This window comes from Metabacillus schmidteae, from assembly GCF_903166545.1.
Lineage (GTDB): Bacteria > Bacillota > Bacilli > Bacillales > Bacillaceae > Metabacillus > Metabacillus schmidteae.
The window spans coordinates 1-57,671 of the sequence record NZ_CAESCH010000001.1 but is presented as its reverse complement, the minus strand read 5'-3'; the positions used below and the strand labels follow the sequence as shown (position 1 = coordinate 57,671).

Annotated in this window: 55 protein-coding genes (1 of these 55 running past the window's edge); 45 read left to right on the top strand and 10 right to left on the bottom strand. The window is 38.0% G+C overall.

The annotated features are described in order from the left end of the window. A protein-coding gene (locus HWV59_RS00275; protein WP_175637796.1) for a carbon-nitrogen hydrolase family protein crosses the window boundary here: on the bottom strand, nt 1-624 show its 5' portion. The gene continues 135 nt to the left of window position 1, outside the view; only the first 624 of its 759 coding nucleotides appear in the window; the start codon lies at nt 622-624; its stop codon lies beyond the left edge, outside the window. A gap of 214 nt (nt 625-838) precedes the next feature. On the opposite strand from HWV59_RS00275, the gene HWV59_RS00270 reads away from it, so the two are divergent. From HWV59_RS00270 to HWV59_RS00235, 8 genes are all read left to right on the top strand, one after another. After that, nucleotides 839-1,183: a DUF4260 domain-containing protein gene (locus HWV59_RS00270; RefSeq protein WP_102230424.1), complete on the top strand. Its 345-nt coding sequence runs from the start codon at nt 839-841 to the stop codon at nt 1,181-1,183. A gap of 68 nt (nt 1,184-1,251) precedes the next feature. After that, the gene (locus tag HWV59_RS00265) at nt 1,252-1,836 is read left to right on the top strand and encodes an LOG family protein (protein ID WP_175637795.1); all 585 of its coding nucleotides are present in this window, start codon (nt 1,252-1,254) and stop codon (nt 1,834-1,836) included. A gap of 79 nt (nt 1,837-1,915) precedes the next feature. Further along, nucleotides 1,916-2,899, top strand: a complete 984-nt coding sequence (locus tag HWV59_RS00260) for an alpha/beta fold hydrolase (protein ID WP_175637794.1) — start codon at nt 1,916-1,918, stop codon at nt 2,897-2,899. Between the two features lie 526 nt (nt 2,900-3,425). Further along, nucleotides 3,426-4,748, top strand: a complete 1,323-nt coding sequence (locus HWV59_RS00255) for an MFS transporter (protein ID WP_175637793.1) — start codon at nt 3,426-3,428, stop codon at nt 4,746-4,748. Nucleotides 4,749-4,976: 228 nt separating this feature from the next. Next, on the top strand, nt 4,977-5,315 hold the full coding sequence (locus HWV59_RS00250; RefSeq protein ID WP_102230421.1) for a metal-sensing transcriptional repressor: 339 nt from the start codon (nt 4,977-4,979) through the stop codon (nt 5,313-5,315). Between the two features lie 14 nt (nt 5,316-5,329). Further along, entirely contained in the window at nt 5,330-5,536 is a 207-nt protein-coding gene (gene copZ / locus HWV59_RS00245; RefSeq protein WP_175637792.1) for a copper chaperone CopZ, read from the top strand. A gap of 93 nt (nt 5,537-5,629) precedes the next feature. Beyond that, the gene (locus HWV59_RS00240) at nt 5,630-8,047 is read left to right on the top strand and encodes a heavy metal translocating P-type ATPase (protein WP_175637791.1); all 2,418 of its coding nucleotides are present in this window, start codon (nt 5,630-5,632) and stop codon (nt 8,045-8,047) included. A gap of 18 nt (nt 8,048-8,065) precedes the next feature. Further along, a complete protein-coding gene (locus tag HWV59_RS00235; protein WP_102230418.1) occupies nt 8,066-8,920 on the top strand; it encodes a hypothetical protein in 855 nt (284 codons plus the stop codon). A 263-nt stretch (nt 8,921-9,183) separates the two neighbouring features. On the opposite strand, the gene HWV59_RS00230 is transcribed toward HWV59_RS00235, so the two are convergent. Beyond that, nucleotides 9,184-10,125 (bottom strand): alpha/beta fold hydrolase, encoded by a 942-nt coding sequence (locus HWV59_RS00230; RefSeq protein ID WP_175637790.1) that lies wholly within the window; start codon nt 10,123-10,125, stop codon nt 9,184-9,186. Between the two features lie 98 nt (nt 10,126-10,223). Further along, a complete protein-coding gene (locus HWV59_RS00225; RefSeq protein WP_175637789.1) occupies nt 10,224-11,003 on the bottom strand; it encodes a TetR/AcrR family transcriptional regulator in 780 nt (259 codons plus the stop codon). 460 nt (nt 11,004-11,463) lie between these two features. On the opposite strand from HWV59_RS00225, the gene HWV59_RS00220 reads away from it, so the two are divergent. The 4 genes from HWV59_RS00220 to HWV59_RS00205 all read left to right on the top strand — a co-directional run bounded on the left by HWV59_RS00220 (nt 11,464) and on the right by HWV59_RS00205 (nt 19,750). Then, nucleotides 11,464-12,033 (top strand): thymidine kinase, encoded by a 570-nt coding sequence (locus tag HWV59_RS00220; RefSeq protein ID WP_102230415.1) that lies wholly within the window; start codon nt 11,464-11,466, stop codon nt 12,031-12,033. Nucleotides 12,034-12,194: 161 nt separating this feature from the next. Then, nucleotides 12,195-12,623, top strand: a complete 429-nt coding sequence (locus HWV59_RS00215) for a thymidine kinase (protein ID WP_268921734.1) — start codon at nt 12,195-12,197, stop codon at nt 12,621-12,623. A 359-nt stretch (nt 12,624-12,982) separates the two neighbouring features. Further along, on the top strand, nt 12,983-19,186 hold the full coding sequence (locus HWV59_RS00210) for a lamin tail domain-containing protein (RefSeq protein ID WP_235991640.1): 6,204 nt from the start codon (nt 12,983-12,985) through the stop codon (nt 19,184-19,186). Nucleotides 19,187-19,297: 111 nt separating this feature from the next. Further along, complete coding sequence (locus tag HWV59_RS00205; RefSeq protein ID WP_102230410.1) at nt 19,298-19,750, top strand: hypothetical protein; 453 nt, start codon at nt 19,298-19,300, stop codon at nt 19,748-19,750. 8 nt (nt 19,751-19,758) lie between these two features. Here HWV59_RS00205 and HWV59_RS00200 read toward each other — a convergent pair whose 3' ends face one another. Together HWV59_RS00200 and gloA2 are read right to left on the bottom strand one after the other, a co-directional pair. Beyond that, on the bottom strand, nt 19,759-20,265 hold the full coding sequence (locus HWV59_RS00200; RefSeq protein ID WP_102230409.1) for a MerR family transcriptional regulator: 507 nt from the start codon (nt 20,263-20,265) through the stop codon (nt 19,759-19,761). Nucleotides 20,266-20,440: 175 nt separating this feature from the next. Next, complete coding sequence (gene gloA2, locus HWV59_RS00195; protein WP_102230408.1) at nt 20,441-20,827, bottom strand: SMU1112c/YaeR family gloxylase I-like metalloprotein; 387 nt, start codon at nt 20,825-20,827, stop codon at nt 20,441-20,443. Between the two features lie 647 nt (nt 20,828-21,474). On the opposite strand from gloA2, the gene prfA reads away from it, so the two are divergent. The 8 genes from prfA to HWV59_RS00155 all read left to right on the top strand — a co-directional run bounded on the left by prfA (nt 21,475) and on the right by HWV59_RS00155 (nt 29,338). After that, complete coding sequence (gene prfA / locus HWV59_RS00190) at nt 21,475-22,545, top strand: peptide chain release factor 1 (RefSeq protein WP_102230407.1); 1,071 nt, start codon at nt 21,475-21,477, stop codon at nt 22,543-22,545. Between the two features lie 7 nt (nt 22,546-22,552). Further along, nucleotides 22,553-23,398, top strand: a complete 846-nt coding sequence (gene prmC, locus HWV59_RS00185; RefSeq protein WP_175637788.1) for a peptide chain release factor N(5)-glutamine methyltransferase — start codon at nt 22,553-22,555, stop codon at nt 23,396-23,398. Nucleotides 23,399-23,657: 259 nt separating this feature from the next. Next, nucleotides 23,658-24,320, top strand: a complete 663-nt coding sequence (spoIIR, locus tag HWV59_RS00180) for a stage II sporulation protein R (protein ID WP_175637787.1) — start codon at nt 23,658-23,660, stop codon at nt 24,318-24,320. 264 nt (nt 24,321-24,584) lie between these two features. Beyond that, complete coding sequence (locus tag HWV59_RS00175) at nt 24,585-25,028, top strand: GNAT family N-acetyltransferase (protein WP_102230403.1); 444 nt, start codon at nt 24,585-24,587, stop codon at nt 25,026-25,028. 179 nt (nt 25,029-25,207) lie between these two features. Then, nucleotides 25,208-26,254 carry an L-threonylcarbamoyladenylate synthase gene (locus HWV59_RS00170; RefSeq protein ID WP_175637786.1) on the top strand — a complete coding sequence of 349 codons (1,047 nt, stop codon included), beginning with the start codon at nt 25,208-25,210 and terminating at the stop codon, nt 26,252-26,254. A gap of 64 nt (nt 26,255-26,318) precedes the next feature. Continuing rightward, complete coding sequence (locus HWV59_RS00165; RefSeq protein WP_175637785.1) at nt 26,319-26,879, top strand: manganese efflux pump MntP; 561 nt, start codon at nt 26,319-26,321, stop codon at nt 26,877-26,879. Nucleotides 26,880-27,240: 361 nt separating this feature from the next. After that, nucleotides 27,241-28,623 (top strand): alkaline phosphatase, encoded by a 1,383-nt coding sequence (locus HWV59_RS00160; protein ID WP_102230400.1) that lies wholly within the window; start codon nt 27,241-27,243, stop codon nt 28,621-28,623. A gap of 88 nt (nt 28,624-28,711) precedes the next feature. Next, entirely contained in the window at nt 28,712-29,338 is a 627-nt protein-coding gene (locus tag HWV59_RS00155) for a putative periplasmic lipoprotein (RefSeq protein ID WP_175637784.1), read from the top strand. 29 nt (nt 29,339-29,367) lie between these two features. Here the strand turns inward: HWV59_RS00155 and HWV59_RS00150 are convergent, their stop codons facing one another. Beyond that, nucleotides 29,368-30,303 (bottom strand): CobW family GTP-binding protein, encoded by a 936-nt coding sequence (locus tag HWV59_RS00150; protein WP_175637783.1) that lies wholly within the window; start codon nt 30,301-30,303, stop codon nt 29,368-29,370. 213 nt (nt 30,304-30,516) lie between these two features. On the opposite strand from HWV59_RS00150, the gene HWV59_RS00145 reads away from it, so the two are divergent. The 5 genes from HWV59_RS00145 to glyA all read left to right on the top strand — a co-directional run bounded on the left by HWV59_RS00145 (nt 30,517) and on the right by glyA (nt 35,092). Continuing rightward, nucleotides 30,517-30,966: a low molecular weight protein arginine phosphatase gene (locus HWV59_RS00145; protein WP_102230397.1), complete on the top strand. Its 450-nt coding sequence runs from the start codon at nt 30,517-30,519 to the stop codon at nt 30,964-30,966. Nucleotides 30,967-30,992: 26 nt separating this feature from the next. Beyond that, complete coding sequence (locus HWV59_RS00140; protein ID WP_102230396.1) at nt 30,993-32,279, top strand: methyl-accepting chemotaxis protein; 1,287 nt, start codon at nt 30,993-30,995, stop codon at nt 32,277-32,279. Nucleotides 32,280-32,325: 46 nt separating this feature from the next. Next, a complete protein-coding gene (gene rpiB / locus HWV59_RS00135; protein ID WP_102230395.1) occupies nt 32,326-32,772 on the top strand; it encodes a ribose 5-phosphate isomerase B in 447 nt (148 codons plus the stop codon). 15 nt (nt 32,773-32,787) lie between these two features. Beyond that, nucleotides 32,788-33,360, top strand: coding sequence for a TIGR01440 family protein (locus HWV59_RS00130; protein ID WP_102230394.1), 573 nt, complete (start codon nt 32,788-32,790; stop codon nt 33,358-33,360). A 490-nt stretch (nt 33,361-33,850) separates the two neighbouring features. After that, a complete protein-coding gene (gene glyA / locus HWV59_RS00125) occupies nt 33,851-35,092 on the top strand; it encodes a serine hydroxymethyltransferase (RefSeq protein ID WP_102230393.1) in 1,242 nt (413 codons plus the stop codon). A gap of 40 nt (nt 35,093-35,132) precedes the next feature. Here the strand turns inward: glyA and HWV59_RS00120 are convergent, their stop codons facing one another. Further along, complete coding sequence (locus HWV59_RS00120) at nt 35,133-37,352, bottom strand: MASE3 domain-containing protein (protein ID WP_175637782.1); 2,220 nt, start codon at nt 37,350-37,352, stop codon at nt 35,133-35,135. A gap of 182 nt (nt 37,353-37,534) precedes the next feature. Here HWV59_RS00120 and upp point away from each other — a divergent pair, with 182 nt between their 5' ends. The 12 genes from upp to HWV59_RS00060 all read left to right on the top strand — a co-directional run bounded on the left by upp (nt 37,535) and on the right by HWV59_RS00060 (nt 48,171). After that, nucleotides 37,535-38,164, top strand: a complete 630-nt coding sequence (gene upp / locus HWV59_RS00115) for a uracil phosphoribosyltransferase (protein WP_102230391.1) — start codon at nt 37,535-37,537, stop codon at nt 38,162-38,164. Nucleotides 38,165-38,256: 92 nt separating this feature from the next. Continuing rightward, nucleotides 38,257-40,479 carry a S8 family serine peptidase gene (locus tag HWV59_RS26940; RefSeq protein ID WP_328824152.1) on the top strand — a complete coding sequence of 741 codons (2,223 nt, stop codon included), beginning with the start codon at nt 38,257-38,259 and terminating at the stop codon, nt 40,477-40,479. Nucleotides 40,480-40,698: 219 nt separating this feature from the next. Continuing rightward, nucleotides 40,699-40,920, top strand: coding sequence for an AtpZ/AtpI family protein (locus HWV59_RS00105; RefSeq protein WP_175637781.1), 222 nt, complete (start codon nt 40,699-40,701; stop codon nt 40,918-40,920). Nucleotides 40,921-40,927: 7 nt separating this feature from the next. Further along, on the top strand, nt 40,928-41,296 hold the full coding sequence (locus HWV59_RS00100) for an ATP synthase subunit I (RefSeq protein ID WP_102230389.1): 369 nt from the start codon (nt 40,928-40,930) through the stop codon (nt 41,294-41,296). Between the two features lie 21 nt (nt 41,297-41,317). Continuing rightward, nucleotides 41,318-42,052, top strand: a complete 735-nt coding sequence (atpB, locus tag HWV59_RS00095; protein ID WP_102230388.1) for a F0F1 ATP synthase subunit A — start codon at nt 41,318-41,320, stop codon at nt 42,050-42,052. A gap of 76 nt (nt 42,053-42,128) precedes the next feature. Beyond that, a complete protein-coding gene (gene atpE, locus HWV59_RS00090; protein WP_026563110.1) occupies nt 42,129-42,341 on the top strand; it encodes a F0F1 ATP synthase subunit C in 213 nt (70 codons plus the stop codon). Nucleotides 42,342-42,624: 283 nt separating this feature from the next. Then, the gene (gene atpF / locus HWV59_RS00085; protein WP_102230387.1) at nt 42,625-43,146 is read left to right on the top strand and encodes a F0F1 ATP synthase subunit B; all 522 of its coding nucleotides are present in this window, start codon (nt 42,625-42,627) and stop codon (nt 43,144-43,146) included. Then, nucleotides 43,143-43,688: a F0F1 ATP synthase subunit delta gene (locus HWV59_RS00080; RefSeq protein ID WP_102230386.1), complete on the top strand. Its 546-nt coding sequence runs from the start codon at nt 43,143-43,145 to the stop codon at nt 43,686-43,688. The genes atpF and HWV59_RS00080 overlap by 4 nt, the downstream gene beginning before the upstream one ends. Nucleotides 43,689-43,703: 15 nt before the next feature. Next, nucleotides 43,704-45,215, top strand: coding sequence for a F0F1 ATP synthase subunit alpha (gene atpA / locus HWV59_RS00075; protein ID WP_102230385.1), 1,512 nt, complete (start codon nt 43,704-43,706; stop codon nt 45,213-45,215). A 75-nt stretch (nt 45,216-45,290) separates the two neighbouring features. Beyond that, the gene (locus HWV59_RS00070; RefSeq protein WP_102230384.1) at nt 45,291-46,148 is read left to right on the top strand and encodes a F0F1 ATP synthase subunit gamma; all 858 of its coding nucleotides are present in this window, start codon (nt 45,291-45,293) and stop codon (nt 46,146-46,148) included. A gap of 183 nt (nt 46,149-46,331) precedes the next feature. Continuing rightward, nucleotides 46,332-47,750, top strand: coding sequence for a F0F1 ATP synthase subunit beta (gene atpD / locus HWV59_RS00065; RefSeq protein ID WP_102230383.1), 1,419 nt, complete (start codon nt 46,332-46,334; stop codon nt 47,748-47,750). A 25-nt stretch (nt 47,751-47,775) separates the two neighbouring features. Then, nucleotides 47,776-48,171, top strand: a complete 396-nt coding sequence (locus tag HWV59_RS00060) for a F0F1 ATP synthase subunit epsilon (RefSeq protein WP_102230382.1) — start codon at nt 47,776-47,778, stop codon at nt 48,169-48,171. A 109-nt stretch (nt 48,172-48,280) separates the two neighbouring features. On the opposite strand, the gene HWV59_RS00055 is transcribed toward HWV59_RS00060, so the two are convergent. Beyond that, nucleotides 48,281-48,778 carry a hypothetical protein gene (locus HWV59_RS00055; protein ID WP_175637780.1) on the bottom strand — a complete coding sequence of 166 codons (498 nt, stop codon included), beginning with the start codon at nt 48,776-48,778 and terminating at the stop codon, nt 48,281-48,283. A 391-nt stretch (nt 48,779-49,169) separates the two neighbouring features. Here HWV59_RS00055 and HWV59_RS00050 point away from each other — a divergent pair, with 391 nt between their 5' ends. From HWV59_RS00050 to spoIID, 4 genes are all read left to right on the top strand, one after another. Beyond that, nucleotides 49,170-49,400 carry a DUF1146 family protein gene (locus HWV59_RS00050; protein WP_102230380.1) on the top strand — a complete coding sequence of 77 codons (231 nt, stop codon included), beginning with the start codon at nt 49,170-49,172 and terminating at the stop codon, nt 49,398-49,400. A 174-nt stretch (nt 49,401-49,574) separates the two neighbouring features. Then, on the top strand, nt 49,575-50,303 hold the full coding sequence (locus tag HWV59_RS00045; protein ID WP_175637779.1) for a YwmB family TATA-box binding protein: 729 nt from the start codon (nt 49,575-49,577) through the stop codon (nt 50,301-50,303). A gap of 32 nt (nt 50,304-50,335) precedes the next feature. Continuing rightward, the gene (murA, locus tag HWV59_RS00040) at nt 50,336-51,643 is read left to right on the top strand and encodes a UDP-N-acetylglucosamine 1-carboxyvinyltransferase (protein ID WP_175637778.1); all 1,308 of its coding nucleotides are present in this window, start codon (nt 50,336-50,338) and stop codon (nt 51,641-51,643) included. 325 nt (nt 51,644-51,968) lie between these two features. After that, the gene (spoIID, locus tag HWV59_RS00035) at nt 51,969-52,994 is read left to right on the top strand and encodes a stage II sporulation protein D (RefSeq protein WP_102230377.1); all 1,026 of its coding nucleotides are present in this window, start codon (nt 51,969-51,971) and stop codon (nt 52,992-52,994) included. 137 nt (nt 52,995-53,131) lie between these two features. On the opposite strand, the gene HWV59_RS00030 is transcribed toward spoIID, so the two are convergent. Further along, complete coding sequence (locus HWV59_RS00030) at nt 53,132-53,500, bottom strand: VanZ family protein (protein ID WP_102230376.1); 369 nt, start codon at nt 53,498-53,500, stop codon at nt 53,132-53,134. Between the two features lie 143 nt (nt 53,501-53,643). Here HWV59_RS00030 and HWV59_RS00025 point away from each other — a divergent pair, with 143 nt between their 5' ends. Continuing rightward, nucleotides 53,644-54,588 (top strand): M23 family metallopeptidase, encoded by a 945-nt coding sequence (locus tag HWV59_RS00025; RefSeq protein ID WP_175637777.1) that lies wholly within the window; start codon nt 53,644-53,646, stop codon nt 54,586-54,588. A 55-nt stretch (nt 54,589-54,643) separates the two neighbouring features. On the opposite strand, the gene HWV59_RS00020 is transcribed toward HWV59_RS00025, so the two are convergent. Continuing rightward, the gene (locus tag HWV59_RS00020; RefSeq protein ID WP_175637776.1) at nt 54,644-55,072 is read right to left on the bottom strand and encodes a VanZ family protein; all 429 of its coding nucleotides are present in this window, start codon (nt 55,070-55,072) and stop codon (nt 54,644-54,646) included. Between the two features lie 206 nt (nt 55,073-55,278). Between HWV59_RS00020 and HWV59_RS00015 the strand changes: the two genes are divergently transcribed. From HWV59_RS00015 to HWV59_RS00005, 3 genes are all read left to right on the top strand, one after another. Continuing rightward, complete coding sequence (locus HWV59_RS00015) at nt 55,279-55,461, top strand: hypothetical protein (protein WP_102230373.1); 183 nt, start codon at nt 55,279-55,281, stop codon at nt 55,459-55,461. Between the two features lie 36 nt (nt 55,462-55,497). Beyond that, a complete protein-coding gene (locus HWV59_RS00010; RefSeq protein ID WP_175637775.1) occupies nt 55,498-55,800 on the top strand; it encodes a DUF4212 domain-containing protein in 303 nt (100 codons plus the stop codon). 114 nt (nt 55,801-55,914) lie between these two features. Then, a complete protein-coding gene (locus HWV59_RS00005) occupies nt 55,915-57,567 on the top strand; it encodes a sodium:solute symporter family protein (RefSeq protein ID WP_175637774.1) in 1,653 nt (550 codons plus the stop codon). Nucleotides 57,568-57,671 lie beyond the last annotated feature (104 nt).

The window sequence follows — 57,671 nt, the reverse complement described above, 5'->3', positions numbered from 1 at the left end:
TTTATATCCGCCAGTTTCACCACAATAATTTGCCATAAAGACTGTCATACTATACTTTTTTGCCGTGTGCTGAAGTATCTTAGTATCGTTTGCATAACCATTGTCTGATAATAATGCGCTTGTGATATAAACCGAGGTGTTAGTGCTGTAAGCATTGCTTCTGTGTGTTGGGTTGTTTGTATCCGCGCAAATTGCAAAGGAAAATATTTCATTCTTCTCTATTATTTTAGGATCCAAATTCCCCGGAATAAAATACTGTTCCTCGCCAGGATATAAAAAATGTTTGGTATAAAGTTCAAAAGTACCGTCTTTAAAGAATATTAAACTGCAAATCATTATATCTTTTCCAAACCTAACGGGAACTCCAACCACAGCATTTATATTATTGGTAATACAGCAGTTTCGAATTTGAATTAATATTTCATCTTCAATAGAGAATGCAAGTTGATCTGAACACTCTAATTCGTACCCCGTTAAAGATAGTTCTGGAAAAATGACATAATTACTGTGATGTTTTCCTGTAGCTTCAATGACAGCACAATGCTTCTTTAAGTTGTAATCGAGGTCTCCGTCCATTACCGAAATTTGTGCTAATGCAATAGTTATATTCTTTTTCTCATCCATCATATAATGCTCCTTCCCTATCCTCAATTTTTAAATTTTCTTGCTAGTAATTGGTATTTTTTTGTTGCAATTTAAAAAAGAAGTATTATAATAATCAATGTACTAACGTTCGTTAGTGTTAAGGCGATTATAATATAAAGAAGTTTCTTTGTCTAAGTATTTTTTGCCCTTTTTATAAGTCTAATAAATATGGAGTTTATAGGAGGTTAGTAAAATGAGTAAAATAATGCGTTTAGAAGGGTTCATTGTATTTTTACTTGCCATTGGATTTTATTATGTAAACGAATTTAGTTGGATAGTATTTATTATCTTTTTACTTGGGCCTGATGTAGGAATGGTAGGATATGCAGTGAATAATAAAATGGGTGCATATATTTATAACATTTTTCATACTTATACGATTCCTCTACTTTTAATAGGAGTGTCAATTTTAATGAAAGTTGATATCCTCTTATTGGTTGGCTTGATTTGGAGTGCCCATATTGGAATGGATCGCTTCTTAGGCTATGGATTAAAATACAGCACTGGATTTAAAGATACACATCTTGGTAGGTTTTAAGGTTTAATACAACCATTAATGGTGAGTCCATTTGGACATCTAAAGGATATTTGAAGGGAGAATAAATTATGAAGAGAGTAGCTGTTTTTTGTGGGTCGAGTGATGGGGTACAAAAAGAATATAAAGAAATAGCAGCAGAACTTGGAAAAGAACTAGCAGTAAGGGGAATCACATTGGTTTATGGAGGGGCTAGTGTAGGAATAATGGGCACATTAGCTGATTCAGTTTTACATAATGGTGGAGAGGTCATCGGGGTAATTCCTAAGTTTTTGGAAGAGAGGGAAATCTCGCATAAACTGTTATCCCAATTATATATCGTAGAGACTATGCATGAAAGAAAGGCGCGAATGTCAGAGTTAGCTGATGGCTTTATTGTTTTACCCGGCGGTCCTGGAACAATGGAGGAATTTTTTGAAATTTTCACATGGGCGCAAATTGGATTGCATCAAAAGCCTTGTGGGCTTCTTAACGTCAAAGATTATTTTAATCCATTACTTGATTTGCTTGACCATATGATTGAACAAAAGTTTTTACATGAAAGATTCAGGTCTTTCGCGATTATAGAAAACAAGCCAGAAGCTTTATTAAAAGAACTTTACCAGTTTGAGCCACTTTCAATAAAAACGTATTCTACTTCAAAAGTGATAAATTAATTGCTTTTATGATATAAATCTGACATATCGCCTAAAGAACCATCCTATGACACAAAATTAATAAGAGAGAAGTGAAATAATGAAAGGGAAAAAAAAGTATAAATTTTGGAGAATTGTTAGAAATGTATTTTTAATCTTATTATCTATCTTTCTACTATGGATTGTATACCATCAGGTGATGACTAAATTTGAGCAAAAGAAGTACTCTGCAATTGGGCAGTTAGTTGAGGTTGATGGGAAGAAAATGCACGTGTATACAGAAGGGGAGGGTGAACATACCGTTGTCCTATTAAGTGGATTAGGTACGACAGCTCCTGCGCTAGATTTCGAACCGTTGATGAATGAAATGGCAAAAAATAATAAAGTTGTAGTCATAGAGCCCTTTGGTTATGGCTGGAGCGACGTAACAAAGAAGGAACGAACAGTTGAGAACATTACGGAGGAAATCAGAGCAGCTCTTAAGGAAAGCAATATCAATGGGCCTTATATCTTAATGCCTCACTCCGTTTCGGGAATTTATAGCATGTATTACGTAAATAAATACCCTGATGAGGTAGAAGCTATTATTGGAATTGATAGCACTTTACCGATGGCAACAGAATACTTTCAAGAAGCTGCACCAAGTTTACCAGGATTTTTGAAACTTGTCGCCCCAATGGGAATCGCAAGAGTTGCGGTAAATGTCATTCCTGATAATTTTCTTCCAATCGCAGATGAAGGGACTTATTCTGAAGAAAATTTACAGATGACTGAGAAGCTTTCTGCTTGGAAGGCATACAATTCTAATGTTATAGAAGAAGCACAAGAATTAAGCAATAATATCAAGAAGACAAAGGATATGTCATTTCCTCCAAACATACCTATTATGATGTTCACGACAAAGGAAGACAAGGTAAGTGAAGAAGGAAAATCAAATGTCACATTTTATCAAGACCAATTACGTAATCAAGATTCTAGCGAACTCATCATCTTGGATGGACATCATTATTTACACTGGACAAAATCTCAGGATATGAGTAAACAAATTAATGATTTTATTGAGGACTACATTGGAACTGAATAAAGCAAGACCCAGGAGCGACGGTTCTCAGTTAGAAGGATTCATTTCATTTGAAGTGTAGATTCACTTATCTTAAGGAAAACTGGATGTAGCTTTTGATAAGACAGTCTTTACATTAAGTGAGATCTAAGAATCGGTAGGAGAGCGATAACTTCAAACTCTTACCTATCTTATAAATAACTACTTGGTACTGATACACTCTATTTTACAACTGAAACCTAGGCGATTCTCAATGAAAATCTGGCTAATGAGACATACCTTTTTCTAGTACCAGAGTAGCAGTCCATGCATCATTATTATTATATTTATGCAATAAATGGAGCCTAATGCAGCATCTGGCGTTCAGAAGGAGAACTGCGATAATTTAGAGGTTGAAAGAGATTATGTATGCTTGTGTTCAGGGGAGAACTTTATCTAAATTTAAGTTGGAATAAAATATAAAACATTTCCTTTACATACATTACGGGGGGGGATAGTGTTTAATGAATATAGCAATTATTTCCTTGTTATATATTGGAGGTTAAAGGTTATGGAAGCACTACTAGAAAACAAATTACAAATGCAAAGTAAGCAGAAATCACTTGTGTTAAGTATTTTTCTTACTGGAATCTTTATGGGGGCCCTAGACCACGGAATTGTCGGCCCCGCATTAAGCTCGATTGTTAGTACATTTGGCATCAATACTTCATGGGGGGTATGGAGTTTCACGATTTATACCTTGCTTTTTGCAGTTAGTATACCCTTAATGGGTAAATTCTCTGATCGATTTGGTAGAAAGCGAATTTTCATGACTGGTATTCTGTTATTTGGATTAGGTTCATTACTATCAGCTGTCGCTCCTAACTTTTTGACCTTTTTAATAGGAAGGAGTATTCAGGCAATAGGTACAGGGGGTATATTCCCGATTACTGCTGCTTACATTACTGTAAGTTATCCAGTTGAAGAACGTGCGAAAGCAATGGGATGGATTGGTGTAGTATTTGGCTTAGGAAGTATTATGGGGCCTATTGTAGGAGGATATATCATTCAAAACTATGCATGGCAATGGATCTTCTTAATCAACGTACCTATTTCAATCTTGGTTGTTTTTTCAATGAGTGTGATGAAATTGCCACAAACAATTAGTAAGAAACCAATCGATTATTTAGGCATTATCTTAATAACAGGGATTATCCTTTCTTTTATGCTAGGTATTACATCGAAAAATGTCCTAATACTTATCATTGGTTTACTAATTGTCCCATTTTTCATTAAAACAGAAAAGCATTCACAAGATCCTATCATCAAACTGAATTACTTCAAATCAAAATATGTGTTAATTATTTTAAGCTTATCACTGATGTCCGGTTTTATAATGGCATCAACAATGAATCTTTTACCGTTATATATAGAAACAAACTTTGATGTAACGAAGGCAAAATCGTCTTATGGAGTGGCTCCACTTGCAATTGCTTCTATGGCTGCTTCCTTGATAGGTGGGTATTTGGTTACAAAGTGGGGAGCAAGAAACATATTGTTTCTAGGGTTTGCAATCACATTAATCGGTTCACTTTCTTTCATCTTTCCGATTACCTATTCATTGCTACTTGTTTCTGCTGCTATAACTGGTTTTGGAATTGGGATTATTATTGGTGCACCACTAAACATCCTAGTGATACAGGGAACTTCAATGGAAGAAGCAGGTTCAGCAGTTGGGCTGCTAAGTTTATTTAGATCCTTAGGTTCGACTATAGGACCAACAATTGCTGGCATCATTTTATCTTCTATTGCAAGCGGTTTTGCCTATGTATTTATAGTATTGATGATTGTTTCAGGCTTAGCGTTGTTATTGTTTATGAATTTAAAAAAATAAGAAGTGTTTATGTTCAAACAACCATCGATAGTGAAATGAAAGCCTATGCGTCTCCTAAGAATAAAGGGGGAATTTAATTGTTACAAAATGATGAACTGCGAGGTGAAAGAAACATTCTTAATAATAAGTGAATTCTCTGATGTAAAAAAACAGAAAATTATTTTCCAATCAATACTTTACATAGGGTAGGGGGGTATGGTAAATTATATTCGTAAGGAGGTTATGAATATGGTTGAAAAACAGGAAGAATTGATTGAAAGTGAGAATTGCTGCTCCAATCATTCTGAAAAGGTAAGTCATCACTCAGAAAAAGTGAAGAAGTCCTTGGTTACCCGCTTAAACAGAATTGAAGGTCAGATTCGTGGTATTAAGGGTATGATTGAAAAAGATACGTATTGTGATGATGTCATTACACAAATTTCAGCGGTCCAATCAGCATTAAATAGCTTTTCCAAAGAATTATTAGATCATCATTTAAGAAGTTGTGTAACAGAAAGAATACAAGATGGTGATTTAGAGGTAGTCGACGAACTTCTAGTTACGATTCAACGATTAATGAAAAAATAAAGGGAGAGATAAGTATGGAGAAAGTAACCTTGACTGTAAATGGAATGTCATGTGGTCACTGTGTCAATTCTATAGAAGGAAAATTAGGAAAATTAAATGGCGTATCAGAAGTGAAAGTCCACTTATCTGAAGGAAAAGTGGATGTAGCATTTGATTCAACAGTTGTCTCTTTAGATGAGATTAAAGAAACAATTGATGATCAAGGTTATGATGTAGTTTAAGTTAAAATTTGATACTGAAGGAAACGTGCTTAATGATATGCACGTTTCCTTTTGAAAAAAATATACCATCACTGGGTATGGGAGGTTAAGAAGATGACTCAGGAACTTAAAGAAGCAGTTCTTCCGATAACAGGTATGACGTGTGCTTCATGTGCGGTCCGAATTGAAAAGGGGCTTAAAAAAGTAGAAGGTGTAGAAGACGCGAATGTAAACTTCGCTCTAGAAAGGACATCCATCAAATACAATCCAAATGTTGTTCAAATAGATGAATTTAAAAAGAAAATAAATGATTTAGGATATGACGTAGTCGAGGAAAAAGTTGAGCTAAATATTATTGGCATGACATGTGCTGCTTGTGCGACAAGAATAGAAAAAGGTTTAAATAAAATAGAGGGTGTTACAAAAGCGAATGTAAATCTAGCGTTAGAAAGTGCAACCGTTGAATACAATCCATCACAAACAGGTCTAAACGATATGTTACAACGTGTTGAAAAGCTTGGTTACAAAGCAACTTTAAAAGATGATCCAAAAGAAGACCTTGTAGATATGAAGGCAAAAGAATTAGAAACACAACAAGGAAAATTCCTCTTTTCACTTATTTTATCAGCTCCACTTTTGTGGGCAATGGTTAGTCACTTTAGCTTTACATCTTTTATTTACCTTCCAGATATGTTTATGAACCCTTGGGTACAGCTGGCACTCGCTACTCCTATTCAATTTATTGTTGGAAAACAATTTTATGTTGGAGCTTTTAAAGCCTTACGAAACAAAAGTGCAAACATGGATGTACTAGTTGCCTTAGGTACCTCTGCTGCCTACTTCTATAGCTTATACCTATCAATTGTATCAATTGGTAGTGGAAGTCACATGGTGGAATTGTATTATGAAACTAGCGCCGTTCTTATTACATTAATTATTTTAGGGAAATTATTTGAAGTTCGAGCAAAAGGTCGCTCTTCTGAAGCGATTAAAAAATTAATGGGTCTTCAGGCAAAAACGGCAACAGTTGTACGTAATGGAGTTGAACAAGAGGTTGCATTAGAGGATGTAGTTGTTGGTGATTTTCTCCTTGTAAAACCAGGAGAAAAGGTTCCGGTAGATGGTGAAATCATTGAAGGTCGCTCTGCTTTAGACGAATCCATGTTAACGGGTGAAAGTGTTCCTGTTGATAAAACAGTCGGTGACATAGTCATTGGTTCCACCATTAACAAAAATGGATTCCTAAAGGTGAAAGCAACAAAGGTCGGACGTGACACAGCACTTGCGCAAATAATTAAAGTGGTGGAAGAGGCACAAGGATCAAAAGCACCAATTCAACGTTTGGCCGATCAAATCTCAGGTGTTTTTGTCCCGATCGTAGTGGGTATAGCGGTTCTTACATTCTTCGTTTGGTTCATCTGGGTAGCACCTGGAGACTTTGCTGAAGCACTAGAAAAATTAATTGCTGTTCTTGTCATCGCATGCCCATGTGCATTAGGTTTAGCTACTCCTACTTCCATTATGGCTGGATCAGGAAGAGCAGCAGAGTTTGGAGTATTATTTAAAGGTGGAGAACACCTTGAGATGACACACCGTTTAACAACGATTCTTTTAGATAAAACAGGGACTGTGACGAACGGTACTCCAGTTTTAACGGACGTTTTAGTTGAGCAGGGAGTGGACGAAAATCAATTTTTACAACTTGTCGGAACAGCTGAAAAACAATCTGAGCACCCACTCGCTGAGGCTATTGTAGCTGGAATTAAGGAAAGAAATGTCGAACTTACTGAGGTTTATGAGTTTGAAGCAATTCCTGGGTATGGAATAAAGGCAAAAGTAAATGGCCAAGTCATTTTAGCGGGCACAAGGAAATTAATGCAACAATATAGCATCAAGATTGAGCCGGCACTCCGTACAATGGAACAGCTTGAGGAAAAAGGAAAAACAGCGATGCTCATTGCGATCGATAATCAATATGCAGGTATAGTCGCAGTAGCCGATACAATTAAAGAAACGTCAAAAGAAGCGGTAAAGCGTCTAAAAGACATGGGGCTAAATGTTGTGATGATTACAGGGGATAATGAGCGTACAGCCAAAGCGATTGCAAAAGAAGCTGGTATTGACTCAGTTGTAGCGGAAGTCCTTCCAGAAGGAAAAGCAGAGGAAGTGAAAAAGCTACAAGAACAAGGAAAAATTGTTGCAATGGTTGGAGATGGGATTAATGATGCACCTGCTTTAGCGATCGCTGATATTGGAATGGCAATCGGTACGGGAACAGATATTGCAATGGAAGCTGCGGACATTACCCTTATTCGTGGAGACTTAAATAGCATTGCCGATGCGATCTTTATGAGTAAAAAGACCATTCGTAATATTAAACAAAACCTATTTTGGGCATTTGCTTACAATGCACTTGGGATTCCAGTTGCAGCACTAGGCTTCCTAGCACCTTGGTTAGCAGGAGCGGCCATGGCGTTTAGTTCTGTATCTGTTGTCCTGAATGCACTTAGATTACAAAGAGTTAAACTATAGATAAAAGGAGAACGTCCTATGAAAAAGTGGATCATTTCAGCTTTTCTGTATTTAGCTATTGTCATTGTTGGGTACTTTGCCTATGAAGCTGTTTTCGGAGTAGATGAAAAATTAGACGCTCATACTGAGGAGCACACTGCTTCAACTAGTGGAGAAAAAGAGGCTGGGAAAGCCCATGACTCACATTCTGGAGATGAATTACATGAGCATGGTCAACAAACTAGTATAGAAAGTGAAGTAAAGGTAACCGTAAAAGAAGAAAATCAATCATTAACAGTAAGACTTGAAGACCTTGCTGGAAATCCTGTAACAGATTTAGAAGTAAGCCATGAAAAGCTTCTTCACTTGATCGTAGTGGATGATCACTTAGACCAATACTTCCATCTACACCCGGAAGAAACTACACCAGGACAATTTAAAGTGGAAAGTCCACTAAAAGAAGGTACGTATAAGGCATTCGTTGATATTAAACCAAAGGATCTAAATTATGAAGTTCAAGCGATTTTATTTACTGTAGGAAATCCTGACACGGGAGAGCATAGTCATAGCTCTTTGAAGATCGATCAAACTCTAGAAAAAACAGTAAATGGAAACAAAGTAACGATGACACCCACATCATTAGTCGTGAATGAGCCGGTTACCTTGACATTCGATGTTCACGGAGCCAAATTGGAATCATATTTAGGAGCATTAGGCCACGTTGTGATTCTAGATGAACAAGCAGATGAATATCTTCACGTACATCCATTAGATGGTGATACACCAGTTTTCGAAACGCAATTTTCAAAGCCAGGAATTTATAAAATATGGGCAGAATTTCAGGAAAACGGGAATGTTACAGTCTACCCATTTATTGTAGAAGTAAAATCATAGGTTGCTAGGAGTTGTAGTGATCTTAAAGAATCTAATTAAGAAGAATATTTTGATGATGTACTACTTAAGAAGATTAATTACTCTAATATTAGGTTCTATACAGTGTTAATATGGTACCCATTATGTTTACTAGGAAATATTTTCCGATATTCACAAACAACGCCATGATATAATACACAAATGTAGGTGGAAATACCCTCCATCATCTCATTGTTGGAAGGTATTTTTACTAATTTAACAAATTACTAGATATAATTTTATTGTTACTTCATTACAGTTAATAGCTCTATTGCATCCAATACCTTCTCAGGGTGATTTTCAGGAATCATGTGACCAACATTGGGCAATCTGACCATTTTAGAATTAGGAAGGTCCTTTTGAAGTCTTTCAGCCATTTTGATAGTTCCAAAAGGGTCATTTTCCCCTACAACTATAATAGTTGGAACTTCTATTTCCTTATACTGTGAACTAATTTGCTTGGATGTTATCGGAAAAGCTAAAGTATCCTCTCTATTAGCTTTAAATTGAGTGGGTCTACCCCATAAAGCTAGTAGTTTTTCCTCGTAACCAGCTGGAGGTGTCTCCGGTGAAAACGTTGCTTTAGTTGTTTCTTTACCCATTGACTTACCTAATGGTGTTGCTAATAGGGTATTCATAATTAAATCACCCAAAATAGGAGTCGTTACTAATTCTGAAAGGGCATCTCCATTTTCAGCAGGGTATCCTTCTTTATACATTGCTCCTCCCAAGGTAACAAGACCTTCAACATCATTAGGAAATTGAAGTGCATAAGACATAATCATAGTTCCGCTCCAAGAATGACCCACAAGGATAATTGGATCCGTTATATTCAGCTTTTTTAATGCTTTATGAATTAACTTAGCTTGTGTAATAGGAGTGACTTTTTCGTTGGTGGGCCTTTCGCTATGCCCGTACCCAGGGCGGTCAAATGCGATTGCCTTATATCCCTCTTGGGCTGCAAGCTCTATTACATCGGAAAAATCCTCACTTGAAAGCACGCCTCCATGCAAGAACACAACCGGTTTTCCGTTCCCTTTACTCAAATAGTGAAGTTTGATACCATCTACTTCAACAAAATCTCCATTAGGAGGATATGCCAATTCAGCCTTCTTAAATTGATTTTGGTTGTAAAAGTATAAAGTAACCATTCCTATAAGGACAGTTACAATAGCAATGATAAACATATTCTTCCTCCTCATTCTCCTCACCTACTGTAAAGTACTCCATTAACATACTGAAAAGTATGTTATGTTCAAAAAAATACCCGGTTTTTCAACGGGCTTTATTTTGGGTTTATTCCGTCCCATATTATTTTGGATATAGAGTCAGCCATTTGAGTGAGCGGTACAGAGCTTGGAGATACCATCCACATAAGAACCATCCCATTTATTAAGCCGTGGAGAGTTACAGATAATGAACTTGCATCCACTTTTTCTGAAATCATCTTTCTTTTCTGGAGATCCTCTAAAATTACTTCAGTTCCTGCAAACAATTTTGCAAAAACTACATCTAACTTTTCTCTAACTTCAGAATCACGCCTTCTAGAAATAAATTCAAAAAACAAGGTAGGTTGTTGGCTTTTATCTTCTTCACAAGCTTGAAACTGGCTCTTAAGCAATCTGTTTATTGCTTGTTCGGGACTTGAAGACTTAAATACCTTTTCTAATTGGGAAGGAAGTTCCACTAATAAATTAGTTAGGCTCTTATTTATTAACTCAATAAACAAATCTCCTTTACTGGAAAAGTGCCAGTATACAGCTCCTTTGGTTAATCCTGCATCTTCGGCAATTAAATCAAGTGTTGCCCCTTCGTAACCAAGTTCTCCAAATACTTTACCTGCTGAATCCAATATGTTAGTGCGCGTATCTAAGTGGTGATTTTGGTTAGGTTCCTGAAAATCGACTAATCTTCGCCGCATTCCCTCCTTACTGCCAAAGTATCTCCTTACAGTAGTCCAATGAACTTTAGCTATTTCTGCAATGTGGGCAAATGTTATTTTGTCTGCAGGATTCTTAGTGGCTAACTCTTTAGAAGCAGCCAAAATTCTATCGTGCGGTTTCATTTATTTCTACCTCCATTTGTTACATCAGAATACCGGTGGGTATGTTCATATTGTAAATTCATTATGCTTTAAATGTCAATAGTTTTATGAAATATATGGTTGGAAAATTGCGGTTTTGAAATTTCCTGTTGTAACGAATGTAATAAAGAGAAAGCTGACCTGGATTATAAGATATATCTAAAAATTATAGAAGGAGTTTAGTGCTTGTCGATCTACAAATATATGAGTACAAAAGAATCTTAAAATATAATCTAAAGCAGCTAATTTCCATTAAACCCTATCGCACAAGTAGGGACTTTTTTATTTATGTTCAAATATTCGTTCCTCAATAGTAGCTTGTAATTTCCTTCTAACTGTTGAAAATCATGAGGGATATTAACTCGGACTATAATTTTATTCTAATACCATCTATAATATAGAAATGTGTTTGTGTAAAACATTAAGTAAGGAGAAGAGATAATTGGCACAGTTATTCTTTAAATACGGAGCAATGAATAGTGGGAAATCAATTGAAATCCTTAAAGTTGCCCATAATTATGAAGAACAAAATAAACATGTTTTAATATTTACATCGGCTGTCGATACTCGTGATGAGGTTGGTATTGTCTCTTCAAGAATTGGGCTTAGACGAGAAGCTATTCCTATTCATGATGAGACAAATATATATTCAATTGTAATAGAAAATGAATTTAAGCCAGCGTGTATTTTAGTAGATGAATGTCAGTTTTTGAAAAAAGAACATATTCTTCAACTCGCAAAGATTGTAGATGAACTAGACATTCCAGTCATGGGTTTTGGGCTGAAAAATGATTTTCAAAATGAACTCTTTGAAGGTAGTAAGTATATGCTGTTATATGCTGACAAAATCGAAGAAATGAAAACAATTTGTTGGTTTTGCGAACGAAAAGCGATAATGGCACTTAGAGTTGAAAATGGAAAACCTGTGTACACAGGTGAACAAATAAAGATTGGTGGCAATGAGTCATATTATCCTGTTTGCAGAAAGTGTTATTCTAATCCTCCTTTATAATCTTAACAAAATAAGGTGGGGCGGCTTTTATTTTTTATTTTTGACCACAGTTATGTTTTAAGTGTCTTTATCCATTATAATATACATTGTTTTCTGAAAATTTGGATCACATTTCAACACTACCTTCTTAAAATGTTTTTCTTTATAATTCAGCCAATCGAATGAATATATTAACTAGTAACTACTATTTCGTAGACAGTATTGTAGACGAAATATTGGTGAACAAAATTGATGAAGTGCAGTTTTTTGACGATAACATTGCTGATGTTCTTACTTTATTAGCGAATCAAGGATACCGTGTCATTGCGGCGGGGTTAGACCAGGATTTTCGCGGTGAGCCATTTAGTATTGTTCCGAAGCTTATGTCACTTGCAGAGTCTGTAACAAAGCTGCAGGCAGTATGCTCAGTTTGTGGTTCACCTGCAAGCCGTACGCAGAGATTAATTAATGGGCAACCGGCATCATATGATGATCCTATTATTTTAGTAGGTGCCTCTGAATCTTATGAGCCAAGATGCAGACATCATCATGAAGTGCCTGGTGCACCTGTGAAAACCTTTAAAAAAGTAAATAGTGGAGCTAATTTCTAAAAAAACCTATGCCTTGGAGAGAGGCATAGGTTTTTTGTATTTCTAAACGTGTCGCTTCTTCTGTAAATTTGTAAGTTCACTGTAAAAATAATGTAAATATACAATTGATCAAAATACAATAAAAATGTCCTAGTATATCTCGGAAATGACAAAAATACTTATTACCCATACCTTCCTATAGGGCAAAAGAAACCTATTATTTCTTCTTTTTGGTAATTCATTCTCCGGATTGTAAATAACCATTTACAAAATTTATCATTTTTTATCGAAATATTTAGAATCCTTTACATTTTATTAAAATTGGTTTTACAAATTTCGATTAGTATTGACAATGACTACTACATATATAGGAGGAAGCTATGGGGAAACGTATTGTAAGGAAAAGGCTGAAGAAAATGTTTGTATTTATTTGTATAGCAGCAATCGTGCTATCCAATTTTATTTCAGTCATTCCTGTAAAAGCCACTCAAGTTGAGAAGCCAGTTGATAATACTGATTCAAGTGTATCGGAACAATCTCTTCAAACAACAGATGTACAAGAAACAGAAAAAGAATCCAGCCAGTCTCAGCAAGAAGATACAAATGAAAATAAAGCTGTGAATGGTGAAGAAGAACAGGCAGTTATAGAAGAAGAACAGCAGCCGGAAACAGAAGAAACTGTTCAAGAAGATGCTCAAGTAAATGAAATAGTACAACAACAAGAATCAAACACTACAACAGAAACAACTCCACAAGAAGAGACATCTACTAATTCACTAGAGGATGTGCCGCCTGTAGAAACAACGGTAGAGGAACAAGAAGACGACAAGTCTGAAAGTGTTGAAGAAGATTATAACCTAAACTCACCTTTGCTCATCACAGAAATTTCACCAAATTCAAAGGGAACAGACAACTTTGAGTATTTTGAAGTGTATAACAACACAAATCAAACACTGCCATTATCCAATTATACCTTCATTTATCTTTACACAGAAACTGGAAAGGAAAAAGAATTCAAAGTCCCTTCTACGACAATTGAACCACAAGAAACACTTGTTTTCTGGTTTAATAACAACGGACTAATTCTTGAAGATTTCAACAATCATTATGGGTTAGAATTAACAAAAGATCAGGTTGTTGAATATAATGAAGAATTTGATGGATTTTATAACAGTGGAAACCGGGCAGTTGTCATAAAGGGTAATGAAGGAACAGGTGTTGTTGCTGCAGCCTATTTACCAGATGAAACAAACAATGATGGAAAGGTTGTTCAGTACAAATATGCACCTGGTCAACCTATTATGGACAAGCTTCAAGTATTAGCAGAGCCGACACCTGGAACGATCGAGGCTGTACAAGTACCTGCTAAACCGGTTGAAATGGAAGAGGTTCCATTAGATTCCGAAGTTCCGGTCATTACTCATACTGCTGTAACTGAAGCGAAAGCGCTTAATGCTGTAAAAGTAAATGCGTCGGTGAAAGATAATGAAACCGTATCTTCTGTTACTCTTTATTATAAGCTTAAAGATGAAGAGGATTTTCAGTCGATTCAAATGAATGCTGATAATGAAGGTGGTACAAGCTTTTCAGGAGAAATTCCTGCAGCGAGTGTAGAATCTGATATCACATATTATATTGAAGCAACAGATGGAATCAATTCTTCTAAAACAGAAGAATATCAAGTGAAAGTAGAAGTACCTGAAGAAACATATAGTGATCGTCCATTACTTATTACAGAGATTTCGCCGAACTCTAAAGGTGGCGGAACAGATTACTATGAGTATTTTGAACTCTATAATAATTCAAATCAACCACTTTCTCTAACAAACTATTCTTTTGTATACAAATACACAGATAGTGGGGAAGAAAAGACTTTCCAAATTCCTGCTACAACAATTGAACCGCAGGAAACACTTGTTTTCTGGTTCAATAATGGAGATCGTAAGTTAGATGAATTTAATCAAAACTTTGGTTTGAATTTAACGAGTGAGAATGTTGTTGCATACAACGATACAGCATTCCCGGGATTCGCAAACGGTGGAAATCGTGCGATCGTCATTAAAGACAATACAAATGCAGAGATCGTATCTGCAAGCTATTTAGGAACAGAAAATGATAATACAGGTGCAGTTATTCAGTATCTATTCCCAAGCGCAGGCGCGGAAATGGCAAAACTGGAAACACTTGCTGCTCCAACTCCTGGAACAGTTGAGCAATCTCAAGTCCCAACAAAACCGGTGGAGCTGGATGAAATCCCGGACGATACAGAAGCACCGGTGATTAACCATACACCAATCGCAGAGAGTGACGCTTTTTCACCGATTACAATGCAAGCGGAAGTAGCTGATAATATAGCTGTTCCGTTCGCCACTTTGTACTATAAAAAAGAAGGGGAACAAAACTTCACTTCCTTAGCAATGAGTGCAAGCAGTGATTCTGCAAACTTTACAGCTGAAATTATTGGGGCAAATGTTGATGCAAACATCATCTATTATATCGAAGCATCTGATGGAATAAATACGGTAAAAACAGAAGAATACGAAATAAAAGTGAAAAAAGAGGATGTAGATTATACAAAGATTCCAGCCTTCTTAGTGACAGAAATCGTACCTGACACAGCAAATGTAGGATCTGCAGATGGTTATGAATTTATTGAAATTTACAATAACACGGATCAAGACTTAAGCTTTAAAGATTATAAGCTTCAATATCGCTATGGTACAGATCCGGCAAGTGATGTTGTATGGCCATCGATTCCGGATGATGTTGTGATTCCTGCTCAAGAAACACTTGTTTTTTGGATTATCAATGGACAAAACGGAGAACAAACTGTTGCGGATTTTAACACACATTTTGGAACAAGTCTTATTGAAAACGAAGATATTGTTAAAATCCACAGTGATGGAATGGCAAATGGAAGCACAAGAGGATTGGTCGTTGCAACGAATACAAAAGAGGAAATTACTGTTTCTTACTATAACGAAGTAGTGAATGTTGATGATACGGTTCCAGATAAGGGCATTCTTTATAAATACCCTGAAGACGGATCAACTCAAGCAATTAAAGTAAGTGCCGGAGTAGAAAATGCAACTCCAGGTTCAGTAGAAGGCTTCCAAGTACCAAAACAGCCGGTTCATATTGAAAAAGATACAATAGCACCAACAATCGAAAATAAAACATCTGTTACAGAAGTAGAGCAAACAGAAGATATTGAAATTGCTGCTGCAGCGTCTGATAATAAGGAAGTAAAATCAGTTCGTTTATTCTATCGTACCAACGATCAAGATGTGTTTAATGAAACATTATTAGCACTTGATTCAGAGTCTCATTTATACACGAATATGATTTATGCATCAGATTTAATTGGCAAGGAATATGTTGAATATTTCTTTGCAGTATCAGATGGTACAAATGAGGTTCGTAGCGATACATTTAAAATCACGATTAATAGTGATGTTGATACGTCTGATTTACGCTTGAATGTAAAAGACAATGATATTGTTTCCGGTAAGGAAATGATCAAGGCAACATCAAAAGATGAGGCAGCCGCGAATGTGGCAATCACAGTAGATGGTGAAGAGCTTAAAGAAAATACGTTTAATTCTTTAGAAAATGAGGCTTATCTTGCTCTAGAAGTAAATGGACTTAATACGTATTTCCAAAATGCTGTCACGATGGGTGAGGATATTCTTTTCCTCATGGACAAAGATTGGTTATCACATTGGAAAACATTTACGATTCCGGTTGATCCTGATCGTTTACAAGTAGGAGAAAATGTCTTAACAGTTCGTGCAGGAAACAAAGCATCACCTTTCCAATTGGAAGAGGACGAAGAAAATCGCGATGATTACAGTCTTCGTAATGTTCGACTTATTTTAGCAGATGGTACTGTAATCACAGATCCAAATAAAAACGATCCGTCAAAGGTTTATGACATGGGTGATGACGGTACATTCCGTCCATTCGAGGACTTTACCTTTACCATTACAGAAGAACATGCTACATCACAATCCTATAATTGGGACACAACAACTGTTTCTGATGGAGAGCATACTGTTGAAGCGAAAGACTCAAACGACAATGTTTCATCGACTGTATTAGTAGATAACACAGCACCAACAGTTGAAACAAAACTAGTTGAAGGAAAAGAATATAAAGGCAAGTTTACGATTGATCCGACAGTTACTGATGAAATCGCAGGAGTGCAATCAGTGAAGGTTATGCTTGATGGAAAGCAAATAGAAGTGCCTTATGAAACAGCTTCTTCACAACTTGAACCAGGTGCACACTCTGTCACAATTATAGCAGAAGACAAAGTTGGAAATCAGGCTAATAAGGTTGTCCAGTTCTCAGTAACAAATGAAAATCCGGATAAGCCTGAATTGATTTCACCTGCTGATAACAGTAATGAGCCTGTTAATGGAGATCCGACACTTAAGGTGAAGGTATCAGATCCAACAGGTGATGATCTTGATGTAACCTTCTATGAGGGCTACAAGTATGATGCAAGCAACACAGAAAGCGTAAAGGTATTTAAAAATGCAACAGATACGGAACCACCTCAAACGATGAATCCGGAAGGGGAAGAGGCTCTCTCTCAAGAGGATCTTAAATTAGTATCTAAAAAGGACGAAGAGTATTTAATCACGGATTCAAGTGATCAATTTCCATATCACCGCTTTGATGTTGAGCTCGATTCATCAGTAAGTGAAAAAGATACAGTTGAGCTTTCTTGGAGCGGACAATCACTAGAAGGTAGAAAAGTGTCTATGTATGCTTGGAACCATGAAGAAAATGATTGGACATTACTTACGTATAAAATTGCCGGTGCACAAGATTTTGAATTGAAGAGCACAGTTGAAGTTGCAACATATGCAAAAGACTCTAGGATTAATGTATTGATTCAGGACGAAATCCCGAGCAGTCCAGAGGAATATGACTATTCATTTGTTTGGATGTCTGATACACAATATTATTCAGAAAGCTATCCTTACATTTTCGAAAGACAAACAAATTGGATTGCTGAAAAGCAGGAAGAATTAAAAATTAAATATGTTTTCCACACAGGTGATTTAGTCGATAACTTTGGTCAAGAACAAGAATGGATCCATGCAGATGAATATATGGGTGTGTTAGATCAAAATAACGTTCCATACGGTGTATTAGCCGGAAATCATGATGTTGATCAGTTATCAAATGATTATACTGAATATTACAAGCGCTTTGGTGAAGATCGTTTTAAAGACAAAGATTATTATGGTGGCAGCTATAAAAACAATAGAGGACACTATGATCTTATTTCATCAAACGGTAATGACTTTATTATGGTTTACATGGGTTGGGGCGTTCAAGACGAGGACTTAGCCTGGATGAATGATGTTTTGGCACAATATCCGGACCGAAAAGCGATCTTAAGCTTTCACGAATACCTATTAGTTTCCGGAAATAGAAGTCCGATTGGAGACAAAATTTACGAAGCAGTAGTAGAACCGAATGAAAATGTTATTGCTGTGTTAAGCGGACATTATCATGATTCAGAAACACTTGTTAGTGAAATTGATGATAACGGTGATGGCCAGCCGGACCGTAAAGTTTACCAAATGCTTGGCGATTATCAAGGTGGTCCTGAAGGTGGGCAAGGGTATATAAAATTGCTTCACTTCGATCAGGACAACAACCGTGTGTTTGTTAACACGTATTCTCCATATTTAGATGATTATAACTTCTATGAGCCTGAAGAATATCCAGGTAAAGATGAGTTTATTATGAATCTTGATCTGGAAGTTAAGGAAAAACGAGTAGCAACAGATTACTTTAGCGTTACCGTTAAAACAGACAATGAAATCGGCAAACAAGAGAATGTCTCAAGCGGTGAAACAGCTCAAGTTGAATGGACTGGATTAACTGAAAACAACACCTACTCTTGGTATGCAGTAGCAGAGGATAAGTATACTGGAAAAACTGCATCTGACATGTGGACATTTACCAAAGGAAAGGCTACTGAGCCGGGTGAAGGAGATCAAGAACCGGGTGAAGGAGACCAAGAGCCGGGTGAAGGAGATCAAGAGCCGGGTGAAGGAGATCAAGAACCGGGTGAAGGAGATCAAGAACCGGGTGAAGGAGATCAAGAACCGGGTGAAGGAGATCAAGAACCAGGTGATGGAGACCAAGAGCCGGGTGATGGAGACCAAGAACCAGGTGATGGAAATCAAGAACCAGGTGATGGAAATCAAGAACCGGGTGATGGAGACCAAGAACCGGGTGATGGAGACCAAGAACCAGGTGATGGAGACCAAGAGCCGGGTGATGGAGACCAAGAACCAGGTGATGGAAATCAAGAGCCAGGTGATAGAGACCAAGAACCGGGTAATGGAGATCAAAAAACAAGTGAGAAAGATCCAAAACCAGCTGGTGAGGATCAAGTCACACAGGATAGAGATAATCAATCACAAAATAGTGTGTTACCACTACCGAACACAGCCACAAATATGTTTAATGTTTTAGGTATTGGTTTGATCGTCATAATTCTAGGCGGTGTGCTTCTATTCATCCTTAGAAAAAACAAATCAGCTCTTAAAGGATAATTAGATCAAATTAAAAGGACCCTACTCTATGTTGAGTAGGGTTTCTTTAGCGGATTAAACATTAATGAAAAATTTCAAATCGGACAACCTACAAATAGGAGGTGTTCGAATATGAAAAAGGTAATCACTTTAATGGTTCTGTCCCTTTGTTTGGCAGGATGTCAATTCCAAGCACGTGAAGGGTATGAGCCTCAAGCGGAAGATAAAAATGGGACACGATTAATGAAAACAGGGTATGGGGATTATGATGAAGTAGAAGTGGATGAGGATGAACAGTTTACAGAAAATCCAGGTCCTAATTTTCTTGATTTGACAGAATCAAGGCCAGACCAAGGGAATGATCAGAATAAATTAGAAGAAGCGATTCGCAACGATAAGGAACTATCATTAGGGCGAGTGATAATGAATGGTGATCAAATTCATGTAAATGTCTACACAACGGAAAAGCTGAATGATGCTGAAATGAAGGAAAAAAGAAAGGAAATACATGAAAACATGATCACGGCATTACCGAGATATCATATTGATGTAAACTTAAAGAAAAAAAATAATGAGGGGCGTTAATATGCCCCTTAAAAACCTAAAATGGAGCTGATTAAACCTTTTCTGCGAGGTTTTTTAGAGGTTTGTCCTTGATCAAAAACAAGAGCAGGGTTATAAGCTAATTCTGGTTTTTTTTCCGTTTGCTCAAGCTCTTCAATCCTCTTTTCAAGCTTGCTTATTGTTCTTGTTAATTCCTCCATTTCTTTTCTATGCTGCAGAAGCTGATAGGAAACAACATCATCTGCTTTTCTTTGGAGACTTTGCTCTACCTGCTCGATTCGATTTGTTAGCTCAACCATTTTATCTTCATCAACAGTTTTGGTCATAACAATTGCTTTCCGAGATTGTTGTTCCTTTTGTTGTGGTAATACGGAGTCTGTATTTTCCTGTATTTGTTTTAATTTCTCTATATCTGCGTCCGAAAATTGATAATGTCCAAGTTCATTTTTTGAGAGCTCTAAATTTAACTGCTCAACCCATCTCATTAACGTTCTTCTAGAAACACCAAGTGACTTTGCAACAGCAGCTGTACTCATTTGCATTCCTCCCTGATTTTTCGTATACCAAAAACGTGATTGTTAACTGCTTTCTTGCTAGAATACGTTCTACGTTTTGTGTCAGTTCCCTTCATGTTAGACAAAACAAGAACGAATTCGGCAAAGAAAGTGGGAGTTTTACATATTATGAATTGAGATTGTCGATTTAAGCCAATTATGCTTCATACAATTCGAGAGGAAGACCATCCGGATCTTGAAAAAAGGTAAACTTCTTATCTGTAATCGGATCCACTCGAATCTCTTCTACATTAATTCCTTTTTCTTTTAGTTCCTGAACAGCCTCATTGATGTTAGCTACTTCAAAAGCAAGATGCCGCAATCCCGCTGCCTCAGGCTGTGTTGGGCGACCAGGAGGATTTGGGAACGAAAAAAGCTCAATTTGATATAAATCATTAACCATTAAATCCAGCTTGTACGACTCCCGTTCCTCTCGATACACTTCAGAAAGAACCTTAAGACCAAGTACTTCTGTATAAAATTTCTTAGATCTTTCATAGTTAGAGCAAATAACTGCGATGTGGTGGATTTTACTGATTTTCATTGTGAATTCCTCTTTTCATTAATAATATAGTTATTTTCATTAAAACAAATTATTTATTTGTATAAAATTGTTTTTTGAAAATTAGTTCTTTTGAAAGGTTGTTTTCACAAAGATTGTTGTTAAACATATTATTTTAACTTTATAGTGGAATGGAGCGGAAGACACTCGACTCCTGCGGGAAGTGAGGAAAGGGCGAGACCCCGCAGGCGAAGCTGAGGAGGCTCGGCTTCCTCCCCGCGGAAAGCGAGTGTCTGCAGCGCAATGGAGCGAACTAATTTTCATTTATAACACTACATAAAAACAACATAGTATGCGAAAACAGCCTTTCCTTAAGACCCATTATAAGACTATTTTAAAAAGATTATTGTTCTATAAACAAAAAACTATTTAGGTTGATTGGAGCGAAAGGTGCGAGACTCCTGCGGGAAGTGTGGGACAGGTGAGATCCCGCAAGCGCAAAGCGCTGAGGAAGCTCACCGCCCCCCCCGCGGAAAGCGAGCATCCTGAAGCGGAAATCAGCCAACACAATACTAATTAATAACAACAAAGTATATAGAATTAAGTCTCCTGCCTCAATTTGCTTTTGACGCTTCATCTGACCTATACTATAATTATAACGTTATGCATGAAAATTGAGGTGAACATGTATGTTAGATCGTTTACAATCGGTAGAAGACCGTTATGAAAAGTTAAATCAGCTACTAATGGATCCAGATATCATTAGCGATTCAAAAAAGCTGCGTGAATATTCAAAAGAACAATCAGATCTGCAAGAAACAGTGGAAGCTTACCGTGAATATAAAGAAGTCCGTGAGCAAATTTCAGATACAAAATCAATGCTTGAAGAGAAGCTGGATGCTGAAATGCGTGAAATGGCAAAGGAAGAGCTTTCCGAGTTAGAAGAACGTGAAGAAGAATTAACAGGTCGTCTAAAGCTTTTATTAGTACCAAAAGATCCTAATGATGACAAAAACGTTATTATGGAGATTCGCGGTGCAGCAGGTGGAGATGAAGCTGCGTTATTTGCATCTGATTTATATCGTATGTACAGCCGTTTTGCCGAAATGCAAGGATGGAAAACAGAAGTCATGGAAGCAAATGCAACGGGAACTGGTGGTTATAAAGAGATTATCTTTATGATCAACGGAAAAGGTGCTTACTCTAAATTAAAATTTGAAAACGGTGCACACCGTGTTCAACGTGTGCCTGAAACAGAATCAGGCGGACGTATCCATACATCCACTGCGACAGTAGCTGTTTTACCAGAAGCAGAAGAAGTTGAAGTTGAAATCCATGAAAAAGATATTCGTGTGGATACATTTGCTTCAAGTGGTCCAGGAGGACAAAGTGTAAATACAACGATGTCTGCGGTACGTTTAACGCATTTACCAACTAATACAGTTGTTTCATGTCAGGATGAAAAGTCGCAGATCAAAAACAAAGAAAAAGCAATGAAGGTTCTTCGTGCACGTGTATATGATAAATTCCAGCAGGAAGCACAAGCGGAATACGATCAAAACCGTAAGCTTGCGGTTGGTACAGGTGACCGTTCAGAGCGTATTAGAACATATAACTTCCCGCAAAACCGTGTAACAGATCACAGAATTGGATTAACGATTCAAAAGCTTGATCAAATTTTAGAAGGTAAGCTTGATGAAGTAGTGGATGCACTAATTGTTGAGGACCAATCAAGCCGCCTTCAAGCAGCGGAAGATTAAAAATCAAATGAAATATGTATACGAAGCCCTCAACTGGGCTTCTTCTTTTTTAAAGGAAGCAGGCAGAGATGAAAATGCAGGAGAATTGTTGCTGCGCCATCATTTACAAATGGAGCGGGCAATATTGTTATCCAATTTGAGAATGGTCCTCTCAGATGAGCAAATCGATTCATTTTCATTAGATGTGAAAAAGCATGCAGAAGGTCAGCCTGTCCAGTATTTAATTGGATATGAAGAGTTTTATGGAAGACGGTTTAACGTAAATAAGGAAGTGCTCATTCCAAGACCGGAAACAGAGGAGCTTGTGGAAGGAATTTTACAAAGAGCATCTGTACATTTTCCGGGGAATGAAATAGTAAATGTGGTCGATGTTGGAACAGGAAGTGGAGCGATTGCGATTACATTGGCATTAGAAAACCCTAGATTCAATGTGTCGGCTGTTGACATTGCTGCAGAATCAATCACAGTGGCTAAAGACAATGCTGAGAGCTTAGGGGCAACAGTTCAGTGGCTGCATGGTGATCTACTTGCACCTGTCACACAGAAAATCGATATTTTAGTGTCAAATCCTCCCTATATTCCAGATTGGGAAATCGAAACACTATCACCAGTAGTAAAAGACCACGAACCAATGCGGGCGCTCGCAGGTGGAGAAGACGGTTTGGATTTCTATCGTAGACTGATCAATGACATGAAAAGCATCCTTAACAACCGAGCTCTCATTGCTTTTGAAATTGGCGCAGGGCAAGGAAAAGATGTGAAAATCCTCCTTGAACAAGCGCTGCAAAAGGCAGAGGTGGAAGTTGTTTATGATATCAATGGTAAAGATCGGATGGTTTTTGCGACTTTGTAAGAGTAACTAGTATATTTGAAAAGCTCTGTAGATTGTTAAAAGGTTTGTTAAGTGAAACTATTTAAGGTTGACTGGAGTGAAAGGTGAGGCTCATGCAGGCGCTAGCGCCGAGCGAGGCTCACCGCCAGCTCTGCGGAAAGCGAGCAACCTGTGGCGGGAGTCAACCAGCTTTTTTAAATCTACCAAACTATTTTTTAAAAAATATAGTTTAAGAATTTCTCATGCTGTCCATACTGTCTACCAAGGGAGCGTGAGAGATATGAAAAAACAAAATCAATTAGTACTTATTTATATATTAATCTTATTCGTAGGAGCCATTACTAGTGTTTATAAAGAGCCGGTAGCTACAGAAGCAAGCACACAGGAACCTGTTGTCATACCGGATGAAGCAATCCGTTTACGAATTCTAGCAAACAGTGATTCTGATGAAGACCAAGCGTTAAAAAGAAAAGTTCGTGATGCAGTTAATAAAGAAATCACAAAATGGGTCGCGGAATTAACATCTGTTGAGGCAGCTGAAAAACTGATTCAATCAAGACTACCGGAAATCGAAGCTATAGTAGAAGATGTACTAGAGCAGGAAAATATGCAACAATCTTACTCTGTTGATTTTGATCACAATGTGAATTTTCCAACAAAGCTATATGGCAGCTACATCTATCCTGCTGGTGAATATGAAGCAATCTTAATCAGCCTTGGAGAAGCAAAAGGTGCCAACTGGTGGTGTGTCCTATTCCCGCCGCTATGCTTCTTAGACTTCTCAAACGGTGAAGCCGTCCAAGCGGAAGAAACAGAAACAACAAATGATCAAGATAAGACAAACGAAAAACTAACTTCTCTTGTAGTAGATGAAGAAGAAGAAAAAGAAGAAGTAGAAGTGAAATTCTTCTTAGTTGAATGGTTTGAAGGATTGTTTTCTTAAAAGGGTGAGGAGTTTCCTCGCCTTTTTTAGGTTGTGATAAATGTCGAAATAGGAAGAATAGTAAATAAATCCTGATAATCGTAAATAATTTAGAAAAATAGCAAACAAATTCCGATAATAGAAAATAAATCTCAAAAATAGCAAATAAGTCACCTGCACAAGATCCTTTAACTAGTCTAAATAAGACTTTCGAAAAAGAAAAAAGCATAAATCTACCAACAACCTCATAGAGTTGAAATAGGAAAAACAAAATGAGGTGAAAATATGTTTTATCAATTAAAAATAGCAGAGACCAAAGATGTTGAAAGATTAACAATGTTCGTTGAGAAAGCGGGAATCAGTTCAGAAGGAATTACTAATTTAATAGATTATTTCGTTTTAATGGAAAATGGAGAAAATGAAATTGTTGCATGTATCGGTGTGGAGCCTGTAAAAAACACGGGGCTCCTGCGGTCTTTAGTCGTGTCGGACAAGCTTAAGCAGGCTCATATTGTGACACTATTTCAAAGCATCCAAACGTTATCGGAAAAACGGGGAATTACGGACTTATTTTTAGTCACAAATAAAGAAGCATCTGTTCAATTTTTATCCTTAATGGGCTTTCAAAAGCTAAAGGCAGATTTGGTTCCTTCCGAAATGCTGTCAATTGATCATATGAAGGATTCGTTAGAAGATCCGAATGCAAAGGTAATGGTAAAATCGTCATAAGATTCATTATCCCACTGTTTGAAATTTCACTTTATTCACAAAGTTATGCACAATAATAACAGCCTTATCCACAATTTGTGGATAAGGCTTGTTTTCTTTATGATCTTCTTTTATACTTTCAAGAGTTAATTATCGAGAAATTTACTTGAATTGAACGGAATATAAGGAGTTTTGAACGTATGAAAACAATAGTATGGACTGTGGATGATCTTCCTAACTTATCCACTAGTTATCCACATATTGCACAGGCAGCAAATATATTAAGAGAAAATGAAGTTGTCGCCTTTCCAACTGAAACGGTATATGGACTAGGTGCTAATGCTTTTTCAGATGAAGCTGTTCGTAAAATCTTTGAAGCAAAAGGTCGTCCAAGTGATAATCCGCTAATTGTCCACATTGCTTCACAAGATCAGTTGGATGAGTTTGTTGAAGATATACCTGAGTATGCAGAAGAGTTAATCAAAAATTTTTGGCCGGGACCATTAACACTAGTGCTGCAAAAAAAAGGAGATCGTTTATCAGACTTAGTCACAGCAGGGCTTGATACTGTTGGTGTACGTATGCCGGACCATCCGATTGCACTAGCCCTTTTAAAAGAAGCAAATGTACCTGTCGCGGCACCAAGTGCAAACCGCTCCGGAAAACCAAGTCCAACGCAAGCCTCACATGTGTATTATGATCTTCAAGGAAGAATCAGTGGCATCATTGATGGAGGTGCAACTGGAGTTGGCGTAGAATCAACGGTTATCGACTGTACAACGAAGATTCCAACGATTCTCCGTCCGGGTGGAGTGACAAAAGAACAAATGGAGGCAATTGTTGGAGAAGTGAGTGTTGACCAAGCATTAGTTGAAGAGGGTCATGCACCAAAATCACCAGGCATGAAGTACACCCATTATGCACCAAATGCCCCTGTAATTGTTGTAGATGGAAGTCATCACTTTATCCAACAACAGATTGATCAGTTTGAAAAAGAAGGCAAAAAGGTTGGAGTTATAACAACGGAAGAAGCCAAAAATGATTTTCGTGCGACGAAAGTATTGTCATGTGGAAACCGGGCAAATCTTCAAACTGTTGCAGCTCAGTTATATGATGTGCTAAGACAATTTGATCAAGAAGATGTTGACCTTATTATAAGTGAAAGTTTTCCACAGGCTGGCGTTGGAGCAGCCATTATGAACAGGCTGTTAAAGGCGGCTGGTAACCAGGTGATCGTTGAAAAGTAATCGTTGTTCTATTCAAACTCGGACACGCATAAAGTTGAATTAGGCGTGTCCGAGGAGGGGGAACATGAGTATTGAATCAATGGTTGGGGAACTACTAACATTACTAATTATGGCACTGGCTCTAGGAATGGACGCATTTTCGGTCGGCCTTGGAATGGGCTTAATTAGGTTAAGGTTCAGACAGATTTTATACATAGGTATCACAATCGGCATTTTTCACATTTGGATGCCGTTAGTTGGAATGCTAATAGGAAGGCTACTAAGCGACACCTTTGGGACCATTGCAACACTATTAGGTGGAACACTTCTCATTTTATTAGGCATACAGATGGTATTTGTTTCCTTTAAAAAAGATGAAGATCCTCTCATTACACCAGTTGGTTTTGGTCTTATTGTGTTTGCGTTAAGTGTGAGTTTAGATAGTTTTTCGGTCGGCTTAAGCCTGGGGATTTATGGAGCAAAAACATTCCTGACTGTTGCGATCTTTGGTCTTGTCAGCATGGTGCTAACATGGCTTGGGCTTTTAGTTGGGAAACGGGTCCAAAATTGGTTGGGTTCATATAGCGAAGCTTTAGGTGGCACGATCTTACTGGCATTTGGAATTAAGCTCCTTTTGCCATTTTAATAGATTTTGGAAAGAGACTGTTATGGGGCAGTCTCTTCGTTCTTTTAAGAAAAGGGTTCTTGAGATCATAACTAGTTTTCTAAAAATGTAAAAATCATAAATTTATTGTAAAATTTATGTAAATGAAAGATGTGAACATTTACCTATTTCTGTATGTATGGTTAATATACCTCATTAAAGTAAAGTGATGAAAATATACAAGGCAATCCCTAAAATGTCCTGTCTTTCTAGGAATTCTTAGGGATTTTTCAGTTCTTTTGTAGCTAATTTTGATATTTACAATATTAATACATTTCCTTAAACCTTTATTAAAACTAGCAACTTATAATCCTTACTAGAGTTGATGAAGGAGGAGAAGCAGATGTTTAATAAAAAATTTAGAAAAAAGTTGTTACCGTTGGCAGTCATGACGACGGTCGCATTTGGTAGTTTAGGAGGTACATTCCAGGCAGCAGAGGCAAAAGAAAAGAAATCAAACTCTGCAGAAATTAAAAATGTCATCTTTTTAATTGGTGATGGAATGGGTGTTTCATATACTTCAGCATACCGCTACTTACAAGATAGCGATGATTCAAAATTTGCTGATCGTACAGAACTGGATAAATATTTAGTTGGTCAGCAGATGACATATCCGGAAGATCCCGAACAAAATGTAACAGATTCGGCTTCGGCTGCAACAGCGATGTCAGCTGGAATTAAAACATATAATAATGCGATTGCCGTTGATAATGATGGCTCAGATGTAAAAACTGTATTAGAAGCCGCAAAGGAGCGGGGGAAAGCAACAGGACTTGTTGCAACGTCTGAGATTACTCACGCAACACCAGCATCATTTGGTGCACATGATCATAGTCGCCAAAATATGAATGAGATTGCAAATGATTATTATGACGACTTAATTGATGGAGAACATAAAGTGGATGTCCTTTTAGGTGGAGGAACAGATTTATTTGTCCGCAAAGATCGTAATCTAACAGAAGAATTCCAAAAAGATGGATTTAGCTATGTAACAAATAAGGACGAGCTGATGAATGACGATAGTGAGCAGGTACTTGGTTTGTTTGCGCCGCGCGGCTTACCGAAAATGCTTGATCGTACAGAAGATACTCCTTCATTAGAGGATATGACAACGTCTGCTATTGACCGCTTAAACAAAGATAAAGATGGATTTTTCTTAATGATTGAAGGAAGCCAAATCGATTGGGCAGGACATGATAATGACATCGTATCAGCTATGAGTGAGATGGACGATTTTGAAAAGGCATTTGCTGCAGCAATTGAATTTGCGAAAAAGGACAAGCACACATTGGTTGTCGCAACAGCGGACCATTCAACAGGTGGATATTCAATTGGAGCTAATGGAATCTATAATTGGTTTGGTGAACCGATTAAAGCTGCAAAGCGCACACCTGACTTTATGGCAGCGGAAATAGCAAATGGAGCAGATGTTGAGGAAACGTTGAAGCAATATATTGACTTGGAATTAACATCAGAAGAAATTCAATCTGTAAAAGATGCTGGAACAAAAGCAACTGATATCGATAATGCGATCGAAAAAATCTTTGATACACGCTCAAACACAGGATGGACAACAGGCGGACATACAGGTGAGGACGTTCCTGTATATGCGTATGGTCCTTCTTCAGAGAGATTTGCGGGACAAATTGATAACACAGACAACGCAAAAATTATCTTTGAGCTTTTAGCTAAAGGTAAAAAAGAAGTTGAAATTGAAGATCATTAATCATTTAACAGATTAATAGAGCCCGAAAATAGAAGGTTGACTTTATTGGTCGACCTTCTTTTAAAATGAGCTTGGTCAGGGGGATTCCATGAATAAATTTTTGCCATTTTTAATAATATGTATCTTTTTAGTAGGATGCAGCAGTCAAGCAACAAACGGGGAAGATTCAAGCAAAATTGATACGAGCTATGCAGATGATTATGCTTCAAATCCTCAGGTCACAGATGATCGTACTCTTTTAAAAGTAGAAGATTCAGTGATAGATGAAAAAGGAGAAGCAACAGTCAAAAAACTGACATTTCCAAATGAAACCTATGAAATGGATCCAGTAAAGCTGCACATTAAAGATGTAAAGTTGATCCATTTAAAGCCGGATTACAGTTTAATCGATTATTTCCATATGCTCACACATGAAGAGGAATTTGATGTGGTTAAGTTGTTTGTTGAAATTGAAAATACATCAAATGAGCCATTAAACTATGCACCAATTGCTATGCTAGAAACAAACACTGGTGAAATATTTGATTGGGAAAAGGATATTTATTTAGAAGGCCTGAACGGAGAAATAGAAGGAAACGAAACAAAAAGTGGAAACTTAGGTTTTATTGTAGATTCCTCTAAAGAGTTGGAATGGATTGAAATCACGACAAGTGATGTATATGACAAAAATCAAAACAAAATAAAAGAATCAGAAAAAATAAAAATTGAATTATAAAAGGACCCGCTTATAGGGTCCCATTATCCTTATACATGAAAGGCATAATCAAAAGAAGCACGAATTGTACTTGGATCTAGTTGATCTCCAATCAGAATAATGATTGGTTTTTCTGTCGTTACGTCCTCAATTTTTTCAAAATGGACCTTTTTAGAGGCGAATTGAAAAGAATAGAGGTGACGATCATCCTCAAACTGCACATAGCCTTTTCCACGAATAATTTCCGCTGATAATTCCTTTAACCAAGCAACAAACGCCTTTCGATTAATAAGAGGCAAGTCAATGATTTTTATTGCTTTTATGGAACTGTGATGTGATGGAGGATTAGTCTGTTGATCTATTTCCACTGTCAAAACTCTAGCTTCTAACAATACATCTAATGAAACCTCTCCAAAAGCAGACAAAATGATTTTTGTCTGATCACCAGCGAGCTCTTTCGTCTTTGCCATTACTTTTTCCAGCTTTTTAGGGGAAACAAGATCTGTTTTATTGACGATAAGTAAAGAAGCATGAGAGATTTGCTCTTTAAGTAATTGGCGGATCTCCTTCGAGCTGGAAAAGAAACTGTGATAATCTAGAAAATGACTGGCATCAACAATGCTAATTAAAGACGTAAGCTGAAAGTGGTCGATATATTCAGGGCTTGAAAGGGCATCGAGAATTTCCTGTGGATTGGCGATACCGGTTCCCTCGATAAGAAGCACATCTACAGGGCTTAGGATAAATTGATTTAGAGTTGATTTTAGGTCTTCCTGGATCGAACAACAGATACATCCATTCAGCAATTCATAGGCTTGTTCATCTTTAAATAAGTGCTGCTCAACATTTGTATCACCAAGTTCATTAAGAATAATTCCCAGCTTCTTGTTCCTGTTTTTCAGTTCTTTCACCATTCTCTTTAAGACTGTTGTTTTTCCACTTCCCAAAAAACCACTTAATAAATAGACTTTTATAGGCTTACTCATTTGCATCCCTCGCTTCAAATAAGAAACATTACGATTTGTTATCTATCATGATAGGTGATTCTTATTCGTTCATCAACAGAAAATAGAAATGTTCACAAAAGCTTTACAACATAGGCTTTTTAAAATGTTTACACACAATTTACATTTTCTAATTTCATATGACTACTTTCCGACATAAATTTTGATTATAATAGAATAAAGGAGTGTTTTTATATGACAAACGTACTATTTGTTTGTACGGGAAATACGTGTAGAAGTCCCATGGCAGAGGCATTATTAAAGCACGTCAAGAACTCTGATTCGATTCAGGTAAAGTCAGCAGGGGTTTTTGCGATAGATGGGTATCAGGCATCACCGAACGCTGTAGAAGCCTTGAGTGAAAAGGGAATATCGAGTGATCACAAGTCTTCTAGTTTAACATCAGAGTTAGCTGATTGGGCAACGATTATTTTGACGATGACAAATCAACACAAGCAATCTGTCATTGACCTCTATCCGCATGTAGGTCGAAAAACCTATACGCTTTCAGAGTATGTGTCAGATCAAACTGAAATGGCCCGGGATATTTCAGATCCATTCGGAGGTCCGCTTCACATGTACCGTCAAACATTAACTGATTTGGAAACGTTAATAGAAAAACTTATTTCAAAACTAGAGAAATGACTCAACCCTTTGGAGGAGAAACCGTCATGGAAGAGAAAAAGTACAAGTTTAGTTTGCGCATGAAGCTTGTTGTATTAGTCACAACGCTTGCGTTGATTACCTATTCAACAAGTGCCGTTTTTATATCTTTTATCGTAAAATATGTGGACCATATCGTATCACCGGCAATCTTTACGCTAATCACGCTGTTAATGGGGATCTTTTGGTCAGGTGTTTTAGCGTATTTTGGTTCGAGTTTTATTACGAAGGCTTTAAAAAGGCTAGAGATTGCAGCATATAAGGCGGCAAAAGGACATATTGAGGAAGATGTTCCTGTAACAAAAAGTGATGATGAAATTAGAGGATTAAGTATTGCATTTAATGAAATGCTTCATAATATGCGAGATATGGTACACAGTATTGAGGATAATTTTCAAGCAACAAATGATCAAGTTAGTCAGATTGCTAATGCATCAGGCAGTGCATCAAAGCAGGCAAATGACATTCTAACCACTGTTCAAGAAATTTCACGTGGAGCAGATCAGTCCGCAGTAGCGATTCAAGAAACTGCGACGTCGGTGGAAGACATCATTGAATTTGCCTCACAGGTTGAAGGAAAAGCAGCATCATCTGAACAATTGTCAAAAGAAATGGTAACATCTTTACACGATAGTAAAGAAGTTTATGAAGCTCTGATCGAGGGAATTCAAACATTAGCAAATGAAAATGAAAAGTCCATGACGGCTGTCCGCCGCTTGGAGCAGCATGCAAATGAGGTTTCAAGCATCGTTTCTCTAGTCGGAGATATTGCCAACCAGACAAATCTGCTTGCATTGAATGCTTCTATTGAAGCGGCTCGCGCAGGGGAACACGGTAAGGGCTTTGCTGTTGTTGCAGATGAAGTCCGTAAGCTTGCTGATGAGAGTGCAAAAGCTGTCCAAGGTATCACGGGACTTATTAGCAATATTCAACAAGAGGTCCAAAATGTAGTGACTCAAATAGCCGAACAAGTTGAAACAGCAAAAAATCAAGCCAAAAACGGACAAGTATCTGCTGAATTACTTGATCAATCGAGTCAATCTATTCTTAACGTTGCTGAAGCAGTGAAACAAATTAGTGAGCTTATTCAACAGCAAATGAACTCTCTTCAAAAAACAGGTGCGCAATCAGAAGAAGTAGCAGCAATCGCGGAACAAACATCTGCAGGCGCCCATGAAGTTGCTTCAGCGATCACCGAACAATCAGAACATATTCAAAGCATGAATCAATTAGGGAAGAAGCTAGCTGAAAGTTCAGAAGAATTAAGGAAAACAATTGATCGATTTGTCATTTAAGCGCTAAAATAAAGGTAACAAGATTTTGAACCTTTAGGAGGACATTATGAAAGTAGCAATCGCATCAGACCACGGTGGAATAAACATAAGAAAAGAAATTATCAATTTATTAGAAGAGCTAAATATTGAGTACGAAGATATGGGCTGTGAATGTGAAACATCAGTAGATTACCCCGACTATGCGCTGCCTGTTGCAAAAAAAGTAGTAAATGGCGAAGTTGATAGAGGAATTTTAATTTGTGGTACAGGCATCGGAATGAGTATAGCTGCCAACAAAGTAAAAGGTATTCGCTGTGCCCTTGCACATGATACATTTAGTGCACAAGCAACACGTGAGCACAACGATACAAATATTTTAGCGATGGGTGAACGTGTCATCGGCCCGGGACTAGCAAGAGACATTGCGAAAATTTGGTTAACAACAGAATTTCAAGGTGGGCGTCACGCAACACGTATCGGAAAAATTTCAGAATATGAAAAAGAACAAAACTAAAAGGAAGTTAAAATCATGACAAAACTTCAAGACTGGATGCAGGATCTTTCCTGTCTTTTAACAGATCTTACGTCTCAAAGTGATCTTCAAGAAGGGGACATTCTCGTAATTGGCTGTAGTACAAGCGAGGTAATTGGTGAAAAGATTGGTACAGCCGGAACAGAAGAAGTAGCAGAAATGATTTTTCGCACCTTGAATCAATTTAGTCACCAAACAGGAGTGCAGCTTGCTTTTCAATGCTGCGAGCACCTAAACAGGGCCCTTGTCCTCGAAAGAAAAACAGCAAAAACAAAGGGGTTTGAAGAGGTCTCGGTTATTCCGGTTCGAAAAGCAGGAGGAGCCATGGCTACCTATGCCTATCAGCATATGCCCAACCCGACTGTCGTGGAGTTTATTCAAGCAGATGCGGGCATTGACATTGGTGATACGTTTATTGGTATGCACTTAAAACACGTGGCTGTCCCGTTAAGAAGTAGAGTAAAACAAATCGGCTCCGCCCATGTGACCATGGCAAAGACCCGTCCGAAATTAATCGGCGGGGCAAGAGCTGTATATGAACAAAAAGAAGAAAATCAATCATGTCGGTAAAAAGTCAACGTAGGTTGGCTTTTTTTTTGAAGAAAGAGAATAGCGAATTTTGACGAAAAATGGAAAATCGCAAATAAATCCTGAGAATAGCAAATAAAAATCCATAATCACAAATAAAACTTGAAAATCGCAAATATATCCGCAAAATCGCAAATAAATCCCCATATAAGTAGTTTGAATAAGAACTCCTAAAGTTGGCATATTAATTTTGGACCGAAAATCTCAAAATATTCTATCTTTACAGTTGACTTTGTAAGAAAAAGTAACGACAATAGGTGGTATATATTTAAAAAGGAACAACATACCAATACGAATATTGAACATGAAAAATAAGTCTATCATTCGGTTTTTAACAGGTTAACGACACATAATGTTAAAAAAATGATAATTATTTCAGAAAATCTTTTACATTCTGCCTATCTAGCGTGTAAAATATAGATGGAATAAAACGAAGATAAATTGTGTTAAATATGAAGGGAGATACGAACGAATGAAACATTTACCAGAACAAGATGCAAAAGTATTTGAAGCCATTCAATTAGAACGTACTCGTCAGGAATCAAAAATTGAGCTTATTGCTTCAGAAAACTTTGTTAGTGAAGCAGTTATGGAAGCTCAAGGCTCTGTTTTAACAAACAAATATGCAGAAGGATATCCTGGCCGTCGTTACTATGGTGGATGTGAGCATGTGGATGTTGTTGAAGACATTGCAAGAGATCGTGCGAAAGAAATTTTCGGCGCAGAGTATGTAAACGTTCAGCCTCACTCAGGTGCACAAGCAAACATGGGAGTTTATTTCACAATCCTTGAGCATGGCGATACAGTTCTTGGAATGAATTTATCTCATGGCGGTCACTTAACACACGGTAGCCCGGTAAACTTCAGTGGTGTGCAATACAACTTCGTAGAATACGGTGTAGACGAAGAAACTCACCGCATTAATTATGAAGATGTTCGTGAAAAAGCATTAACACACAAGCCGAAGTTAATTGTTGCAGGTGCAAGTGCATACCCAAGAGCAATTGACTTTAAGAAATTCCGCGAAATCGCTGATGAAGTAGGAGCTTACTTCATGGTTGATATGGCGCATATCGCAGGTCTGGTTGCAGCAGGTCTTCACGAAAACCCGGTTCCTTATGCTGACTTCGTGACAACAACAACACACAAAACACTGCGTGGACCACGTGGTGGTATGATTCTTTGTAAAGAAGAATTCGGTAAGAAAATTGACAAGTCTATCTTCCCTGGTATTCAAGGTGGACCACTTATGCACGTAATTGCAGCTAAAGCTGTAGCATTTGGTGAAACTCTTCAAGATAGCTTTAAAACATATGCGCAAAACATCATTGATAATGCTAAGCGTTTAGCAGAAAAACTTCAGTCTGAAGGTTTAACACTTGTTTCTGGTGGAACTGACAATCACTTGCTATTAGTAGATGTTCGTTCCCTTCAGTTAACTGGTAAAGTAGCTGAGCACGTATTAGATGAGATCGGTATTACAGTAAATAAAAACACCATCCCATTTGAAACAGAAAGCCCATTTGTGACAAGTGGTATCCGTATCGGAACAGCAGCTGTAACAAGCCGCGGCTTCGGATCAGAAGAAATGGACGAAATCGGCAGCATTATCGCCTTCGCTCTTAAAAACCATGAAGACGAAGCAAAACTAGCTGAAGCGAAGCAACGTGTTGAGAATTTAACAAGCAAATTCCCTTTATATCGTAATTTATAATAAACAAAGGCCGATTCCAAAATGGAAGCCGGCCTTTTTTCTATTTCAGAGGTAGTATAATTTCCGCAGTTGTTCCTGCATTCTCCTTACTTGTAAACGCTATAGATCCCCGATGAGCCTCGATAATGCGGAAGCTTACCATTAACCCTAACCCAGTTCCTTTTTCCTTTAATGTATAAAACGGTTCACCTAGACGGTCGATGACATGTGCAGGAATACCACAGCCGGTGTCTGTAATTTTGATGCAGACACAATTGTCAGAAGTCAGTTCCATTACTACTTTAAGCTTCCCTGCATAGGGCATAGACTCCAATGCATTTTTTACTATATTAATAAAAACCTGTTTTAACTGATTTTCATCACATATGATAATAACTTGTTGACTTGTAAAACAGCTTTCTATTTCCACATTATTTAAAGTTGCTTGAGGTTCAATAATTGTTAACACATGCTCCACAATTTTCTTTAGATCATGTTGTTGGTACTTAATGGCTTGTGGCTTTGCGAGAATCATAAAATCATTTGTAATGAGCTCAATTCGATTTAGTTCAGAAAGCATAAGCTCTACGAATGGTTTCTCTCGTTCAGAAGCGTCCATGCCTAACATTTGAGTAAATCCTTTTAAGGTTGTTAATGGATTTCTAATTTCATGCGCAATACCTGCAGCCAGTTCTCCAACTACGGCAAGTTTTTCTGATTTCCTCAGTAACTCCTCTGTTTTCTTCAGTTTGGTAATATCGATACATGAGCCGATCACTTCGGTAACCAGATGATCTTTTATAATGGGCTTTAGCGTAACAGCGTATGTACCGCCGTTTCTTTTATATTCAAACGTCCTGCTAATTCCCTTACAGGCTTGCTGCAAATTTTTATAAAAAATCTCACCATCTTTTCCAAAGGTATTTTCTTTTAATTTTATCCCTACAACATCATAATCTGCTAACCCCATATCCTTTAGCAGTTCACCATTACATAAAGTTATGACAAAATAATCGTCAACCTTTTTGTATTTTATAATAACCCCTTGGTGTTTTTGGAGTGTTTCATTTACTTCTTCTTGGATTCTTTCTATCCTTTCTTTCGCCAGTTTTTCTTGAGTAACGTCTCTTGAAATAACCGCAAAGCGAATATGGTCATCATTATATATAGGGTAAATGGTCATGAGTAGCCTGAGGGGCTCAGGATCATTTGTTTCTAAGCTATAATCAATATAATGTTTATCAGCTAATACACCTTCTATTAATAATCGAACTTCTTCTTGATTACTAGGTAAACTACTTTCAAAAGGCTTACCAACCGCTTCCTTGCTTGTAAAATTTGTTAGCCTTTCAAAGCCTGCATTTACCTTTACAATTTTTCCGTTTTTATCACAAAGGGCGATACTGTTAGGTGAGTGTGTAAAGAATGAATCTAGTATTCCTTTTGTAGCCGCTAAGCTTTTTTCAGCTTTTTCCTTGTGAATAAATGTTAAATGTAGGTTAGTATAAAAGAAGGACATGAAAATAAAGGTGTAACCAATAGACTTATATATATGTCCGATAATGTTTACTAGATCATGGATACTTTTAAAAAGAGTAAATTGAATACCGCCTATTATTAAGAGAATAAATGCAAAAATTAGATAAATATAAAAGTTATTCTTCTGCTTAGCTAATTTTATGATTAATAAAACCAGTGAAACAAAATGCAGTCCACAAAAACAATATTCTAAGAACATTTTAAAAGGCGTTGGGCCCTTTCCTTCAATAACTAAAAAGGGAGCACTTGGACTGAATGTATAAACGATATAAGTTATAAAGATGATAAATAGTATGGTAACAATTAAAACCGAAATTCGCTTAACCCTAATAATCATTTTTTGGTCACAAAATAATATGATCATTAAACTTAAGGATTCTATAAATCTTGCAGCTATCCAGAACCAACTTGTCAACTTGATAGATCCTTCTATAAATAATGGAGGCATGCCCTTATACGTCAATGTGTGCATAAAGTCCAGGTATCCAACCGCCAGAAAAATAAAAGGGATAAATAGGAGGACTGTTGGTGGATTATGACCAAATGCTTTCCAACCAAAAATAAAAATAATAAAGCAAATGAAAACACTGTACATCTCTAGAGTCGTGTGTAGTGCTAAATGATTATCAGGGTTATAAACAGCATCAAACTGATCTTGAAAAAGCAATAGCAGTAAGGTAGGTACGAAAGTACAGATAATGGAGATGATGTATGCTTTTCTATTTTTCTGAAGTGTTGTCATAGAAGTCGCCCTTCTTCGTGAATTAATCATTTAATAGTAGGAAAATTTCGACAAGAGTCACCTGATATCCTTTTGATTAGATAATGTTTTTACGTAATTGTAGAAATAAATTGAATGAACTTGAAACTGTGTGTGTTTTTCTGTAAAATCTATTGAAGTGTCAAAGAAAAGGAGATGATTTGATGGGGAAAGTATACGTGTTTGATCATCCATTAATTCAGCATAAACTTACATATATTCGTGATGCCAAAACGGGAACAAAGGAATTTCGTGAGCTTGTTGATGAAGTTGCAAGTTTAATGGCATTTGAAATTACAAGGGATTTACCGTTAACAGAGGTGAACGTCGAAACACCTGTTACAACAGCGAAATCAAAAGTTCTTTCAGGAAAGAAACTAGGAATCATCCCGATTCTTCGTGCAGGACTTGGAATGGTAGACGGAATTTTGAAATTAATCCCGGCTGCTAAAGTTGGACATGTTGGGCTATATCGTGATCCGGAAACATTACAACCTGTTGAATACTACGTAAAGCTTCCTTCTGATATAGAGGAACGTGAATTAATCGTAGTAGATCCAATGTTAGCAACAGGCGGATCAGCTGTTGAAGCTATTAATAGCTTGAAAAAGCGCGGAGCAAAAAACATTAAATTCATGTGTTTAATTGCCGCTCCAGAAGGTGTTGAAGTGGTAAAGGAAGCACATCCTGATGTTGATATTTACATCGCGGCACTTGATGAAAAACTAAATGATCACGGCTATATCGTCCCTGGCTTAGGTGACGCTGGTGACAGATTGTACGGAACAAAATAATGTGGAAAGAGGATTGCTCCTATATGTGGGCAATCCTCTTTTTGCATGTTTATGGGTAAGAAGGAACAAACTAAAAATGGAGGTGGAACAAGATGGGAATGAAATTTAGAATGTGCATTCTCCTTTTCGTTAGTTTCTTATTATGTCAACCTGTACAAGGTATCACGTTTCCGAACCGGCCACCACTTCCGGAAGTGGATAAGGATGAAATCCAAAAAATTATGGTCATTGTAAAAGAAGAAGAGTTTGAAAGGATAAATGAATTAGTAGCTAACAATCCATATGTCGACATTTATCAAACCTATCACCATGTGTTTCACGGTTTTTCAATAGAAGGTCCTGTTAAAGAGCTAAACAAGATAAAAGAAAATCAAGCTGTGATCCATTCGAGCCCGATCGTATCCTATGCCTCGCAAATAAATGAAAGTGTTCCGTTTATAGGAGGTGAAGAGGTGCGCGGCTTGTTTGACTCTGGTGATCACCGTTTAACAGGTGAAGGGGTCAAGGTTGCTGTTATTGACACAGGCATTGATTATGAACATCCTGATCTACACCGCAATTATGCCGGGGGCTACGATGTGATTGATGGAGATGAAGATCCCATGGAGACTTCAAATGCAAGAGGACAGGGAACGATTCATGGTACACATGTGGCTGGAATTATCGCGGCAAACGGAAAGCTCAGAGGTATGGCACCGGAAGCTGAAATTTATGTCTACCGGGCATTAGGTCCAGGTGGAATGGGCACCTCAGATCAAGTAATCGCAGCCATTGATCGTGCGATAAAAGATAAAGTCGATATTATTAATTTGTCATTAGGAAATAATGTGAACGGACCGGATTGGCCAACAAGCCTGGCACTTAACCGGGCAGTTGAAGCGGGGATTGTGGCTGTCACCTCAAGTGGGAATTCAGGTCCTGAATTTTGGACAGTTGGATCTCCGGGAACATCTTCCATGGCAATAACAGTAGGAGCATCTTCACCACCTATTTATCTGCCTTATTTATCTGTAGCCGGGTTAAAAAAAGAGATTCCCATTCACTCATTGCAGGGGGCAAAACCATGGGAATTAAAATCTTTAGATGAAATCGAGTATGTTGGCTTAGGTCGTGAAGAAGACTTCAATGAATCGATAAAAGGGAAAATAGCTCTTATTGAAAGAGGGAAAATTCCTTTTACAGAAAAAGTGTTAAACGCAAAAAAGCATGGTGCAAAGGCTGCTCTCATTTTTAATAATATGAAAGGAAACTTTGCAGGTTCACTCGAAATTCCGTTAGATTTTGCAGCTGCCTCCATTTCGAAGGAAGATGGTTTGGCTATAAAAAAACGAATTAAACAAAATCCTTCAATTAGAACAATCTATAAAAAAGAGGAAGATAAGCTGGCAGATTTCAGTTCAAGAGGACCTGTCACAACGACATGGGCGATAAAACCGGATGTTGTTGCACCGGGAGTAGCAATTGATAGCACAGTGCCCGATGGTTATTTATCATTACATGGAACAAGCATGGCTGCACCACATGTCGCAGGAGCCTGCGCACTTATTAAACAAGCCCATCCGGATTGGACACCGGCACAAATAAAAGCGTCTCTCATGAACACAGCGACAACATTACTAGATAATAAAGGTGGAAAATTAGCCCCAAATCAACAAGGGGCCGGAAGAATAAATGTCAAACAAGCGATTGAAGCCGAGGTGCTCATCTATCCCGGTGCTCTTTCATTCGGTCAATTTGATACAAACCATCCTAGAACGAAAAAAACAGAAAAGGTTATTATAGATAACCAATCTAAGGTAGAAAAAACAGTTATATTTCAAACACCTAAAAATAAACCCGGCATCAGATGGGTGCTGCCTGAAAAGGTTACGATTAAGCCGGGAGAAAAGAAGCAGGTTGAAGTTGGTGTTGATATTACACCGAATCAAATGAAACAAGGGATATATGAAGGATGGCTCACAATCCATCAGAATGAGCATACACATGAAATTCCTTATGCCTATGTTATAGACGAGCCGAACTATCCTAGAATTATGGGCTTTGAATTTACTTACGGTGACAAACCTAATGTTTTCGCTTATCAAATGTATTTACCAGGTGGGGCAGATGAAGCTGGAATTGCTTTGTATGAACGGGATTCATTACGATTTGTTGGCTTCCTGGATTGGTTTCAGAAAGCGCCGCGGGGATTAATTGGCGGAGAAATAAAAGCAGAAGATATAAAGGTACCTCTGGGAGATTACAAAGCGATTATATTTGCAAAGAAAGGTGGACAAGAAAATTATTTGGAATCAGATATTTTACTTGGTGAATAATTAAGTTTATATAATAAGTCAAGAGTGAGTAAGCGTTTAAATGTGAACGAATTGTGAGGATTTGAGTGGATTGTGAACATTTTAACTTTAAACAGATTGACATCATTTATACGCTATTGTATGCTATACGAGGGTATGATGATAAGGTTTACAAAATCATAAAAATCCCATGTTTCACCCCCTAAATCCGTTCATAAATCAAGATAAAGGATTTATAAAATGCGACAAAAAAAACGCCATCCACTTCATGCGATGGGCCTCATGTCAGCTATCCTTTCCCAATTAGTTGGCTCTATTTTAATAGGTGTTTTTGCTGGGAAATGGATTGACAGTTACGTAAAAACAGAGCCTCTGTTTTTGATCTTAGGCCTTCTGCTAGGACTAGCTGCTGGAGTTTACGCCATGCTGAAATTAGTCCACCACTATTTCTCAGGAGATTAACTATTTCATGTCTGATATGCAACTGATGTTTCAAAGATATAGAAAGTACATATTTTATCTGCTTGCCTTATACGTTTTAGGGTGGGGCTTTACAGAGTATCAGTCAGTATTTCTGGGATTGCTTCTTGGGACATGCATAACACTTTACAATCTGTGGATTATGGTCAGAAAGCACAAGCAGTTTGGACGCGCATTAGATGAAGGGCGGAAAGCAGGTTCATTAGGAACGACGTCTAGAATGGCAGCCGCCGGGGTAGCTGTATTTTTCGCACTGAAGTTTCCTGATTATTTAGATTTAATTAGTGTCATTATTGGATTAATGACGATGTATGTCGTTATTATGATAGATTATGTTATTCAACATTCACGCGCTTAGCTGGGAAGAGAGGTGAATCTATTGGGTCACGGAGCTCCTGTGAGGGAATTTTTAGGTCTTACTTTTAATTTATCAAATGTACTAATGATTACGATTGCTAGTTTAATCGTTTTTATCATCGCATTTGCTGCAACACGCAAATTAGCGATGAAGCCGACAGGTATGCAGAATTTCATTGAATGGGTTGTTGATTTTGTTAAAAACATTATCGGCAGCACAATGGATTGGCAAACAGGCGGACGTTTTTTAACGCTGGGGATTACACTCTTAATGTATGTGTTTGTATCAAACATGCTGGGGTTACCTTTCGCCATCGTTGTAGGTCATGATTTATGGTGGAAATCTCCAACTGCAGATCCTGCCATTACATTAACACTTGCTATTTTAGTAGTAGCGTTAACACACTACTACGGAATTAAGATGAAGGGTGCATCTGAATATGGTAAGGACTTTTTAAGACCGATGCCATTTATGTTCCCACTTAAGATTATTGAGGAATTTGCGAACACATTAACGCTTGGTCTTCGTCTTTACGGGAACATTTTTGCAGGTGAAATTCTTCTAGGCTTGCTTGTTAGTCTAGGAACAAGCGGTTATGCTGAAAGTATTGGAAGCGGAATTCTCGGTTCTATTATCGCAGCAATTCCAATGTTGGCATGGCAAGGATTTAGTATCTTTGTTGGTGCAATCCAGGCATTTATCTTCACTATGTTAACGATGGTGTATATGGCACACAAAGTGAGCCATGACCATTAATCAATATATGTTCAGTTCACTTGAACTAAAACAAAAGGAATACTATTTTTCATACATTTAAAGGAGGAAATTTAACATGGGTTTATTAGCAGCTGCAATTGCAATTGGTTTAGCGGCACTAGGTGCTGGTATTGGTAACGGTCTTATCGTATCTCGTACAGTAGAGGGTATTGCGCGTCAACCTGAAGCGCAAGGTAAATTACAAACTACAATGTTCATCGGGGTAGCATTAGTTGAGGCGATTCCAATCATCGCGGTAGTTATCGCATTCATCGTAATGGGATCATAATTCGATAATAAACATGTTTTCATATGGCGAAGATCATTCAAAGCGAACCTTCGCCATTGCTTTATGCGCAAATATTAGTCATTAATTAGTTTTCTGTAAAACTATGTACAAAATAAGAGGGTTTCGAGGAACGAGTAGATCAAGGAAGCGACTGAGGAAGCACCGCAGCGTACGTCCGTACGTGAGGATGCTGACGAAGGAGCTGACGCAGAAATACGACGTTCATCGGAAGCCGTGAACTACTTACCCATCATGGAACTCTTGAAGGGAGTGAAACCGAGCTATGTTAACTTTTGATCTTGCAGTAGGTGCGACTACGGGCGGCCTTAATACAGGTGATATCGTATTCCAGCTTATTATGTTCTTAATTCTTCTTGCATTGCTAGGTAAGTATGCATTTGGACCAGTTATGAACATGATGAAGCAACGTGAAGACCATATTGCGAATGAAATTAACAGTTCTGAAGAAAGAAATAAAGAAGCACAAAAGCTAGTAGAAGAACAGCGTGAGTTATTAAAACAAGCACGCCTGGAAGCTCAAGCTCTTGTGGAAAATGCGAAAAAGCTTGGTGAGCAGCAGAAAGAAGATATTATCCAAGCAGCTCGTTCTGAAGCTGGTCGTTTAAAAGATTCAGCACTTAAAGAAATCGAGCAGGAAAAAGAGCAGGCTGTGGCAGCATTACGCGAGCAGGTTGCATCATTATCCGTATTAATTGCATCTAAAGTAATCGAAAAAGAGTTGAATGAACAAGAGCAAGAGAAATTGATCAATGACTACATCAATGAGGTAGGCGAAGGTCGATGAGCAAAGGAATCGTTGCGAAACGTTATGCAGTAGCTCTTTTTCAACTTGCAAAGGAACAAAATGTAATCGATCAAATCGAAAACGAATTGCTCGTTGTAAAAGAAGTATTTACAACGAATCAAGAACTTATAAATGTATTTAACCATCCAAAAGTTACAAATGAAGCGAAGAAGTCAATTGTAAAGGAAGCATTCTCCGGCCTGTCACAGCAGGTTGTGAATACATTGTATCTCTTAATTGACCGTCATCGTATCGACGTAGTATCTGAAATTGTCGATTACTTTGTACAAAGTGCAAATGAAGCCCGTGGAACAGAGGATGCGATTGTTTATTCTGTCCGCCCGCTTACAGATAGTGAATTATCTGCCATTTCCACTTCTTTCGCGAAAAAGATCGGCAAGACGTCTCTTCGCCTGAATAACGTTGTAGACTCTAAGCTAATCGGAGGCGTAAAGCTACGTATTGGTAATCGCATTTATGATGGTAGTATTAGTGGTAAGCTTGAACGTATAGAGCGACAATTGGTCGCAAACAGATCGTAGATAGGGGTGAAACTCATGAGCATCAAAGCTGAAGAAATTAGTGCGCTTATAAAAAAGCAAATTGAAAACTATCAGTCTGATATAAAAGTAAGCGATGTTGGTACTGTTATCCAAGTTGGGGATGGTATCGCTCGTGCTCATGGCCTCGACAATGTCATGGCTGGTGAGCTTGTAGAATTCGCAAACGGCGTTATGGGTATGGCTCAGAACCTTGAGGAAAATAACGTTGGTATTATTATTTTAGGACCTTTCACAGATATCCGTGAAGGTGACGAAGTTCGTCGTACAGGACGTATCATGGAGGTTCCTGTAGGTGAAGCATTAATCGGTCGTGTAGTTAACTCATTAGGACAACCTGTTGATGGCTTAGGTCCTATTGAAACAACAAAAACTCGTCCAATTGAAGCTCCGGCACCTGGTGTTATGGATCGTAAATCAGTTCATGAACCACTTCAAACTGGTATTAAAGCGATTGACGCACTTGTACCAATCGGACGTGGTCAACGTGAATTAATTATCGGTGACCGTCAAACAGGTAAAACATCTGTAGCAATTGATACAATCTTGAACCAAAAAGATCAAGATATGGTTTGTATCTACGTTGCTATCGGTCAAAAAGAATCAACAGTTCGTGGTGTTGTTGAAACATTACGTAAACATGGTGCATTAGATTACACAATCGTTGTAACAGCTTCTGCATCACAACCTGCTCCAATGTTATTCCTAGCTCCATATGCAGGGGTAACAATGGGTGAGGAATTTATGTACAACGGCAAACACGTTCTTGTTGTATATGATGACCTTACAAAGCAAGCTTCGGCATACCGTGAGCTTTCATTATTACTTCGTCGTCCTCCAGGCCGTGAAGCATATCCTGGTGACGTTTTCTACCTGCATTCTCGTTTACTCGAGCGTGCTGCAAAATTAAGTGATGCAAAAGGTGCAGGTTCACTTACTGCATTACCATTCATCGAGACACAAGCAGGTGACGTTTCGGCTTATATCCCGACAAACGTTATCTCAATCACTGACGGACAAATCTTCCTTCAGTCTGACCTCTTCTTCTCTGGTGTACGTCCAGCGATTAACGCAGGTTTATCTGTATCTCGTGTTGGTGGTTCAGCGCAAATTAAAGCAATGAAAAAGGTTGCCGGTACACTGCGTCTTGACCTTGCTTCATACCGTGAGCTTGAAGCATTTGCTCAATTCGGTTCTGACCTTGATAAAGCAACACAAGCAAAACTAAATCGTGGTGCGCGTACTGTTGAAGTACTTAAACAAGGTTTAAACAAGCCATTAAAAGTTGAAAAGCAAGTTATGATTCTATATGCACTAACTCGTGGATTCTTAGATGATATCCCTGTAGAAGATATCAATCGTTTTGAAGATGAGTTCCATGCATATACAGAACAAAATCATAAAGATGTCTTAGAAGAAATCCGTACAACTGGCGGACTTCCGAAAGATGAAGCATTAAAAGCAGCGATCGAAGGATTCAAAAAGACTTTTGCTCCTTCTGAACAATAATAGATAAGGTATGACCTCACACGTTTTGAGGTCTACCCTTTTTAGTTGATTTTTAAAAAAAGGTGGTGAGAACCTTTGGCATCATTACGCGACATAAAATCAAGAATCACTTCTACTAAGAAGACGAGTCAGATTACGAAAGCGATGGAGATGGTTTCAGCTGCAAAGCTAAACCGTGCTGAGAACAATGCAAAGGCATTTGGACCTTATATGGAAAAAATCCAGGAAGTTGTTGCAAGCATCGCGAACGGCAGTACAGACGTAAGTCACCCAATGCTGGAAAAACGCCCTGTAAAGCGAACTGGATACTTAGTTATCACTTCAGATCGTGGATTAGCAGGTGCATTCAACAGTAGTGTCCTTCGTGCTGTATACCAATCAATTCAACAGCGTCACAAGTCTAACGATGAATTTGTGATCATTGCAATCGGTAAAATGGGCCGTGATTTCTTTAAAAAGCGTGGTATGAACGTCATTTCTGAAATTACTGGCATCGGCGATGAAACATCTTTTGCAAGCATTAAGGATATTGCCAGCGGGGCAGTCAACATGTTTGCAGATGGTTCATATGACGAATTGTACATGTATTACAACCACTTTGTTAGTGCAATTCAACAGGATGTAACGGAGAAAAAACTTCTTCCGCTTTCTGATATTTCATCAAACAAAGGCTTAACGTCTTATGAGTTTGAACCAAATCAGGAAGAAATCCTTGAAGTGCTGTTACCACAATATGCTGAAAGTCTCATCTACGGAGCGCTACTTGATAGTAAAGCTTCTGAGCATGCAGCTCGTATGACAGCCATGAAAAATGCTACTGATAATGCAAAAGAACTTATCAATGGACTTACTTTAACATACAACCGTGCACGCCAAGCAGCGATCACACAGGAAATCACAGAGATCGTTGGTGGAGCGGCAGCATTAGAATAGGAAAAATACTATTTAATAAATTGACATCGTAACTGGTTTCGGTGTCTAGCTACAGCGCCTAGGCCCTCGAGGTCATAAGCCAATCATGAATTGAAGGCAAAGTGCGCCTTCTATTCATGATCGTCTTATGCTTGTCGGGCCTGAACGAGGCGCTTCCGCATTTCATAGTTAGGAGGGAAAACGATGAATAAAGGACGCATTACTCAAATTTTGGGTCCGGTTGTTGACGTAAAGTTCGAGAGCGGTCAACTTCCTGACATTTATAATGCCCTTACAATTAAAACAGAAGCGAATGAAAATGAAGTCGCGATCGATCTTACTTTAGAAGTTGCCTTACATTTAGGTGATGATACAGTTCGTACAGTTGCGATGTCTACAACGGATGGACTTGTTCGTGGAGTAGAAGTTACAGATACAGGTGCACCAATTTCTGTTCCTGTTGGTGATGTAACATTAGGTCGTGTATTTAACGTATTAGGTCAAAACATTGACTTAGATCAACCGATTGCAGCAGATGCTCGTCGTGATCCTATTCATAGATCAGCACCTAAATTTGATCAGCTTTCAACAGAGGTTGAAATTCTTGAAACTGGAATTAAAGTAGTAGACTTACTTGCTCCTTATATCAAGGGTGGTAAAATCGGTCTATTCGGTGGTGCCGGTGTAGGTAAAACTGTATTAATCCAGGAATTAATCAATAATATCGCACAAGAGCACGGCGGTATCTCTGTATTCGCCGGTGTTGGTGAGCGTACTCGTGAAGGAAATGACCTTTACCACGAGATGACTGACTCAGGCGTTATTAAGAAAACAGCAATGGTATTCGGTCAAATGAATGAGCCGCCAGGTGCACGTATGCGTGTTGCCTTAACTGGTCTTACAATGGCTGAATATTTCCGTGATGATCAAGGACAAGACGTTCTTTTCTTCATGGATAACATCTTCCGTTTCACACAAGCAGGTTCAGAGGTTTCTGCCCTTCTTGGACGTATGCCATCTGCCGTTGGTTACCAACCAACTCTTGCTACTGAAATGGGTCAATTACAAGAGCGTATCACATCTACTAACGTAGGTTCTGTTACATCTATTCAAGCGATTTACGTTCCAGCCGATGACTATACGGATCCGGCTCCTGCAACAACTTTCGCTCACTTAGATGCAACAACAAACTTAGAGCGTAAATTATCTGAGATGGGTATCTACCCTGCGGTGGATCCACTTGCTTCAACTTCACGTGCATTGTCACCTGAAATCGTTGGAGATGAGCACTACGCTGTAGCTCGTCAAGTACAACAAACATTACAACGCTATAAAGAGCTTCAAGATATCATTGCAATCTTAGGTATGGATGAGCTTTCTGAAGAAGATAAATTAACAGTTGCACGTGCTCGTCGTGTTCAATTCTTCTTATCTCAAAACTTCCACGTTGCTGAACAGTTTACTGGCCAGCCTGGTTCTTATGTTCCTGTTAAAGAAACAGTTCGTGGATTCAAAGAGATTCTTGAAGGTAAGTATGACCACCTTCCAGAAGATGCGTTCCGTTTAGTTGGACGTATTGAAGAAGTAATTGAAAGTGCAAAACAAATGGGTGTAGAAGCCTAATTTCGGGACCTAGGAGGGTATGAGTATGAAGACAGTATTAGTCAATGTCGTTACTCCCGATGGCCCAGTTTACGATGCAGACGTAGAGATGGTGAGCGTAGTAGCTCAAAGTGGTGAACTTGGTATTTTACCAGGACATATTCCAATGGTTGCTCCACTACAAATTGGAGCAGTTCGCCTAAAGAAAGGGAGCAGCACTGAATTAGTTGCAGTGACTGGCGGTTTTGTCGAAGTCCGACCTGATAAGGTAACAATTTTAGCTCAAGCAGCTGAAACAGCCGACTCGATTGATGTAGCCCGTGCACAAGCAGCGAAAAAACGTGCTGAAGAGCGTCTTAATCAAAAAACAGAAGATATCGATTTCAAACGAGCTGAATTAGCACTAAAACGTGCAATCAACCGTTTAGATGTAACGAGATAACAAAAAAAGGATGGTGTTTAATCACCATCCTTTTTATTTATATATTTTTTATAATAGTTGATTTAGTTCATGATTTATAAGCTGTTTTAACAAAGTATGAAAACACTTTTTACTTACAGCGTTTTTCCATTCGCTCATAACGTCTTAATAATTCATGTTTGCTTCCATCTTTATTCATTAAATAGAACTGCTCAAATAAGTTCTGGAAATATAGGTGATATCGGCCGTATCGAATCCCCATTACATATTTATCATCACTATAAGCATAAGACTCTACAAGCCACTCTGACGTGTCAGAATGATGTTTTATTAATACATCACAAACATATATGCTCATGCTTGTCTCAAATTCTTCGATCGTCACCTGTAAATCAAAGAAACTATTATTCTTGAATAATGAAAAATATAACGTTTCTAGTGAGTTAAGACTTTCCTTTGAATAATCAAGTATGACTTGGTATTCACTCGCAATTTCCATTAAAAGGTGTATATATTCTTGTCGAAATTCGTAATAAAACGCCTGAGCAGCGTAAATATTATCAAAAGAAGGTAGTTGCTTTGCATATTCCAATGTTGCATCATCATGTTGATCAAAATTAAGTTGCATCTAAATCCCCCTTTTTTTTATGCAATTTCCTAAAGAAGTATATCATACATTTCACTATTTAAAATTTGTAACAATTATTTCATAAATGAGGAATATAGTGGGTCTCAACACGTAGTAAAATAGATAATATGTGTGATTTGTAAAAACAAAGACACTATTCATTAAATTTTTGTAAAAAACAAAAATCAATCATGTTACAAGAATTTCCTTATATAATAGTCAAGGGTATATACCGAAGAATTACGAGGCTTGCGACACGGAAATATTTACATGACTAAATAGGAAAATATGAGGTTGTTTTTTGGATTAAATCAGGTAAGATTGAAATTGCTGTGTGTCTTTTAAATTGCGTTATTCTCGGAAGCTCTGAGGATAAGTGGAGGGGTGAAGTATGCCCGATTATGGACAACTGGCCTTAATCAGTATGATTGTGCACCTTGCCTTCATCATTGTAACGTGGTGGGCCTTGCAAGCACTAAATATTGATAAATGGATAAAAGCGGGCAAAGTGATTCAAGCAAGAGTACTTCTAATATTGTTAACCATCGCCATTGGATCTATGGTAAGTAATTTTTTCCTTGATTATTTATTATGGTCACAGCAACTTCCATCACTATTCTAAATAAGTGGTTTTTCTCTTACTAGAATAGGGAATGTAGGTACATATGCGGGTGATGAACGTGAATAATTGAAAAACGAAAAATAAATTCCACAATGTCTAATATTGACGAGTTTTTCCACGTATGGACACTGATAATCCGGTAACAATGTTACTAAGGAGAGGAAGTGACCGTACATGAAAAATAAAGGGATAGGAATTATGGTTTTAACGTTATCAATTATCTTCAGTTTGGTAGCCAATCATATAGGAGCAGCTGAGAATCAATCGAAATTATCAACTATAGCAGAAAAAATGGAGAATAAAGATCTGGAGATATCCAAATGGTCTTTGTATTCAAAAAAGTTTGTCGAAAATAAATCTATCAAAGAACTGAAACAAATGACTAAACAATATCGTCAATATACTTGGACGTTTGAACAAGAAGACGATGTGTTTAAAGCGATCGGTGTATATGAAAATACAGAAAAAAATATAACGGAAAAACTACAGTTTCTCGCCACCCTCACAAATGACCAGGAGCAATCGTATATAATTTATGAGGTCATAGGAACAGGTACTAATCGCAATTGGAATGAAGTGGATGAATTCTTCGCACAAAGATCGTTCGACATTTTCCATGAAAATCCTACAATATATGCTTGTATCGAAGGTATAGTAGGTGATAAGATGGAAGAAGTTTTGAATTTAACAATGGATGAACTACTTACAGAATTCAGTGCGAAACCGATTGAAGAACTTACGGAACAAGATTTTCTTTCGGTATCAGCTAAGACCTCACTTTGGGAAGATTTTATTCCAACAAAAGAAGATAGTATGAACATTCAAATTGCATTAAGATCTGACGGAATGGGCGCTAAAACTACGGTCGTTATAGGAACACCAATCATTACGTCTGAATATTAATATAGAGAAATTGGGACGCGGAGGGGAATAATTTGGAAAAAATCATCGTCCGCGGCGGTCGTAGGTTAAACGGCTCTGTAAAAGTTGAAGGAGCAAAAAATGCCGTTCTACCAGTTATCGCTGCATCTTTATTAGCTAGTGAAGAAAAAAGTATAATCAGTGATGTACCTACGCTCTCCGATGTGTATACAATTAATGAAGTTCTTCGCCATTTAGGCGCGGATGTACATTTTGAAAATAATCAAGTGATTGTAGATGCATCAAAAGAGCTAAAAACAGAAGCACCATTCGAATATGTAAGAAAAATGCGCGCATCTGTCTTAGTTATGGGAGCATTATTGGCTCGTAATGGTCATGCACGTGTTGCATTACCAGGTGGCTGTGCAATTGGATCACGTCCAATTGACCAACATTTAAAAGGCTTTGAAGCAATGGGAGCTTCAATTAAAGTTGGTAACGGCTTTATTGAAGCAGAGGTAAATGGAAGACTTAAGGGAGCTAAAGTATATTTAGACTTCCCAAGTGTTGGCGCAACAGAAAACATTATTATGGCAGCAGCTCTTGCTGAAGGAACAACTGTTCTTGAAAATGTAGCAAAAGAGCCGGAAATCGTTGACTTAGCTAATTACATCAATGCCATGGGTGGAAAAATCCGTGGAGCAGGTACAGGAACAATCCGTATTGAAGGTGTGGAAAAGCTAACAGGTGCACACCACACAATCATCCCGGACCGCATTGAAGCAGGTACATTTATGGTAGCTGCAGCGATAACTGGTGGAAATGTTCTTGTAAGAGGAGCAGTTCCTGAGCACTTAACATCATTAGTTGCAAAAATGGAAGAAATGGGCGTACAAATCATTGAAGAAAAAGATGGTTTACGTGTCATCGGACCAGAAAAATTAAAATCTGTCGACATCAAAACAATGCCACACCCAGGATTTCCAACAGATATGCAATCACAAATGATGGCACTGCTATTATGTGCAAACGGAACAAGCATGATTACAGAAACAGTATTTGAAAATCGCTTCATGCATGTAGAAGAATTCCGTCGCATGAATGGAGATATTAAAATCGAAGGACGTTCTGTTATCATCAACGGACCAGTCAAGTTACAAGGTGCTGAAGTAGCAGCAACAGACTTACGTGCAGGCGCAGCACTCATCCTGGCTGGATTATGTGCAGAAGGCCACACTCGTGTTACTGAACTCAAGCATTTAGACCGTGGCTATGTTGGATTCCACGATAAACTTGCAAGCATCGGCGCAGACATCGAACGCGTAAAAGAAGATATTACAACAATTACATCTGATCAACAGCAAGCTGCCGTATCAGATTAATATGCCTTTATAAAAGGAGCAGAAGTCATCATTGGCATCTGCTTCTTTTATTTTTTAACGACTTTACTAGAATACCTATAATTGGCGGAGTTTATACATAGTAGAGGAAATTATAATTTGAAAGATGGGAATGGTTCAACGTGGGGTTAAAATGATGCAACCATACAGATATATAATCTCTAATTTTTATTTCACCCCACACCCCTTGTCCACCCCCCCGTCAAATATTCCCCTGTCCACATTTTTTTCAGTCATAATTGCTTGTCCACGGCCATAAGATGAACTATAGACATACTACTCAACCTAAAAAAATTGGAGGCCGAACATGAGACCAGTTAAACCAATTCTCTTCGCATTTGGAGGATTATTTATCATCATACTCCTCATTCCCACACTACTCGTTACACCTTTTATGGAGCAATCAAAAGGAAAATTGGGGCAAGATTTGACTGTCGCTAAAAGTGAAGATGCTCCCGTATTGGCGGAATCACCTTTAGACGTGCCTGTATATCGCAGCCAAGCAAAGCAAATAGAGGAAGTGCCATTAGAGGAATATGTAATCGGAGTTGTTGCATCTGAAATGCCTGCAGAATTTGAACTTGAGGCATTAAAGGCTCAAGCTTTAGCTGCTAGAACGTATATAACGAAACGGTTAATGAGTAATCAAACATTAGGCGCACCTGAAGGGTCTGTGGTGCAAGATACTCAAGACCATCAAGTATATAAAAATCGCGAAGAGCTTAAAGCAGCTTGGGGAGACCAATATGAATCAAAGCTGCAAAAAATTACAGAAGCAGTTGCTGCTACACAAGGAAAAATTCTTACATATCAGGACCAGCCTATTGATGCATCGTTTTTCTCGACAAGTAATGGCTATACAGAAAATTCTGAAGCTTATTGGACAGAAGAAATTCCTTATTTAAAAAGTGTAGAAAGCTCATGGGATGAAAAATCACCTAAATTTTATGAGAAGAAAGTGATAACGATTAAAGAGTTTGAAAGTAAATTAGGTGTAAACCTCGACACATCAAGCGGCACAATTGGAAAAATAACCGGGCTAACACCAGGGAAACGTGTAGCAAAGGTTGAAATAGATGGAAAAGAATTCACTGGAAGAAAAATTAGAGAAGAGCTTGGGCTAAATTCAAGTGATTTCACATGGGAAATTAAAGGTGACTCTGTTGTCATTGAAACAAAAGGCTTCGGTCATGGCGTTGGAATGAGCCAATACGGTGCCAACTTTATGGCTGAGGGTGGCAAAACATATGAAGAAATTGTTTCTCATTATTATAAAGGAACAAAAGTATCTGAAGCAGAACCTTTCTTATCTAAATATACAGCAAAACAATAAAGGAGCCCTCGGGCTCCTTTTTGCATTTGGCTAATATTAAGTAAACTCGCCGATATATTTTGATTTCGATGATTAATCGGCAAATCCGCTGATATTTCTTGTTTTTCACCGATACATCGCTAAGCTCGCTGTTTAAATTAATTCGAAAAGAATTTCCGTTTCGCAATCCAATAAGAAACCGCCACACCGATCGTATCTTTAATAAAATCAATGATAGTTGCTGAGCGGGCGGGTACAAATGATTGATGAATTTCATCAGTAAGTCCATAAAAAATAGCAATGATGGCCGCAAACATACTCGCTTTTTCGGTCCACTTTCCATGTGCCATAAAAGCAAAGGCAATGAGCCAATAAAGAATCGCGAATTCGATCAGGTGTAATGATTCCTTTAATAAAGCATCAAAGGAAAGCTGTGTATCGACAATTGCATCTGCAGGAAAACTTGATAATGTCCAAATAAAGGCCATATAAAAAAAAGGTAATAACGTAAATACAATTTTTTTCATCTAAAAAATACTCCTAAAAAATTTTTTTAAAATCCATACATATTATTATAAACATTGCGCAAACTAATTTTAAAAAATTTTTTTGGGGAATGTGTATATAATTCAGATAATCTGTTCAGACTGATTTCTGAGGTGATGATAGAATGAGAGAGGAAGAAAAGAAACGTACTTCTCAATCAAAAGTTCAACAATTTTTTAGAAAACGTTGGGTATTTCCGGCAATTTACCTAATGGCTGCAGCAGTTATCCTTACAGCAGTATTATGGTATCAAAACATTAGCAACAATGTAGCAGAGGATCTGCAAAATAATCAAGATGAAATCGCATTAGATGAGCAAGAAGCAGTTGAAGTTAATGCAACTAAAGAAAACTTCAATATGCCTGCAGTAGATCCAGAGGTAGTATCAGTTGTGAAAAAGTTTTATGATCCAAACGCAACAACAGAAGAGCAGGAAGCAGCACTTGTATTCTATAACAATACGTATAGAATGAACAAAGGAATCGACATCGCAAGAGAAGATCAAAAGCAATTCGATGTTGTAGCATCACTTAGTGGTACTGTAACAAAAGCTGAAAAAGATCCAATCTTAGGATTTGTTGTGGAAATCGAGCACGAAAACGATGTAGTAACAGTTTATCAATCATTAGCAGAAGCTAGTGTACAAGCTGGTGACAAAGTAGAGCAAAACGAAGTAATCGGTAAATCTGGTGAAAATCTTTACAATGAAGAAGATGGCAACCATGTTCACTTTGAAATTCGCCAAGCAGGTACAGCAGTAAATCCTGAAAGCTTCATGGGCAAGCCGGTAACATCCATTGAAGAATCAGCTGAAGAAGAAGTAACAGAGGAAGAAGTAAGTGAGGAAGCTCCAGCAGGTGAAGGTGAAACTGAAACACCAGCTAAAGAAGAAACACCAGCTGAAGAAGCTCCAGCAAAAGACACTGAAACTCCAAAAGAAGACGCTGACAAATCAGAAAAAGCTCCAGAATCAGACAAAGACGCTGACAAAGATGCAGAAAAAGGCGCAACTGAAGGTAAAGAAGACAGCACTCAACCAGAAGCTTCAAACACAACTTTAAATTCATAATTGGGACAGAGGGACAGGTTCCTTGTCCCTCCAACGATACGAGGTTGAACTCAAATTACTCAGAGATCAACCTCGATTTTTTTACTACCCAAAACAAACAGAACCCAAATCCTCCACCTAACGTATTTAATAGCAAATCATCCACATCAAATGCTCCTACCCGAAATAGCAGCTGTAATACTTCAACAGACAATGACAAGATAAAGGACCCTAAAACAACTCTCCGAAAAGAATCCATCCTCCTAAACAACCAAGGCAGAAAAACTCCTAGCGGAAGAAACGCCAAAATATTTCCGATAAAGGGGTCAGTGAGTGTAAACCCATCAAAGCTTAGAAAATAAGCTTCTATCGTTTTGAATGGAATAAGGTTATTCGCAATCTCTCCCTCAACAGACTGTCGGTACGCTGAGAAAAATAATAAATATAAAAGCAATGATAAATAGCTAAGAAAACATATATAGAGTAATGATTTTTTTATCTTCATAATAGGTTAAAGATACCAAATTTTATAGAAAAAGACGACAGTCTACAAAAAAGTTGTCGAAGGAAAATTTCCTTAATTTTCAATTTTTTTATTGACCAACTACTGACTTTCCATACATAATAAGACATGTTAAAGCTGTCGGGAGGTGTATTCAGTATAACATAAAATGATAACGCTTACAATCATATGAAGGAGGAGAGTCAAATATGATGACATTAATCTTGATGCTTGCTTTAACTCTTTTTAGTCTGATCTTATGCTTAAGAGTGAAAAAGCCTCAGTTCTTACTTATCCCAGTTGTGACACTACTTATCTACTTCGTTGTCCAAATTGCATTAGTTCCTGCACCATTTTTAGATACTGTAAAATTCATTTTTAGTTTATCTTAAGGTTCCGAGTGATCATATTTAATCCGGAGGTGCTTTATGAAAAAAATTGATAAAAAAGTAGCAGATGACTATTTTAAAGAACGAACAAGAAACATTGTGATTTACTTACTTATCGGTGGTTTATCATCGTTTGGAATTGTCTTATTTGCAGAGTTTTTTAGCGGCTTTTCTATTAATGGCTTTCCGTTTCATTATTTTATGGGGGCACAGGGGGCTGTTGTGGTCTTTATTCTTTTATTGTTTATTAACGCAAAGGTCAGTGATTCAATTGATAAAAAATATGGCATTGATGAATCCAAAAATGAACAGCTTAGTGCTGGAAAAACCTTAGATCATTAAGTGTAAGAATCACGTTGAGCGGTAAGGAAACAAAAAAATGTAAAAGGGGATAAGGTATTTTTTCACTAGGCAAAGAGTACATAAGGAAGTGCTCAATTAAAAAGGGGGAATTTCATGGACGCTCAGTTTCTTGTTTCACTCGCAATTATTTTACTTACTTTTGCCTTATATATTGGTATAGCGGTTTACAATACAGCGAAGCAAACATCTGACTTTTATGTAGCTGGTCGTGGTGTCCCGCCGATTTTTAACGGAATGGCCATTGGAGCAGATTGGATGAGTGCAGCCTCATTCATTGGGATGGCTGGAACGATTATGTTACTCGGATATGATGGACTTGCTTATATTATGGGATGGACAGGTGGATACCTTCTATTAACCTTCCTGCTCGCGCCACAGCTTCGAAAATATGGTCGATATACTGTTCCTGAATTTATCGGAGATCGGTATAACAGTCACACCGCCCGTGTGCTTGCGGCTGTTTGTACGATTATTATTAGCTTTACGTACTCAATCGGCCAACTATCAGGTTCAGGAGTTGTTATCGGCCGTCTTTTTGAAATTGATGCGAAGCTTGGAACAATGATAGGTGTCGTACTAATTGCATTTTACGCTGCCTTTGGCGGGATGAAGGGGATTACTTGGACACAAGTGGCTCAATACATTATTCTCATCATTGCATACTTAGTACCGGTTATTTTTATGTCTCTCCAAATCACAGGAAATCCTGCTCCATGGCTTTCTTACGGAAAAATTGTTGAGGAAATGGGGGAGCTTGATCGTCAGCTCGGAATCTCCGAATATTTTGCACCATTTACAAACGGTACGAAATGGCAGTTCCTGGCCCTTATGTTTACGCTAATGGCTGGAACGGCTGGTCTCCCTCACGTTATTGTCCGTTTTTACACAGTATCAACGATGAAAGCGGCTAGATGGTCAGGTGCGTGGGCTATTCTGTTTATAGGCCTTTTATATTTATCAGCACCGGCATACGCAGCTTTTTCAAGATTTATCCTAATGACACAAGTAGCTGGTCAAAAGCTATCTGAACTGCCTGCATGGACAGCATCATGGGTGAACACAGGTAAGCTGCAAATTGCCGATGGAAACGGTGATGGCATTTTACAATGGAGTGAATTAATCATTTCAAATGATATTGTCGTCATGGCAACACCGGAAATCGCCAATCTTGGAATGTTTGTCATCGGTCTCGTTGCTGCAGGAGCAATGGCAGCTGCCCTTTCAACGGCCGGCGGCTTAATGATCGCCATTTCGTCTTCCTTTGCACATGATATTTACTATCGAGTCTTGAAGCCGGATGCATCGGAAAAGAATCGTTTAGCCGTTGCTCGCTGGTCGATCGTCATTGCTACCGTATTAGCAGGATTGATTGCACTAAATCCTCCGGGAGCGATCACCCAAATCGTCGCATGGGCCTTCGCGCTGGCTTCAGGTACATTCTTCCCGGCTCTCCTCATTGGAGTTTGGTGGAAGCGCTCAAACACACAAGGAGTAATCTCTGGAATGATCGTCGGCTTAGCTGTCACACTCATCTACATCTTTGCCTCTAAATATGGCGGGTTCACAATCGCAGGTATTATTGACACAGGCGCAGGTGTCTTCGGTGCAGCTGCAGCCATCCTAACAAACATCATTGTCTCACTATCTACAAAAGCTCCTTCAATCGAAACACAGGAGGAAGTCCTGAACCTACGCTACCCAGAACAAATGACGTACAAGGACGGAGAAGTGTGGATGGACAAATAAAGGGACAGGGGGACAGGTACCCTGTCCCTTTCCTTTGGGCGGGACAAGGTACCTGTCCCCCTGTCCCTTTATTTGTCCATCCACACTTCTCCGTCCTTGTACGT

Bases quoted from the DNA above. Each gene is read 5' to 3' on its own strand.
- HWV59_RS00055 (WP_175637780.1), bottom strand. From the start codon at position 48,778: ATGCAACTTAATTTTGATCAACATGATGATGCAACATTGGAATATGCA.
- HWV59_RS00145 (WP_102230397.1), top strand. From the start codon at position 30,517: ATGACAAACGTACTATTTGTTTGTACGGGAAATACGTGTAGAAGTCCC.
- HWV59_RS00080 (WP_102230386.1), top strand. From the start codon at position 43,143: ATGAGCAAAGGAATCGTTGCGAAACGTTATGCAGTAGCTCTTTTTCAA.
- HWV59_RS00170 (WP_175637786.1), top strand. From the start codon at position 25,208: ATGAAAACAATAGTATGGACTGTGGATGATCTTCCTAACTTATCCACT.
- HWV59_RS00255 (WP_175637793.1), top strand. From the start codon at position 3,426: ATGGAAGCACTACTAGAAAACAAATTACAAATGCAAAGTAAGCAGAAA.
- spoIIR (WP_175637787.1), top strand. From the start codon at position 23,658: ATGAAAAAACAAAATCAATTAGTACTTATTTATATATTAATCTTATTC.
- HWV59_RS00205 (WP_102230410.1), top strand. From the start codon at position 19,298: ATGAAAAAGGTAATCACTTTAATGGTTCTGTCCCTTTGTTTGGCAGGA.
- HWV59_RS00200 (WP_102230409.1), bottom strand. From the start codon at position 20,265: ATGAGTACAGCTGCTGTTGCAAAGTCACTTGGTGTTTCTAGAAGAACG.
- HWV59_RS00250 (WP_102230421.1), top strand. From the start codon at position 4,977: ATGGTTGAAAAACAGGAAGAATTGATTGAAAGTGAGAATTGCTGCTCC.
- HWV59_RS00020 (WP_175637776.1), bottom strand. From the start codon at position 55,072: ATGAAGATAAAAAAATCATTACTCTATATATGTTTTCTTAGCTATTTA.
- copZ (WP_175637792.1), top strand. From the start codon at position 5,330: ATGGAGAAAGTAACCTTGACTGTAAATGGAATGTCATGTGGTCACTGT.
- spoIID (WP_102230377.1), top strand. From the start codon at position 51,969: ATGAGACCAGTTAAACCAATTCTCTTCGCATTTGGAGGATTATTTATC.
- HWV59_RS00260 (WP_175637794.1), top strand. From the start codon at position 1,916: ATGAAAGGGAAAAAAAAGTATAAATTTTGGAGAATTGTTAGAAATGTA.
- HWV59_RS00175 (WP_102230403.1), top strand. From the start codon at position 24,585: ATGTTTTATCAATTAAAAATAGCAGAGACCAAAGATGTTGAAAGATTA.
- HWV59_RS00240 (WP_175637791.1), top strand. From the start codon at position 5,630: ATGACTCAGGAACTTAAAGAAGCAGTTCTTCCGATAACAGGTATGACG.
- HWV59_RS00235 (WP_102230418.1), top strand. From the start codon at position 8,066: ATGAAAAAGTGGATCATTTCAGCTTTTCTGTATTTAGCTATTGTCATT.
- prfA (WP_102230407.1), top strand. From the start codon at position 21,475: ATGTTAGATCGTTTACAATCGGTAGAAGACCGTTATGAAAAGTTAAAT.
- HWV59_RS00165 (WP_175637785.1), top strand. From the start codon at position 26,319: ATGAGTATTGAATCAATGGTTGGGGAACTACTAACATTACTAATTATG.
- HWV59_RS26940 (WP_328824152.1), top strand. From the start codon at position 38,257: ATGGGAATGAAATTTAGAATGTGCATTCTCCTTTTCGTTAGTTTCTTA.
- atpA (WP_102230385.1), top strand. From the start codon at position 43,704: ATGAGCATCAAAGCTGAAGAAATTAGTGCGCTTATAAAAAAGCAAATT.
- HWV59_RS00030 (WP_102230376.1), bottom strand. From the start codon at position 53,500: ATGAAAAAAATTGTATTTACGTTATTACCTTTTTTTTATATGGCCTTT.
- HWV59_RS00045 (WP_175637779.1), top strand. From the start codon at position 49,575: ATGAAAAATAAAGGGATAGGAATTATGGTTTTAACGTTATCAATTATC.
- HWV59_RS00060 (WP_102230382.1), top strand. From the start codon at position 47,776: ATGAAGACAGTATTAGTCAATGTCGTTACTCCCGATGGCCCAGTTTAC.
- upp (WP_102230391.1), top strand. From the start codon at position 37,535: ATGGGGAAAGTATACGTGTTTGATCATCCATTAATTCAGCATAAACTT.
- HWV59_RS00120 (WP_175637782.1), bottom strand. From the start codon at position 37,352: ATGACAACACTTCAGAAAAATAGAAAAGCATACATCATCTCCATTATC.
- gloA2 (WP_102230408.1), bottom strand. From the start codon at position 20,827: ATGAAAATCAGTAAAATCCACCACATCGCAGTTATTTGCTCTAACTAT.
- atpD (WP_102230383.1), top strand. From the start codon at position 46,332: ATGAATAAAGGACGCATTACTCAAATTTTGGGTCCGGTTGTTGACGTA.
- HWV59_RS00130 (WP_102230394.1), top strand. From the start codon at position 32,788: ATGACAAAACTTCAAGACTGGATGCAGGATCTTTCCTGTCTTTTAACA.
- HWV59_RS00010 (WP_175637775.1), top strand. From the start codon at position 55,498: ATGAAAAAAATTGATAAAAAAGTAGCAGATGACTATTTTAAAGAACGA.
- HWV59_RS00270 (WP_102230424.1), top strand. From the start codon at position 839: ATGAGTAAAATAATGCGTTTAGAAGGGTTCATTGTATTTTTACTTGCC.
- HWV59_RS00265 (WP_175637795.1), top strand. From the start codon at position 1,252: ATGAAGAGAGTAGCTGTTTTTTGTGGGTCGAGTGATGGGGTACAAAAA.
- HWV59_RS00100 (WP_102230389.1), top strand. From the start codon at position 40,928: ATGTCTGATATGCAACTGATGTTTCAAAGATATAGAAAGTACATATTT.
- HWV59_RS00025 (WP_175637777.1), top strand. From the start codon at position 53,644: ATGAGAGAGGAAGAAAAGAAACGTACTTCTCAATCAAAAGTTCAACAA.
- HWV59_RS00150 (WP_175637783.1), bottom strand. From the start codon at position 30,303: ATGAGTAAGCCTATAAAAGTCTATTTATTAAGTGGTTTTTTGGGAAGT.
- atpF (WP_102230387.1), top strand. From the start codon at position 42,625: ATGTTAACTTTTGATCTTGCAGTAGGTGCGACTACGGGCGGCCTTAAT.
- HWV59_RS00230 (WP_175637790.1), bottom strand. From the start codon at position 10,125: ATGTTTATCATTGCTATTGTAACTGTCCTTATAGGAATGGTTACTTTA.
- HWV59_RS00210 (WP_235991640.1), top strand. From the start codon at position 12,983: ATGGGGAAACGTATTGTAAGGAAAAGGCTGAAGAAAATGTTTGTATTT.
- HWV59_RS00050 (WP_102230380.1), top strand. From the start codon at position 49,170: ATGCCCGATTATGGACAACTGGCCTTAATCAGTATGATTGTGCACCTT.
- glyA (WP_102230393.1), top strand. From the start codon at position 33,851: ATGAAACATTTACCAGAACAAGATGCAAAAGTATTTGAAGCCATTCAA.
- atpE (WP_026563110.1), top strand. From the start codon at position 42,129: ATGGGTTTATTAGCAGCTGCAATTGCAATTGGTTTAGCGGCACTAGGT.
- HWV59_RS00215 (WP_268921734.1), top strand. From the start codon at position 12,195: ATGAATATATTAACTAGTAACTACTATTTCGTAGACAGTATTGTAGAC.
- HWV59_RS00155 (WP_175637784.1), top strand. From the start codon at position 28,712: ATGAATAAATTTTTGCCATTTTTAATAATATGTATCTTTTTAGTAGGA.
- HWV59_RS00160 (WP_102230400.1), top strand. From the start codon at position 27,241: ATGTTTAATAAAAAATTTAGAAAAAAGTTGTTACCGTTGGCAGTCATG.
- prmC (WP_175637788.1), top strand. From the start codon at position 22,553: ATGAAATATGTATACGAAGCCCTCAACTGGGCTTCTTCTTTTTTAAAG.
- rpiB (WP_102230395.1), top strand. From the start codon at position 32,326: ATGAAAGTAGCAATCGCATCAGACCACGGTGGAATAAACATAAGAAAA.
- HWV59_RS00140 (WP_102230396.1), top strand. From the start codon at position 30,993: ATGGAAGAGAAAAAGTACAAGTTTAGTTTGCGCATGAAGCTTGTTGTA.
- HWV59_RS00015 (WP_102230373.1), top strand. From the start codon at position 55,279: ATGATGACATTAATCTTGATGCTTGCTTTAACTCTTTTTAGTCTGATC.
- HWV59_RS00105 (WP_175637781.1), top strand. From the start codon at position 40,699: ATGCGACAAAAAAAACGCCATCCACTTCATGCGATGGGCCTCATGTCA.
- HWV59_RS00005 (WP_175637774.1), top strand. From the start codon at position 55,915: ATGGACGCTCAGTTTCTTGTTTCACTCGCAATTATTTTACTTACTTTT.
- HWV59_RS00225 (WP_175637789.1), bottom strand. From the start codon at position 11,003: ATGAAACCGCACGATAGAATTTTGGCTGCTTCTAAAGAGTTAGCCACT.